Consider the following 57,671-nt stretch of genomic DNA (forward strand, 5'->3'; position numbering starts at 1 on the left):
CAGCTGGGGGTAGCGGTGCCATCGCTGAGGGCCCCCACGTCCCCCCGGCGCTGGAGGGCGTCATGCGCACCCGCACACTCCTCGCCTCGACCGGGCTGCTCGCGCTGGGCATCGTCGCCGGCGCGTCCGCCGCCATCGCGGGCGAGAACAACCCGAGGAACGACCCGCACATCGAGACCGAGAAGGTCATGATCTGCCACGCGACCGCGTCGGAGACGAACCCCTTCACGGTCAACGAGGTCTCATGGAACGCCGTCGACAACGGCTACAACATCGACTTCAACGGCCACGGCGACCACGAGGGCGACATCATCCCGCCGTTCGCCGACTTCCCGGGCCTCAACTGGACCGAGCTCGGCCAGGCGATCTGGAACAACGGCTGCGAGGTGCCCACCGCGGAGCCCGAGCCCCAGGAGACCACCGTCCCCGAGGAGACCGAGACCCCGGAACCCGAGGAGACCACCACCCCGGAGGAGACCCCGGAGCCGGAGGAGACCACCGAGACCGAGGTCGAAGTGGAGTCTGCGAGCACCGGGACCGACGACACCGAGGAGGCCGCTCCGGCCGCCGAGTCCGCGACGGCGGTGCTGTCCGACGCCGGCTACACCGGCTGACGACCGCCCGAGGGGGGCAGGGCCGGGTGGCGACGATGCCCACCCGGCCCTCGCATCGTCCCTGGACTATGCCGGGATGACGGACGGGCCGGGCTCGAGCCCGATGCTCTCCATCAGGGCGCGGACGCGCCCGTCGATCTCGTCGCGCTGCGCCTCGGACGGGCCGGGCTCGATGGCCCAGTCCTCATAGCGCTTGCCGGGGATGTACGGGCACGCGTCGCCGCAGCCCATGGTGACGATGACGTCGGCCTCCTGGAGCTGCGAGTCGGTCCAGCGCTTGGGGTGCTCGTGCGTGATGTCGATGCCCACCTCGGCCATCGCGGCGACGGCGCCCGCGCTGAGCGCCTCGCCGGGCTGCGAGCCGCCGGACCACGAGGTCGCGCGGTCGCCGGCGTAGTGGGCGAACAGGCCGAGGGCCATCTGGGACTTGCCCCCGTTCTTCACGCAGAGGAACAGGACGGCGGGCTTGTCGGACATTTCTCTCCTTCTATCGGGACGATGCGGTGGTCGTGGTGCGGAGCGTCGCCGCGAGGCGGCGGACGCGGGGCTCGAGGGCGTCGAAGGCCGCGGCGAAGGCGCGCGTGGTGCCCTCGGCTGCCGGGTCGGGGACGGACCAGTGGAGGTCGCCGCCGCAGTCCTCGTACGCGAGGTCGCAGACGGCGACGACGAGGTCGCCCGCATCGCGGACCTCGTCGAGGGCCGCCGGGGCGAGGGCGACCGGTGCGAGGCCGCGGCGGTCGAGCTCGTCGAGCGCGAGCGGGTGGATCCGCGGCGCGGGCTCCGTGCCGGCGGACGCCACCGGGACGATGCGCGCCGCCGCCAGCATCGCGGCGGCCATCTGCGAGCGGGCGGAGTTCGCGGTGCACGTGAAGACCACGCGGGCGGGGGGCTCGACCGGTGCCGCCGCCGGGCGCGCCAGCGCGGCCTCCACCAGGGGCGACCAGAGGAGGGCGAGGTAGGAGCGGCGGCCGTCGGCGTCCGAACGGCGGCGCTCGACCACCCCCGCCTCGTCGAGGACGCGCAGGTGGTGCGCGAGGAGGCTCGACGTCATGCCGGTGCGTGCGCCGAGCTCGCCGGGGGCCAGGTCGCCGTCCGCAAGCGCGTCGACGAGCGCGAGACGATGCGCGTCGGCGAGGGCCGCGAGGACGGCGAGTCGGTCGGTCACGCGGTCAGGGTATCTCAATCTCCATTGAGATATTTGCGCGAGGCCGCTTCGCACCGCCCACCGCCGCATCGTCCCTGCTTCCGGGGCTGGAACAGGCGCGCCGGGCGGCGCGTCGATCCGGGCCCTTCGTCACGCGCAGGGCCACACTTGAGCCGATAACGCACTCCCTTTTGTCACATCCTTCACGCGCGTATATCTGCGACACATGCGTCTATGTGGAGTTCGCCACACCTTTGACGCTCCCCTGCACGGGCCAGACGATGGGGCCAGCCGGGAGGACGGGGCGCTGCTGAGGGCGCCGGATCACCCCTCCTGGAGCGGAGGGAACTGAATATGAGACTGAGGGAACTGGCTGTCGCCGCTGCGGTGACGGCCCTGGCGATCATCGGCGTCGTGCCTGCCGCGCAGGCCGACCCGGTCAACGGAGCATCCGAGCTCTGCCCCAACGGTGTCGACGGCTGGGAGTCGAAGGTCGACTTCACCGGCGACGGACCGGACACCTACCTGTACACGGCCCCCGAGGGCTACGTCGTGGTCGACACCTGCGTCAAGGCGGGCACCACGACGTACTACGAGAGCTTCGACCCGGGCGTCGCCCAGGTCACGCTCGACCACCCGGACAAGGACTCGATCAGCCACTACGCGGTGCGCCTCGAGGAGGTCGTCCCGGCGCCCGAGCCCGAGGTCGTGACGCCGGATTCGCCCACCTGGGCCGACCCGTGCGGCGTCGACAACGCCTCCTGGACCCTGCCGAACGACACCGCGGCGTACACGTACGCGAAGTCGACCGACGGCGACTGGCTGATCGTGACCGCCACCGCGGCGGACGGCTACACCTTCGCCGGCGGCAAGACCACGATGACCTGGAAGGACAAGGACTCCGGCGAGCTGTGCGAGGAGCCCCCGGTCGACGTGTGCCTCAACCTGGACGGCGTCCAGACCGAGGTGCCGGACGGCTACAAGTCCGACGGCGAGGGCAGCTGCTGCGAGTGCACTCCCCCGCCCGTGGTCGACAAGTGCCTCAACATCGACGGCGAGCAGACGACCGTCCCCGAGGGCATGACGCGTGACGAGAACGGCGACTGCTGGACGCCCAAGCCGGAGACCAAGGTCGAGTACACGGAGTGGTCGGTGTCCGACTACCAGTGCACGAGCGAGAAGGTCACCGAGACGCGCACCAAGTCGACGACCACGTACACGTGGGACACCGCGACCGGCACCTGGGTCGGTGCGACCTCCGAGACCGTCGAGACGCAGAAGCGCGCGATGACCGAGGACGAGGCCGCGGAGCTGTGCCCGCCGGAGCCGCACAAGGTGTTCGTCTGCAAGTACGTGCAGACCCCCGACGGCTACGAGATCGCGCAGACCGGCCAGAACCCGATCTCCGTGGACACCCACGCGATCCCGGGCTGGGACGACTCGCTGCCCCTCGAGGACAACCCCAAGTGGTTCGCCGACGCGCAGGGCCCGTCGATGGTGATCGCGTGGGACGAGGAGCAGGGTGACGGGCAGAACAACGAGCCCACTATCGACGACTGCCTCATGCCCCCGACCGTCGAGGTCTCCGACTGGAGCGGCACGCCCCAGTGCGGCATGGACTCCTACACCGAGTGGGCGACCGAGACCACGACCGGCTACCTGCTGGTGAGCGATGGCGAGGGCGGCTACAGCTGGGAGCCCTACGTCACCTACAAGACGCTCTACCGGGCGGTCGACGTCGAGGAGGTCGTCCCCTGTGAGGACGCCGCCGCGGCGATCACCGTGACCCCCGCATCGTGCGACGCTCCGGGGGCGGTCGACGAGGTGACCACCACGTACGCGACGCTCGACGGCGTGCTCGACGAGACCGTGGGCGACCACCTCGCGTCGTTCACCGCAGACGAGGGACACGCCTTCACCGGCGGCGACGCGTCGCTGGTGGTGTCGTACTCGATCGAGGCGCAGCTCACCGAGGGCTGCGACACCGACAACCCGACCCCGCCGTCCATCGACGGGACCATCGTGGGCGAGATCTGCACGGCTGACGCCCCGTACCTCGGGTACGACATCAAGCTGACCGACCCGGACGGCGTCTCCACGGACGACGGCACGGCGACGATCACCTTCGTCCACCCGCGCAACGCGGCCAAGAACTGGTCGACCACGGTGCCGATCGGCACGGGCAAGATCCTGTGGCCCGGCGCCAGCGTCGACGAGGACGGCGTCGCGAACAACTGGCCCGGCTACAAGTTCTCGACGGCGAAGGACGAGTGGGTGTCCGTCGGCGCGAAGAACTACGGCTGGACCCGTGCCGACAACACCGAGGTGATCATCTCGGTCAACCCGAGCAAGACCTTCGAGGTCTCCTACCCGCCGGCCACCCCGGTCTGCAACTCGGAGCCTCCGGTCGAGATCGTGAGCGTCCTCGACGCTCCGGCCGCCACCCCGGTCACGGGTGTGGCGACGTACACCGGCTGATCCCCGGTGTACGGCCCGGCGGGGCGCGGTCTTCCTCAGCGGACCGCGACCCGCCGGGCCACTCCCCCAGGGGAGCCACGTTGAGGGCATAGCTGAGGGAGCGCTGAGGGGGCGCTCAGGCGAGGCCTGCTTGAGGGGCCGGACCTCGCGACGTCGATCCCGGCGTCCCGCGTGAGGCGGGGCGTCGGGATCGATGCCTTTCCCCAGGGTGGAGTGGGCTGGCGCCGGGCTGTCCGCCGGTTTCCCGCACCCGTGAGGCTGAGTGTCGGTCTCGGCCGGCTCGGCCCGTCAATCGTGGGGAATCGTGTCGGTCGGCCCATGCGACCGCGGCGGGGGCCGGCCTTGGCGCTGCCCTGGGGGCTGACGGTGCTACTCCGGTGCTGCCCACACGGCGCCGACACTATTCGTCACCGTTGACCGCTCGGAGCCCCGCAAAGCGTCACGATTGCTCACGGCTGTGGGAGTGGCGCGGGGGGCGGGAGGCGCTGCGGGAGCGGGGGTGGACCGGAAGCCGTCTACGCCTCGTCGATGTACACCGGCGTCCCCAGCGGGATGCCGATCGCCTCCACCATCTCCGTGATGACGTCGTTGGGCACGCGGATGCAGCCGTGGGACACGGACCGCCCGAACGAGTCAGGGTCGTTGGTGCCGTGCAGCCCGATGACCGCGTCGCCGCCCGCGAACTCGTCGAGCACCGGCGAGTAGCCCGACAGCCCGTAGGCGTACGGTCCGTAGAGCCCGTCCGGGTCCGGCGGCTGCAGCAGCTCGCGCACGTAGTAGACGCCGCCCGGGGTGGGCAGCTCGTCGGTGCCGAGCCCGATCTCCGTGGTGAGCACCGCCTCCTCGCCGTCCCACACGGTGAGCTCGTACGCCTCCATGTCGATCTCGACGCTCATGTGCGTCGCGGCGAGCGAGACGTCGTCGGCGGACACCCAGCCGGTCGAGCCGTTGGGCCGGATCGGCAGGTACACCTCGAGCCACGAGCCCTGGATCTCCTTCACCAGGAACGTCAGCGGGGTCTGGTCGGGGACGGTGAGCACGTCGGCGGCCTCGATCACGGTCTTGGTCGCGCCGTCAGGCTTCTTCAGCACGGTCACCTTGGTGCCGCGCGCGGTCGCGATGTAGGACAGCGTCGCGTCGACGGACTCGGACGGCGACGGCTCGGCCTCCGCGGTGGCCGTCTCGCTCGGCGCGACCGCGACCGCGGTGGACGATGCGCTGGGCGGCGCGGCCGGCTCGGCCGCCGGCGTGCATGCAGACAGTGCGAGCGCGCCCACCATGGTGAGCAGCGCGACGATGCGGCGCATCAGACCTCCCTCAGACCCCTCAGCGCCCCCACACTACGACGCAGCCGCCCGGCCTGGGTAGGTTCCCAGGCCGGGCGGCCGGTGCATCGTCCCTCCGGAAGAGGAGGTCAGGCGCTGACGAGCTCGCGCGCCACGGGCTCGCCCGGGTCCTCGGCGATGGCGTCGTCGCGCTCCTTGTCGGAGCGCATGAGGAAGCTGGCGATGACGGTGACCGCGATGATGACGACGGACATCACGAGGTACGCGTCGGAGAAGCCGATGGTCTCGTAGGCCTGGCCGAACGGCAGCGAGAACGCCGCGACGCCTAGAGACTTCGCGACTCCGAAGCCGAGCATGTACGCGGTCGCGGAGATCCGTACGTCGAACATCCGGGTGATGTACTTCATCACCGAGACCAGCATCAGCGGCATCTCGATCGCCGCGAGCAGGCGCCACGCGATGAGCGCCTCGGTGGTGGTGACCAGCGCCGAGCCGAGCACGCGCACCACGAGGATCGCGGCGAAGAGCTGGAGGCCGCGCTTCGCGCCGATCTTGTTGACGAACCAGGGCGCGACCAGCATGACCGCGGCCTCGGCGAAGATCTGGATGGTGACCACCTGCGAGAACAGGGCCACCGGGTCGCCGTGGTTGACGTGCTGCGCGAAGTAGATGGAGAACTGCTGGTCGAAGACGTCGTAGAGCGCGGCGGTGCCGAACATCAGCACCACGAAGCCGATGAAGCTGCGATCCGTGAAGAGGCGCTTGACGGTGTCCTTGCTCACCTTGGTCGCGGAGGTCTCGCCGGCGGCGGCGCTCTCCTTGGCCTGGTCCGGGACCTTCGCGACGAAGAGCAGCGCGCCGAGGACGATCGCGCAGAACGATGCGGCCCACCAGATGCTGTCGGGGTTGACGTGGGACCACATCCAGCCGGCGACCAGGGTGATGGTGCCGCCCGCGATCGAGCCGAAGAGGCGCGCGTGGCCGTACTCGAAGCCGTTGGCGCGCGAGGCGCGCTCGTTGAACGCCTCGACGACGGACACGCCCGCGAGCAGCACGAGCGCCATGAACATGCCGCCGACCACCGCGGCGCCCACCATGCTCCAGGCCATCAGCGGCGGGAACACGAAGGCGAAGAACGGCCCGACCATCGCGCCGCACAGCACCACGAACGCGAACAGGTGCTTCTTGAGGCCGAGGCGGTCCTGGAGGTAGCCGTACAGCGGCTGGAGGCACAGCGCGGTGATCGCCATCACCGTGTTGATGAGGCCGATGTTGCCCTCGCCCATGCCCTTCTCGGACAGCCAGAGGCCGTGGAAGGAGAAGAAGATCTGCCACACGGCGAAGTAGAAGAAGTACAGGCCGCCGTAGTTCCAGAACACGCCGCGCTTGAGGGACGTCAGGATGGACCCGCCGCCGGTGGCGGGCGTCGTTGCAGTAGGTGCGCTCATGGCACATCCCTTCCGGGGATTCATGGTTCTGGCCGCCGTGGCCATGCGGTGGAGGGGCGCGCGGGCGAGGATCCGCGGGCGCTGGCTCGCTGCCACCGATCACCGGTGACGACTCGATGTCACCCGGTGTTGAAAACACTGTAATTGGTGGAGGCCGGCAACAATGGGACGTTTCGCCTATGCATGCGTTTACATTCGCGGAGCCCGTTTACCCCTCCACGCGGCAGCGCCTGCGAGAGCGCTCTCCGGCCCATCCGAGGCCGGATTCGGGCCTCTCAGGTGGAGGAGTGACTCAGCTGCGTGGATAGGCAAACGGCGGGGGTCGACGGCAGGGGTCACCGGGCGGGCGCGGGCTCCTCGTCGACCCCGTCCGCGAGCTCGCCGCTGGGCGCCTCGCGGCCCTTGTCGTTGCCCATGAGCAGGCTCGCGAGCACCGTCACGATCCCGATCACGACCGCCATGATGAGGTACGACTGCTCGAAGCCGACGTTGTCGTACGACCGCCCGAAGGCCGCCGAGAACAGCGCCACCCCGAGCGACTTCGCGACGCCGAAGCCGAGCATGTAGGCGGTCGCGGAGATCTTCACGTCGAACATGCGGGTGATGTACTTCATCACCGAGACGAGCATGAAGGGCATCTCGATCGCGGCGAGCAGGCGCCACGCGATGAGCGCCTCGGTGGTGGTGACCAGCGCGGACCCGAGCACGCGCACCACGAGGATCGCGGCGAAGATCTGCAGGCCGCGCTTCGCGCCGATGCGGTTGACGATCGCCGGCGTGAAGATCATCACCACGGCCTCGAGCAGGATCTGGATCGACACGACCGTGCCGAACAGCCCCTCGGGGTCGCCGTGCTGGACGTGGTCGGTGAAGTAGATGGAGAACTGCTGGTCGAAGACGTCGTAGAGCGCGGCCGTGCCCATCATGAGCACCACGAAGCCCAGGAAGTTGCGGTCCATGATCAGCCCGACGATCGCGTCCTTGCTGATCTTGTGCGCGTGCTCCTCCCCCGGCGCGTGATGGTCGGCGGGCGCCTGCTTCGGCACCCGCGCGACGAGCAGCAGGACGCCCAGCAGGATGGCGGCGAAGGTGCCCGCCCACCAGATGTTGTCGGGGTTCGCGGACCAGATGACGCCGCCGATCGCGGACGCGAAGGACCCGCCCAGCGAGCCGAACAGCCGTGCGTGCCCGTACTCGAAGCCGTTCGCCCGCGAGGCGCGCTCGTTGAAGGCCTCGACCACCGACACGCCCGCGTACGTCACCAGGCTGAGGAACACGCCGCCGACCACCGCCGCGAGGTGCTGGTTGACCTCGATGAGCGGCTTGAAGACGAACTGGAAGAACGGCCCCACCATCGCGGCGCACACCACCACGAAGGAGAACAGCGGCTTGCGGTAGCCCAGCCGGTCCTGGAGCAGCCCGTACAGCGGCTGCAGGCACAGCGCCACGAGCGCCATCACGGTCGAGACCAGGCCGATGCTGCCGCCGCTCATCCCCGCGTCGTCGAGCCACAGGCCCATGTACGTGAAGATGAACTGCCAGACGACGAAGTAGAAGAAGTAGATCCCGCCGTAGTTCCACAGCACGACGCGCTTCACGGAGTCGAGGATCGTCGGTCCCCCGCCGCCGGGCGCAGAGGAGGCCTCGCCGCCCGAGGAGCTCACCGCATCGTCCCGTCAGGAGGCAGGACCTCCACGCCGGACGGGGCCGGCCGGGTGAGCGGGAGCGGCGTGCCCCAGACCGGGTTGCCGTCCTCGTCGAAGGGCAGCACCTGCGCGCAGGCCTGGCGGTTGGGCTCCCACAGCGGGTTGCCGACCAGCTCCGTGTACGTGCGCGCGTGGTAGACGAGCACCGTCTCGCCGGACGGGGACTCCGTGAAGCTGTTGTGGCCGGGGCCGTAGATGCCGTTCTCGGGCGCCGAGGTGAAGACGGGCTCGGGGCTCTTGGTCCAGCTCGCGGGGTCCAGCAGGTCCGCGGAGGCGGAGGCGGTGAGGACACCCATCGCGTACTCGATGCCCGTCGCCGACGCGGAGTAGGTGAGGTACAGACACCCGTCCTTCTGGAGCACGGACGGGCCCTCGGCGACCCAGAACCCCACGATCTCCCAGTCGAACTCCGGCTTGCACAGCATCACGGCCGGCGTCGCGAGCGTCCACGGGTTCTCCATGCGCGCGATGTAGAGGTTCGAGTGCCCCTTGACCGCGAAGTCCTGCTGCGCCCAGACGAGGTACTGCGTCCCGTCGAGCACGAAGGAGGTGGCGTCGAGCGCGAAGGACTCCCAGCCCGTGTCGACCTGACCCTTCTCGGTCCAGGTGCCGGTGAGCGGGTCGTCGTCGAGGCACTCGAGGCAGAAGACGCGGTGGTTGAAGGTGTCGTCGGCGTCGGGGACGTCGAAGGTGACATCCGGGTTGGGCGCGGCCGCGTAGTAGACGTACCAGGCGCCGTTCACGCGGTGGATCTCGGGAGCCCAGATGAGGTGGCTCTGGGGGCCCTCGGAGTGCTTGGTCCAGATGGTGACCTCGGGGGCGGCCTGGAGGTCCTCGAGACGCTCGGCCCGGCGGAGGACGATGCGGTCGTACAGCGGGTACGAGCCGGTGAAGTAGTACTGGCCGTCGCGGCGCAGGACGCACGGGTCGGCGCGCTGGAGGACGATCGGGTTGGGGATGGTCTCGGGCACGGCCGCTCCTCGTATTCGCGCGATCAGACGCCTCCTCGCACCCTATTCGCGCGGGGTGTCGGCCGCGAGCGGAGCGGGCGGGTCGGAGCGGGACGCCGCGGCGGGCTCAGTAGGAGGCGGTCGGACCGTCCTCCGCGGCCGGCACCCAGCGCGCCGCGAGCGCCTCGGAGCCGCGTGCGAGCAGTCCGACGTCCGCGCCGTGCAGCACGAAGGTCGCGCCCGCCTCGATGTACTCCTGCGCGGCCGCGGGATCGAAGGCGTTGACGCCCACCGGCTTGCCCGCCTCGCGCACCGCGTCGAAGGCGCGCAGCACGGCGGCGACCACGTCGGGGTGCGTCTGCTGCCCCAGCAGCCCCATCGAGGCGGCCAGGTCCGAGGGCCCCACGAAGACGCCGTCGATGCCGTCGACCGCGGCGATCTCGGCCGCCGCGTCGACCGCCTCGGCCGTCTCGACCTGGACGAACAGCGAGACGTAAGCGTCGGCATCGGTCAGGTAGCCGTCGACACGGTTCCAGCGCGCCGAGCGCGCGAGCGCCGACCCCACCCCGCGGCGGCCGTGCGGCGGGTAGCGCACCGCCTCGACCGCGGCGCGCGCCTCGTCGGCCGAGTTCACCATGGGGACCAGGACGTTCTGCGCGCCGAGGTCGAGCACCTGCTTCAGCGCGACGGGGTCGTTCTTGGCGACCCGGACCACCGGCGCGACCGGGTACGCCGCGACGGCCTGCAGCTGCGCGAGGACGGACTCCAGGCCGGACGGCCCGTGCTCCATGTCGATGAGCAGCCAGTCGAGCCCGCCTCCGGCGCAGATCTCCGCGACCAGCGGCGAGCCGGTGCACACCCACATGCCGGCGAGCGGCCGCCCGGCCTCCTCCAGCCGGTCGCGCAGCGTCGGGTCTAGACGAAGCGGCATTCCACGACCCCCAGGTCTCCGTAGTCGGCCACCACATCATCCCCCGGATGCACCCACATGGGCCGGGTGAACGAGCCGGCGAGGATGATCTCCCCCGCCGCGAGCGAGTCGCCGTGCTGCGCGAGCTTGTCGGCAAGCCACGCCACCCCGATCGCGGGATGCCCGAGCACGCCCGCCGCGACGCCGGTCTCCTCGATCTCGCCGTTGCGCGACAGCAGCGCCGCGACCCAGCGGAGGTCCACGTCGCCGGGCGTGACGCGGGTGTCGCCCAGCACCATCGCGCCGTACGCGGCGTTGTCGGAGATGGTGTCGACGATGGTCCGGCCCTCGAGCTCGATGTGGCTGTTGAGCACCTCGAGCGCGGGCACCACGTACTCGGTCGCCGCCATGACGTCCTCGAGCGTGCAGCCGGGCCCCTCCAGCGGGCGCGCCAGCACGAAGGCGAGCTCGACCTCGATGCGCACGTTCGAATAGTCCGCGTGCCGCAGTTCCGACCCCGACGCGAACACGGTGTCCTCGAACATCACGCCGTAGTCGGGCTCGGTGATGCCGGTCGCGGCCTGCATCGCCTTCGACGTGAGCCCGATCTTGCGGCCCGCGATGCGGCGCCCGTCCGCGAGCGCCTGGTCGCGCCACACGCCCTGGATCGCGTACGAGTCCTCGACGGTGGCGTCGGGGTAGCGGGCGGTGATCCGCGGGATGACGGAGTGGTCGCGCTCGGCCTGGGCGAGCTCGTCGGCGATCGCGGTGAGGGTCTCGGGGGCTAGCACGGCTGCTCCTGTCGGGGTCGGGGACGATGCGCGGGCGGGGCGGGCGCGGGCGTCACCCGTCGAGCCCCGCCTCGTAGCGCTCGCGCCACGCGCTGTTCATGGGGAAGAGCCCGTCGAGCTTCGCGCCCTCGGCGACCCGCTCGGCGATCCAGGCGTCCTCGTCCTCCTGCGCGAGGGTCGCGTCGACGACCTCCTCGACGAGGTCCGGCGGGATGACGATGACGCCGTCGGAGTCGCCCACGATGATGTCGCCGGGCAGCACCGACGCGCCGCCGCACGCGATCGCGGAGCCGTGCTCCCACGGGACGTGGAGCCGGCCGAGGACCGCGGGGTGCGCCCCGGCCGAGAAGACCGGCAGGCCGATGCGCGCCACCGCATCGTGATCCCGCACGCCGCCGTCGGTGACCACGCCCGCCGCGCCGCGCGCGAAGGCGCGCAGCGCGAGGATGTCGCCGAGCGTGCCCGAGCCGTCGAGGCCGCGCGCCTCGATCACCACAACCTCGCCGGGCTCGACCGCGTCGAAGAGCTGCTTCTGGGCGTTCTGGCCGCCGCCGTGGCTCGCGAAGAGGTCCCTGCGGAACGGGATGTAGCGGAGCGTGCGGGCGGGACCCACGAGCTTGGGAGCGCCGGGCAGCGGGCGGACGCCGTCGATGGTGACGGTGTCGTAGCCGCGCTTGCGCATCTGCGCGGACAGGCCCGCGACGGGGGCGCGCTCGAGCCGCTCGCGAAGGTCCGGGGAGAGAGTCGTCATCGACGCCGCCGATCAGTGAATGGCCAGGTAGTCCTCGAGAGTATCCGGTGTGGCCGTCAGCATCGGCTCCTGCACCACCTCTCCCGGGAACTCGCTCGCCTCGAAGAACCAGCGGCGCGAGGCGGGCATGCCCCACTGCTGCGCGCGGCGCGGGTCGGACACGTCCCAGCGGATGGGCTCGTCCTCGAGGTCGATGAACTGGTAGTGCGTGGTGAACAACTCGATGCGGTGCTGGTCGGGGTCGCGCAGGTAGAGGAACAGCGCGTTGGAGATGCCGTGGCGGCCGGGGCCGCGGTCGATCTCCTGGCCGAAGCCGCGCGCGCCCGCGACGTCCGCCGCGTGGATGAGGCTGGTGGCGTCCGGCACGGTGAAGGCGAAGTGGTGCAGGCGCGGGCCGCGGCCGTTGGTGAAGACCAGGTCGTGGGTGTTGCCCTTGACCTCCATCCACGAGCCCCACAGCTCGTCGGTGCCGTCCTTGGCGGTGTACTCGGACATCCGCATGCCCAGGCCGGTCCAGAAGTCGGTGGCCTCCTGCACGTCGTAGGTCACCACCTGGTAGTGGTCGAGGCGCTGGGGGGCGCCGGCGACGAACTCGTCGAAGGCCATCATTTTGCGCTCGACCAGGCTCATCTCCGAGGTGATCTCCATGAGCGTGCCCACGGGGTCGCGGAAGCGCAGCGTCGGGCCCTGGTGGGGCACCTCGACGCGCTCGTGCTCGATACCGACCGCCTTGAAGTACTTCTCGGCGTTGAGGACGTCCTGCTCGCGGCGCACGCGCAGGCCCACGCGGTGCGCCTTCGCCTCGGGGCTCCACTCGAGCACCATCGAGTGGTGCGCGGCCTCCTCGAGGCCGCGCATGTAGATCGCGTCGTCGGTCTCCTCGGTGACGACCAGGCCGACCGTGTCGCGGTAGAAGTCGCGGCTCTTCTCGAGGTCGGTGCAGCCGAGGCGCACGTGGCTGGCGCGCGTGATCTCGAACGGGGCGTCGAAGTTGGTGGTGGGGAGCGTCATGGCCGCCTCCGGGTCGGGTGTCGTCGTTGACCTGTCGCGTTCAGGATGCCGAGGCAAGCGGGCCTTGGGAACTATCGATTCGCTCTCCCCGGTATAGGTCTGGTGTATGGCTAGCGGGGCGCGATAGCCTCGACCGCATGGAGCTGAGGCATCTGCGCTACTTCGCCGCGGTGGTCGAGGCGGGCTCGCTCACCGCCGCCGCGCAGGCGCTGCACATGTCCCAGCCGCCGCTCAGCGTCGCGATCGCGAAGCTCGAGGCCGAGGTGGGCGTGCCGCTGCTCGTGCGCACCCCGCGCGGCGTCGAGCCGACGAGCGCGGGCCGCTACCTGCTCGACCAGTCCTCGCGCGTGCTGGGAGACGTCGACGACATGGTGGCCGCGCTCGGACGCTTCGGGGCCGGCACCGCGGGGCAGCTCACCATGGCCGCGGTGCCCGCGCTGCTGTGGCACCGCATCCCCCGCCTGCTGCGCGCCCACGCCGAGGTCGCGCCCGAGGTCGAGATCCGCCTCGTCGACCCGCCGCCGTGGACCGCGATCGACATGCTCCAGCAGCGCAAGGCCGACCTCGCCGCCATCATGGTCGCCGACCCCGACCGCTTCGCGCGCCGCCACCGCGGCGTCCTCGACGTCGTCGACTGGGGCGACGTGCCGCTCGTCGCCGCCCTCCCCCCGGGACAGGACGATGCGCCGGACCCCCTGCCGCTCGCATCGTTCGACGGCGCGACGGTGGTGATGCCGCGGGGCACCGCGGCGGTGCCGAGCCTGCCCGAGGCGGTCACCGCGGCGTTCCGCCGGCACGGCGTGGCGCCGGCGCGCGTGCGCACCGTCGAGACGATCCAGACCTCGGTGCCGCTGGTGGAGGCGGGGATCGCGCGGGCGATCCTGCCCGACCCGGACCACGCGTCGCTGGCGCGCTTCGGAATGACGCTCCGCCGCATCGTCCCCGAGCCGCGGCCGCTGCGGGCGCTCGTGCTGACCCGGGCGGGGGCGGGCAAGGATCCCGCGCTCGGGCGGCTGCTGCGGCAGGTCGCGGAGGACGCTCCGAGGGATCCCATGTGATGTGCGATACGATCAGGCATCGGGCGCTGCGCAGGGGGAGAGCGGTGCGGACCAGCCCGTTCTCGCTTCAACGTCGCAGCGACATAGGGAGGTCGGGAGTTGGCCGCGAGCAAGGCTGATCAGGCGTACGAGATCCTCAAGGAGAGGATCATGGAGGGCGTGTACGGGCCAGGGCACCGGCTCGTCATCGACCAGCTGGCGCGCGAGCACGGCATCTCCTCGGTCCCGTGGCGCGAGTCGCTGCGGCGGCTCGAGGCCGAGGGCTGGGTGGACATCGTGCCCAACGTCGGCGCGCTCGTGAAGACCTTCGACACCGACGCGTTCGAGCGCTCGCTGCGCCTGCTCGCGCGGCTCGAGGGGCTCGCGACGGCGCTGTCCGCGCCCAACCTCGGCGCCGACGACATCTCCGAGGCGCGCCGGCTCAACAAGGCCGCCGGGGACGCGCTCGCGAACTTCGACACGCAGCGCTTCGGGCGCCTCAACCGCGAGCTGCACGAGCTGCTGTGCTCGCGCTGCGACGACGACCGGCTGGTCGGCCTGGTCCACCACGAGTGGACGCGCATGGACGTCATCCGCCGCTCGGCCTTCTTCTATGCGCCGGGCCGCGCGCTCGCATCGCTGTCCGAGCACGACGCGATCATCGACCTCATCGAGGGCGGCGCGGACCAGGAGATGATCGAGACGGCCGCCCGCCGCCACGAGGTCAACAACCTCGTCGCGATCAAGGAGTACGACAAGGACCGTACCGAGGCGCGCTGACCTCCGCGGTTACCCCTCCACGCCACTGAGGCACTCCCCCACCAGAACGCGCGTTCCGAGGCCCGATTCGGCTCGGATCCGGCCGGATCGCGGGGTCCTGCGTGGAGGAGTGCACACCCGAGCGGGGCGGGGTCGCACGGCCACACCCTCGCGAGTTTCAGATATCTGAAGAAAACCCTTCTCAGGGTTTCAGACAACTGATAACGTGACGGCGTTCCGCAACGGTGCGGACCCGACGAGAGGAAGACCATGGCAAGCCTCGACGACGAGATCCGCGCAGCCGGCGGCCCGATGGGCCTGCTGCGCAGCGGACGCTCCGGCGCCTATCAGTTCCCCATCAAGCCCGAGTTCACCAACTGGCGCGACGAGATGGAGTCGTGGCGCAAGACCGCGGCCCTCATGGACCTGTCGCACCACATGAACGACCTCACCATCACGGGCCCGGACACGTACCGCCTGCTCGCCGACCTCGGTGCGAACAGCTTCAAGGGCTTCGGCCCCATGAAGGCGAAGCAGTTCATCGCGGTGGGCCACGACGGCAACATGGTCGGCGACGCGATCCTCTTCTGCCTCGCCGACCTCCACGTGCGCGTCGTCGGCCGCCCGCCGGCCCTCAACTGGATCGAGTTCAACGCGGGCGTCGGCGGCTACGACGTCGAGGTCACCCGCGACCTGCGCACGCTCGCCAACCCCAAGGGACGCGAGCTCTACCGCCTCCAGCTCCAGGGCCCGCACGCCACCGAGATCTTCGAGAAGGTCAACGGCGGCCCCCTGCCGGAGATCAAGTTCTTCCACATGGGCCAGTTCAAGATCGGCCAGTACACGACGACCGCGCTCAACCACCGCATGTCCGGCTTCCCCGGCCTCGAGTTCTTCGGCCCCTACGCCGAGCTCGAGGGCGTGCGCGACACGCTGCTCGCCGCGGGCGCCGAGTACGGCATCACCCAGGTGGGCGGCCGCGCCTACGCGGCGGTCGCGACCGAGTCCGGCTGGATCGCCAACACCCTGCCCGCGATCTACTCGACCCCCGAGATGCAGGCCTTCCGCGAGTGGGTGCCGGCGAAGTCCTTCGAGGCCCACCTCGCCCTCGGCGGCAGCTTCGTCTCCGACCGCATCGAGGACTACTACGTCACCCCGTGGGACCTCGGCTACACGCACATCGCGAAGTTCGACCACGACTTCATCGGCCGCGACGCCCTCGAGGCCCGCAAGGACGAGCCGCACCGCAAGAAGTCGTGGCTCGTGTGGGACCGCGAGTCCGTCGCCGCGATCTTCTCGAGCATGTACGAGGAGGGCATGGGCCGCTACAAGGGCCTCGAGATGCCCGCGTCGTTCTACACCGCGTCGCAGTTCGACCGCATCGAGCGCGACGGCGAGCTCGTGGGCCTGGGCAACCTCACCAGCTACTCGGCCAACGCGCGCCGCTGGCTGACGCTCGGCAGCATCGACGAGTCCGCCACCGAGGACGGCACCCGCGTCGAGCTCGTCTGGGGCGAGCCCGACGGCGGCTCCGACAACCCCTTCGTCGAGCGCCACACCCAGGTCCGCGTGGGCGCGACCGTGGTGCCGCGCCCGTTCGCGGAGGTCACGCAGGGCTCGGGCAACCGCGTCCTGGCGAACGCCTGACAGCAGGCACGATGCGGGGAGGTCGGGCGCGGGAGGGCGCCCGGCCTCCCCGCGCCGTGGGGCGGGCACGAGGTCCCGCGACCGCGAGGCGCACCTTGGTACCGTGGGCTCGCGCCGAGAAGAAGGAGGCGACGTGACCGCGACCGAGGACGGCCCCGCCGAGCGCTGGGGCGAGGGCATCGCGTTCGCGCTGTGGCGCGCGCAGCAGGTGGTCCACGGACTGTCCGCCGACGCGCTGTCGGACCTGGGCGTCACCCCCACGCAGATGGGCCTCGCGGTCCACCTCGACGAGCTCGGGCCGCTGTCCGGCTCCGACCTCTCGCGCCGCTACTCGATCACGCCGCAGAGCGTGTCGACGGCGCTGGGCAACCTCGAGCGGCTCGGCTGGGTCTCGCGCCGGCCGCATCCCGTGCACGGACGCGTCATCCTCTACGAGCTCACCGAGCCCGGCCTCGCCGCCGTCGCGAAGGGCCGCGCGCGCATGAAGGACCTCAACGACCGGCTGGCCGATGCGCTGGCGGACGCGCCGTCGTTCGTCGAGGAGCTGGAGCGGCTGTCGCACGAGTTCGGCGGCGCGCGGGTGAGCCCCGCACGCTCGCAGGGCTGAGCGGCCCGGACGCCGGGCGCCGATCCGCCGCCGGCGCGGCGCCCCACCCAGGGACGATGCGCCACCCGGCCCGCGCATCGTCCCGCACCCATTGATACCGCCGGAGTTTTCAGGTAGATGTAAGGTGCCTTAAATTCCGATCACTCAATGGCGAGGGAGCGAAGCGATGTACGGACAGAGCCTGCAAGAGGCCATCGACCAGGCCGGGTCCCCGGTCCGACTGCTGTGGAAGGCGGGCGCGGAGGCATGGGTGCCGCCCGTCGTCGAGCCCGAGTACGCCGGCTGGGCCGCCGAGCAGCGCGCGTGGCGCGACGGCGTCTCGATCGCCGACCTCTCGTTCCACATGTACAACACGGCCCTCAAGGGCCCCGACGCGATGCGGCTGCTCAGCGACGTCAGCGCGAACAACTACGAGCGCTTCGCGATCGGCCAGGCGAAGCAGTTCGTCCCGGTCGCGGCGGACGGCAACATCATCTCCGACGGCATCCTGCTGCGCGAGGGCGAGGAGTCGTTCATCCTCTCCGGCGTGCCGTGCGCGCAGAACTGGGTGGCCTATCACGCGAAGAACGGCGGCTACGACGTCGAGCTGTCGACGGACCCGGACCGCAGCTTCGTCAAGGAGGACCCCGAGCGCTTCCGCCTCCAGGTCCAGGGCCCGCACGCGCTCGAGCTGGTCCACCGCGCCTTCGGCGGCCCGCTGCCGGAGGTGAAGTTCTTCCACTCGACCGTCGTCGAGCTCGACGGCATGCCCATCCGCGCGCTGCGCCACGGCATGGCGGGCCAGCCCGGCTACGAGTTCATCGGCGACTACCGCGACCACGACCGCTTCCTCGCGGCGCTCATGAAGGCGGGCGAGGTGCTCGACGTGGTGCGCATCGGCGCGAAGTCGTACTCGACCAACGGCGTCGAGAGCGGCTGGATCGCGGCCCCGACCGCGGCGATCTACCTCGACCCGTCGCTCGCGGAGTACCGCCAGCAGCTGTCGGTCTTCTCGTACGAGGGCATGAACCCGCTCCACGGCAGCCTCTACTCCGAGGACATCACCGACTACTACACGTCGCCGTGGGAGCTGGGCTACGGGCGTTCGATCCACCTGGGCCACGACTTCATCGGCCGCGACGCGCTCATCGCCGCGAAGGAGGGCCCGCTGCGCCGCAAGGTGACGCTCGAGTGCGACCCGGCCGAGGTGCGCGCGGCGTTCGGCGACGAGGGCGAGTACCTCATGAGCCACGCCCGGCACCGCATCGAGACGCCCGCGGGCGACCTCGTGGGCTCGACCTTCTACTCGGCGCTCATCGAGCCGGTGGGCACGCTGCTCGCGCTGTCCCTCGTCGACGAGTCCGTCGCCGCGCCCGGCAGCACGGTCGACCTGGTCTGGGGCGAGCACCCGGGCGCGGACGCCGCCCCCGGCGCCACGGACGGCTTCGTGCGCCTGCGCGCCACGGTGCGTCCCGCGCCGTACGACGAGTTCGCGCGCACGGAGTACCGCCGCAACCTGGTCTGAACGCGGAAGGCGGGCCGCGCATCGTCCCTGTGGGAACGATGCGCGGCCCGCGCCAACCGGCGTATGAGCGCGCGCCCCGGTTGCGCGATCAGGCACGATGCGCGCGAGCCCCGGCCCATACGCCGGTTGCGGTGGGGTGGGCGCCGGTCGGGGCGCGTCCGTGCGGCGCTACAGCGCCTCGGAGACCTCGCGGTGCAGCGCGAACAGGCCCGCGACGGTGTCCGCCGGGGCACGGCCGATGCCGCACTCCGTCGCGATGCCGAAGTCCTGCACCGCGGCGTGCGCGGCGGCGATGCGACGCTCGGCGCCCTCGACACCGTCCTGGCGGTGGACGAGGCCGAGGAACAGCGCGGTCTCCTCCGGGAGGTCGAGCGAGGCGAGCGGCGCGAAGTAGGCCTCGTCGTCGCGCTCGATCGGCACGGGCAGGTGGATCCAGTCGATGCGGCGGTCCACGTCCTTCACGAGGTTCTGCGCGAAGCGCGCGAGGAAGCCCGCGTCCTTGGGCTCGACGTAGTGCTTCTCGCCGATGTCGCCGTAGCAGAGGTGGTAGCCGAGGGCGACGTCGTCGGGCACCTGCGCGGCCTGACGGGCGGACCGCTCCGCGAGCGCGCCGAGCACGTCCTCGCCGAACCAGCCGCGGTCGGTGGAGCCGCGGTAGCCGGCGCCCTCGAGGTAGCCGAACTCGAGCGCGTTGTCCCACTGGATCGCGAGCTTGTCGTGCGGGATCGCGGCGAGGATCTGCGCGAGCTCCTTGAACAGCGCGCGCTCGTACACGGGCTCGAAGCGGGCGCGGTCGGAAGCGCGCACCATCGAGCCGACGACGCCGACGGGCGTGGGCAGCGACACCTGGAAGCGCGTGGTCGCGGGGATCACGCCCTCGGCCTGGAGGCGCGAGAAGACCTCCCACGAGGACAGCGCGGCCTCGGCGTAGCCCAGCGGCGCGAGCTCGAGGGCGTCCAGGTCCATGTCGTCGGGCACGGTGACCTTCCGGATGTCCAGGGTGCCGACCATGATCGGGTGGTCGCCCTCGCGGCCGAGGCCGGGCGTCTGCGCGATGCGGTCGGGCTGGAAGGCGACCCAGTGGAAGCGCTCGCCGACCTCGCCGTCGGGGATGCGGGCCAGGCGGTCGCCCAGCTCCGCGGCCGCCGTGCGCATCACGGTCTCGGCGTCGGGAAGGTTGATGCTGCCCACCAGGTGGGCGCCGTGCGGGCGGGTCGTCGCGGTCATGTGGCGATGCCTCTCTCGGGGACCGGGACGATGCGCGACGTCGCGCAGGGCGCCCCAGCGGACGGTTTCAGTCGACTGCGATGCTACAGGGACAGGTCGCCCTCGTCGCGCGGGCCGCCTAGCTTGCGGTCGACGATCACGAGCCTCGCGACCAGCTCCTTGCGCAGGTCCTCGCCGATCGCCTCGTCGAGGCGCTGGTTGACGCCGTCCAGCCGGTGGATCGCGTCCTCGGCGGCCTCGACGCCCGCAGGGCTCGGCTCGTGCAGCACCACGCGCCCGTGGGTGGGGTGCGGGCGCGACGTGGTCCACCCGCGCTGCTCGAGCGTGCGCAGCGCGAGCGCCGCGCTCTGCGGCGTGATGCGGAAGCGGCGCCCGAGGTCGGAGGCGGACCGCGGACCCTCGAGGTGCAGGTGCACGAGGATGCCGAGCTGGTTGATGGTCGCCCCGGAGGACTCGAGCTCGGCGGTCACCGAGCGCTGCACCACCTGGTGGGCGCGCCACAGCGCATACGGGAGGCTGTCGTCCCATTCCGGAGTCCCCACGGCACCCGTCCTCTCGCCGGCCTCATCCGATTGTGCCGCAGAGCGCGCGACATGCCTGGCAGGACACCCTCCGAAGAATTCACAGTTGACATCAACTATGACAGGCAACTGTAATGATTGAACGCAACTCCTTCTGCACCCCGGACCAAAGGAGGCCCGACGATGCATGGCACCGCCACGCTTCTCGACGATTTCTCGCTCGAGATGACCGCGAGGGATCTGCCCCAGCTCCTCGAGACTGCGGCGACCCTTCCCACCGATACCCGCGTGAACGTCACCTATCTCGGCACCGAGGACGCTGCCGACCGGCTCGCGGCGGCCAAGGCCGTCGCGGACGGAGGACTCACGCCCGTCCCCCACATCTCCGCCCGCCGCGTCACGAGCCCCGAGGTCCTCGCGGACTTCCTCGGCGCCCACCAGGCGCAGGGCACCCAGGAGAAGGTCTTCGTCATCGGCGGCGACCCCCGCGAACCCCAGGGCCCGTACTCCGACGCCCTGTCGATCATCGGCTCGGGCATCCTGCCCGAGTTCGGCGTCCGCGAGGTCGGCATCGGCGGCTACCCCGAGGGCCACCCCGACATCTCCGACGCCGCCCTGTGGGCCGCGCTGGCCGACAAGTCGGCGAGCATCGTCGACCAGGGCCTCGACGGCACGATCATCACGCAGTTCTCGTTCGACACCGACGCCGTGCTGGCGTGGGCCGAGCGCGTGCGCGGCCTCGGGATCGAGCTCCCGATCCGCGTCGGCGTGCCCGGCCCGGCCGGCATCAAGCGCCTGCTCGGCTTCGCGCGGCGCTGCGGCGTCGGCTCGAGCACCACGCTGGCCCGCAAGTACGGGTTCTCCGTGACCAACCTCGTCGGCACCGCCGGTCCCGACCGCTTCGTCGAGGACCTCGCGTCCAGCATCGACCCCGGTCGTCACGGCGACATCCGCGTCCACTTCTTCACCTTCGGCGGCCTCGACGCGACCGCCGGCTGGGTGCAGAACCACCTGGCGACGGTATGACCGCCCGCGTCCTGGACGGCAAGGCGACCGCGTCGGCCATCAAGGCGGAGCTGCGCGAGCGCGTGGCGAGCCTGGCCGCACGCGGCGTCACGCCGGGCCTGGGCACGGTCCTCGTGGGGGACGATGCGGGATCGGCCTGGTACGTCGCGGGCAAGCACCGCGACTGCGCGGAGGTGGGCATCCGCTCGATCCGCCACGACCTGCCCGCGGAGACCACCCAGGAGGAGCTCGAGGCGGTCATCGACGAGCTCAACGCGGACCCGGCCTGCACGGGCTACATCGTGCAGCTGCCGCTGCCGCGCCACCTCGACACCGACCGGATCCTCGAGCGCATCGACCCCGCGAAGGACGCGGACGGCCTCCACCCGGTCAACCTGGGGCGCCTCACGCTCAACGTGAACGCGCCGATCGACACGCCCGTGCCGTGCACGCCGCGCGCCGTCGTCGCGCTCATGGAGCGCCACGGCCTCGACCTCGACGGCAAGCGCGTCGTCGTGGTGGGCCGCGGCGTCACGGTGGGCCGCCCCATCGCCCCGCTGCTCACGCGGCGCGCGCACAACGCCACGGTCACGCTCACCCACACGGGGACGCGGGACCTGCCGGCGGCCCTGCGCGACGCCGACGTGATCGTCGCCGCCGCCGGCGTGGCCGGCATCGTCCGTCCCGAGGACGTCCGCGAAGGCGCGGTCGTGCTCGACGTCGGGGTCTCGCGCGTGACCGACCCCGCCACCGGCGCGTCCCGCATCGCGGGCGACGTCGATCCCAAGGTCGGCGACGTCGCCGCCTGGATGTCCCCCAACCCCGGCGGCGTCGGACCCATGACCCGCGCGCTGCTGCTCACCAACATCGTCGAGATGGCGGAGAGATCCGCCGCTTGACGGCCTGAACGTGCGGCCGTCGACCCTGGCGGCCGCCTGCACCACCCCTTTCTCAACGACGAGGAGTCCCCACCATGTCCGCACCCTCCCTTCAGGACGCCATCGACCAGGCCGGCAACGCGGTCGACCTGATCTGGAAGCCCAGCAAGGTCACCTGGAAGGTCCCCGTGGTCCAGCCCGAGCACGTGGGCTGGGCCGAGGAGCAGGAGGCGTGGCGCTCCGGCGTGGCGCTGTCCGACCTGTCCTTCCACATGTCCGACACGACGATCGTCGGCCCCGACGCCAAGCGCCTCCTGTCCGACGTCAGCGCGAACAACATCGAGCGCTTCGAGATCGGCCAGGCCAAGCAGTTCATCCCGGTCGCCGAGGACGGCAACATCATCACGGACGGCATCCTGCTCAAGGAGTCCGAGGAGCGCTTCGTGCTCTCCGGCGTGCCGGCCTCGCAGAGCTGGGTGACGTATCACGCGCAGAAGGGCGGCTACGACGTCGAGATGGCGACGAACGCCGACTCGGCCGTGCGCCAGGGCGGCGACCCGTGGTACTTCCGCTTCCAGATCCAGGGCCGCTACGCGCTCGACCTCGTGGAGAAGGCCTTCGGCGGCCCGCTGCCGGAGACCAAGTTCTTCCACTCGCAGCTCGTCGAGCTCGACGGCCGCCCCGTGCGCGCGCTGCGCCACGGCATGGCCGGCCAGGCGGGCTACGAGTTCATCGGCTCGTACGCGGACTACGACGCGGTCAAGGACGCCCTCATGGGCGCCGGCGAGGCGTTCGGCATCACCCACGTGGGCGGCATGGCGTACTTCACCAACGGCGTCGAGAGCGGCTGGATCCCCACCCCGACCCCGGCGGTCTACACCGCGCCCGAGCTCGAGGACTACCGCCGGTGGCAGAGCGCCTTCAGCTACGAGGGCAAGAAGCCGATGCACGGCTCCTTCTACTCCCCCGACATCGAGGACTACTACACCTCGCCGTGGGAGCTCGGCTACGGCCGCTCGATCTCGTTCAACCACGACTTCATCGGCCGCGACGCGCTGCTCGCCGCGAAGGACGCCCCCAAGCGCACCCGCGTCACGCTCGAGTGGAACGAGGAGGACGTGGCCCGCGTGTTCGGCGGCGACCCGGGCTACTTCCTCAGCTACGGCCGCTACCGCATCGAGAACGCGCACGGCCTCGCCGGCGTGACCTTCTACTCCGCGAACATCGCGCCGGTGGGCAAGATCCTGTCGCTGTCGCTCGTGGACGAGTTCCAGGCCGAGCCGGGCTCCGAGGTCGAGATCGTCCTCGGCGAGCACCCCGGCCGCTACGCGGAGCCGGACGCGGACCTCGGCTTCGACCGGATCCGCGCCACCGTCCAGCCGTCGCCGTACGACGAGTACGCGCGGACCAAGTACCGGGTGAACGCATGAGCCCCGCGGCGGTCGCGACTCGCCCGGCACGGGCGCGCGCGGCGGCGGTCACCGAGGACCAGGCCGTCCTGCTGGTCGACGGCCCCGACCGTCCGGGCCTGGTGTCCGCGATCTCGAGCGTGCTCTCCGGGCTCGGCGCGAACATCGTGACGCTCGACCAGTACTCCGACGACCCGGACGGCGGCCGCTTCTACCAGCGCACCGTGTTCCACCTCGACGGCCTGGCCGGCGCGTGGGACTCGGTCAACGAGCGCCTCGAGGCCGAGATCGGGGGCCGCCTGGGCCTGGGCTGGCGGCTCACCAACCGCTCGGCGCTCAAGCGCGTCGCGATCCTCACCTCGACCTCCGACCATTGCGTCCTCGACCTCCTGTGGCGCCAGCGCCGCGGCGAGATCCCGATGACGGTGCCCATGGTGATCGGCAACCACGCGACGGTGGCGGACGACGTGCGCGGCTTCGGCGTGCCGTTCGTCCACGTGCCGTCGCAGGGCCCGGACAAGTCCGCGGCCGAGGCGGAGATCCTCAAGCTCCTCCAGGGCAACGTGGACCTCGTAGTGCTCGCGCGCTACATGCAGATCCTTTCCGAGGACTTCCTCGAGAAGGTCGGCGTGCCGGTCATCAACATCCACCACTCGTTCCTGCCGGCGTTCATCGGCGCAGGGCCGTACAAGAAGGCCAAGGAGCGGGGCGTCAAGCTCATCGGCGCGACGGCGCACTACGTCACGCCGGACCTCGACGAGGGGCCGATCATCGAGCAGGACGTGGTCCGCGTGACCCACGCGGAGACGGCGGAGGACCTCCAGAGCCGCGGCGCGGACGTCGAGCGCGCGGTGCTCTCGCGCGCAGTGCGCTGGCACTGCGAGGACCGCATCGTCCGCTCCGACCGGGAGACCATCGTCTTCTAGGCACGGCCAGGGGGACGATGCGCGGGTTCCGGCCCGCGCATCGTCCCCCTTCTGCGTGCCGGGCGCGGCGGGCCACGGGGGCGTGTGCGCGCTCGCGCGTGTCGGCGCGCGAACTCACACATCGCTTCCGCGTATTTCAGCTCAGGCTTGAACAGCCCCGCGCAACGGCTCGCGGAACCGGTTGCCCGCGGGGCTGTTCAAGCGACTCCTGAAATTCGCGAGCACGACATGCACTCGAGCGCGCCCGACGGACGCGCGGCGAGAGGGCGGTGGTAGGCGCGGACGCCTGGTGGGCGGGAGGGGTCAGGCGGCGCCGGTATCGCGACGAGCACGCAGCGCGCCGCGCGAGCCGCCCGCGTAGATGGCCTCGACGATGTCGTCGGGCGTGACCTGGCCCGAGAGCTCGCGCGCGATCCGCCCCTCCTCGAACACGAGCACGCGATCGCACAGCAGCGCGAGCTCGTTCTCGTCCGAGCCGGCGACCAGCACGAACATCCCCGAGGCTGCCATCTCGTGGATCGCCTCGACGATGGTGTGGCGCGCGCCGACGTCGACGGCCTGGGTGGGCTCGTGAAGCAGCAGGAGGTCCGGGTCGGTGGCGAGCCACTTCGCGACGAACACCTTCTGCTGGTTGCCGCCCGAGTAGGTATTGACCGGCGCCTGGGGCAGGTTGGGCACCACCCCGAGCCTGTCGATCCACTCCCCCACCAGCGCGAGCTCGTTGCGGCGCGGCATGGGTGCGAGCGGGCGGCGCGCGCGCGACGTCTGCGCGAAGGCGATGTTCTCGGCGACGGACTCGGTCATCGCGAGGCCCGCGTGCTCGCGACCCTCGGGCACCAGCGCCATGCCGGCGGCGATCGCATCGGCGGGGCGCAGGCCCGCGAGCGCGAGGTCGCGGCCCGGGAGCGAGACGGTGCCCGCGCGCGCGGGGCTCACGCCGGCGAGGAGGTACGGCACGTCGTCGTAGCCCGAGCCGCCGACGCCCGTGAGGCCCACGATCTCCCCCTGGCGGACCTCGAAGGACGCCTCGGCGACCCCGAGGCCGGCGACGCCGACGACCGTGACACGCGGCGCATCGTCCGCCGGCACGAGCCGCTCGCGCGAGTCGAGGTCGCCGAGGTTGCGGCCGAGGATGAGGGAGGTCAGCTCGGCCTCCGTCATGCCACGCACCTCGTGGCCGGAGACGACCGAGCGGCCGTCGCGGAGGATGGTGACGCGGTCGGCCGCGGCGACCACCTCCTCGAGGCGGTGCGTGATCATCAGCACCGCGGTGCCGGTCGCGACGATCTCGTCGAGGATGCCGAAGAAGTGCTCGAGGGCCCGCCGGCTGAGCGCGCGGGTCGACTCGTCGAAGACGATGAGGCCGGCGCCCGCCTGCGCGTCCTGGAGGGCACGGGCGATCGCGACGGTGGCACGGTCCTCCTCGAGCAGCGTGCCGACGGGGACGTCGAGGGGCACCTGACGGCCGACGCGCGCGAACACCGCCGCCGCGGCCTCGCGCTCGCGCGCCCAGTCGATGCGGCGCGTGAGGCGGGAGCCGGTGAGGCGCCCCACGCGGAGGTTCTCGAGGACGGTGAACTCGTCGACGAGCCCGAGGCTCTGGTGCACCACCGCCATGCCGCGCTCGCGCGACTCCTGCGGGGTCACAGGCAGCTGCAGCGGGACGCCGTCGATCGCGACCTGCGCGCCGGGGTCCGGCGTGTAGAGGCCCGTGAGGATCTTCGCGACGGTCGACTTGCCCGAGCCGTTCTGGCCCACGAGCGCATGGATCTCCCCCGGCGCGACGTCGAAGGTGACGTCGGTGAGCACGCGGTTGGACCCGAAGGTCTTGTCGAGCGCGCTCACCGACAGGCGCGGGGCCGGGGGTGCGGGCGTCGCCGCCCGCACCCCCTCGTGACGCGTCACGGTCACTGCGCTCCCCACAGCGCCTTGAAGTCGTCCTTGAAGGTGGTCGGGCCGTACCACTCGCCGCTGGCCTGGGCCTCCTCGGTGACCTGCACATCGTCCATCGTGTCGGCGGTGAAGATGCGGTACGGGATCGTGTACTCGGGCAGCTCCATGCCGAGCGCCATGCGCATCGCCGCGTCGCTGTAGACCCACGCCTGGTAGAACGAGGCGACGCCCTGGACGGCGCGGAGCTGGCCGCCGGTCTCGAGCTCCTGCAGCGCGCCGATCTGGGCCGAGCCCGTCATGAGCGTGACGTCGTCACGACCGGCGGACTGCACACCGCCCGCCGTGACCTGCAGGAACTGCTCGAACTGCGGGAACACGTAGTCGATCGACGGGTCCTTGAGCAGCGCGGCCGAGGTCGACGAGGCCACCAGGTCGAAGCTCGCGGTGGTGACGCCGTTGATGGTGACGACGCACGCGGGGCAGCTCTCGGCGAGCGCCTCGGTGGCCGTGTCGACGTACGCCTTGGGCGTGGTGCCGTCGGTGCTCATGTTGATGAGGATGTGCGCCTCACCGCCCGAGTCCTCGGCCGCCCACGTGAGCATGTCGGCCGTCATGCCCGAGGACGGGCCCTCGATCCAGCCGAGCGTGTCGTCCAGCGTGATCGACGGGTCCGCGACCTGGTTGCCGATGATGACCGGCACGCCGGCCGAGCGTGCCTCCTCCACGGAGTTCATCGCGAAGCCGTAGGCGATCGCGTCCGCGAGGATCGCGTCCGCGTCGGCGTTGACCGCCTGGGTGAAGCACTTGGCGATCGCGGACGGGTTGCCCTGGCCGTCGCAGACCTGGACGTCGATGCCGACGGTGCCGAGCGCGGCGGTGACCTCGACGCCCATGGCGGCGAACTGCGGCGCCTGGGCGGTGACGGGGATGTAGTAGACGGTGGTGCCCGCGAGCGAGCTCGCGTCGATCGGCTCGGACGGGATCTCGTACGCGTCCTGTGCCTTCATCACGTCGGCGAGCGAGGACTCGGCCGATGCGGTCGACTCGGCGCTCGTGGTGGCCTCGGCGGTCTCGGACGGGGCCTCGGCACCGGCGTCGGTGTCGCTCGCGCACGCCGCGAGGGTGAGGGACGCGAGCGCGAACACGCTCGCGATCCCGGCGCGGCGCAGGCCGCGTGTGGTGGTGACCGGGGACTTCATGGGTGGGACTCCTTCTTGGCTTCGTTGACAATCAGGACTGCGCTCGTGGGTGGATGGTGGACTGGTGCGCGCGGGGCGCACGGCTCAGCGGGACCTCCGGTGGAGGACCGTCGAGATGGTGACGGCGATCACGAGCACGCCTCCGTAGAAGACGGAGGACACCCAGGTGGTGCCGCCGAGCAGCTGGAGGCCCAGCACGCCCGTCGCCAGGAAGTACACGGCGATCCACGTGCCGAGCGGGTTGAAGCGCCCGGGCTGGAGGATCGCGGTACCGAGGAAGGTCGCCGCGAACATCGGCAGCAGGTAGCTGTGGGACACGGCCGGGTCGTAGCCCCCGGAGGCCGCCGCGGTCAGCACGCCGCCCACACCCGCGATCGCGCCGCCGGACACGAAGGCGAGGAAGCGGATGCGGGTCACGGGCACCCCCGCGAGGCGGCTGACCTCGCGGTTCGCGCCGACGAAGCGCATGTTCCGGCCCAGCGGCGTGAACTCCAGGATGTAGAAGAACCCGAGCATCAGCAGCAGGCCCAGGTAGAAGCTGAGCGGCAGGCCGAAGACCTTGAACAGCGCGATCTTGGAGAACGCGATCGGGAGGCCCGCGACCGTGGTGAGGTTCGCCGCCCACAGCGCGATGCCGGTGAGGAACGTTCCCATGCCCAGCGTCACCACGATGGTGTTGACCCCCACCTTGACGACGAGCCAGCCGTTGACCACCCCGACGAAGGTCGAGGCCGCGATCGCGATGAGCGCCGCCACCCACACGTTCCACCCGTGGGTGACGGTGAGCACCGCGACCAGCGTCGCGGAGAGCCCGAAGTTCGAGGCGAGCGACATGTCGACGAATTCGCCGACGATGATGGTGCACAGCAGGCCGGCCGCCAGGAAGACGAGCGCCTGCTGGCTGCCGAAGATCGTGGCGAAGGTGCCCGCGTTGGCGAACGTCTCGGGCAGCAGCGCGGCGTAGAGGAGGGTCATCGCCGCCCAGACGGCGATCACCGCGTAGCGGGCCGGCCCGCGGCCGCCCACGAGCCACGACGGCAGGCGTCGCCGCGTGGCGTTCGATTCGTGCTCGGCCGCCGTGTCGGCGACCTCGGCGCCCCGCGGCGCCTCGGTGGTGGACGTGTCCGTCATGCTGCAGCTGCTCCGTTCGTCGCGCCTTTGCGATCCCCGCACCTCGATGTGCGGCCGGTGTGTCGAGCCCTGGAGCCGGGCGCCGACCTCATTGCCGTGCGCAACTCCGTGTACGTCATCGTATGTGAACAGGCAACTGAAAACTAGAGGGTCGTCGAGAGACTTTGGTCCCAGTTCGGCAACATCCCCCCAGTCAGGGCCCGCACACGGGCGCGACGGCGCGCCCGAGGATGGCTGCACAGGCTGCGAGAGCCCCTGAGATCGCGCGCGATCCCTCCCGCGGAGGCGCACAGGCGTGCTACCGCACGCGATGCGGTGAGGCTTCTGCCGCGTCGCACCCGGCGCCCCTCGGCTTCCGCTTCCGCTCCCTGAGAGGTGCTCAGTGCCCGGGATCGGCCGGAACGGGCACTGAGCACCTCAGGGCGCGCGGCGTGCGGGAAGTTGCTTCTTTGAGGGCCCCGGGCGCGTGGGGGGATGCGGGGAGCTGCGGCTCCGAAGCCCCCGGCGCGTGGGCGCGTCGGAGCTCGGGCGTGGCGGCGCGCGAACTCACACATCGCTTCCGCGTATTTCAGCTCAGGCTTGAACAGCCCCCTGAATCGGCTCGCGGAACCGGTTGCCCGCAGGGCTGTTCAAGCGATTCCTGAAATTTGCGAACACGACATACACCTGAGCGCGCCCGACGGGGACGCGGCGAGGAGCCCGCGCGCGCCCAGCGGGGACGCGGCGAGGAGCCCGCGCGCGCCCCACGCGGACGCCGCGAGACCCCCGAGCCCGCCCCACGCGGACGCCGCGAGACCCCCGAGCCCGCCCCACGCGGACGCCGCAAGGCACCCGAGGTGCTGGGAACGCGCGAGCGAGCGGGCCTCAACGAGCGGTGCGGGCCTGGCGGATGTACGCCTTGCCGTAGTCGTTGCCGTTGGGCAGGCGCAGCGTGGTGTGCACGTGGAAGCGCTGCGGCACCCGGTTCGACAGCCACACGCCCGCGTGGTGGTCGAGCTCGCCCAGGAACGACGGCCCGTGGATGCGCAGGTAGAACGGCTGCGATCCGTCGGTAGCGCCGTACCAGGCCAGGTGGGTCTCCGCGAGGTGCGCCTCGACGTCCGCGAGCGCGAGGGCCCGCTGGTCGTCGGGCAGGAGCAGCAGGAAGTCCTCGACGATCCCCCGCAGCAGCGCGCGCTGCGCGGTCGACAGCCGGTCCGCGCGGATCCCCTCGTAGGGGACGATGCGGTTGTCGCGGAAGGCGCCGGCGACGTGCCTCTCGTCGGCGGGGTGCAGGCGGTCCTCGGGCATGGCCGGGTCGAGCACCGTCGCGTACACGACGGCCTCCTCGCGCTGCACCTCCGACAGCGAGGACGCGAGCTCGACCGCGAGCGCCTCGCGGGCCTCGAACAGCGGCGGCCGCTCGCCGTCGGACAGCGCGGGCTCCGCGCCGATGAAGACGGGCGCGATCACCTCGCGGCCGCCCACGAACGCGACGTTGAGCGCGAGGTGGTGGCCGAAGAGCTGCCAGCCCCACGGCTCGGCGACCGAGGGCCGGCCGTACACGGAGATCCAGTACGAGCGGTCGTTCATGAGCGCCGGCAGGCCGGTGAGCTCGCCGAGGTAGCCGTTGAGGCCCATCGCCTCCCGGGCCCGCGCGTAGCCCTGCGGGCTGAGCGAGGCCTCCATGAGCGCGAACGCCGCCTGCACCGACTCCTCGGACAGCTCCTCGAGCCGGACGCCCACCTGATGGATGACGAACTCGGGGTTGGACCACGCGCGCCACTCGGGCGCGTCGAGCGGGTACGCGATCGCGGCCTGGTCGTTCTCGCTCAGCGTGGAGAGCAGACGGCGGGCGGCCCGCACGGGCTCGTCGGCGTTCGGGCGCACCTCGCCGAGCGGCCAGACGCCCTCGCGCACGTGGCCGCCGGCGGTGATGCCGACGAACGGCTCGTCGTAGAGGTCCCTCCACGAGCCGAGCAGGTCCTGGACGAAGTCGGGCTCGCGCTTGCGGCGCGAGAACTCCGCGTAGCCCAGCCCGCGCCAGGGCGCGAGCTTGTCGTCGTCGAGGTCGTAGAGGAAGTCGCGGTACGTGCCCTGGGTGAGGGTGACGGCATCCTCGCGCGTGGTGACGCGCGCGGACGAGAACGAGCCGTCGAGATCGCGATCCTGCTCCATCGTCATGCCTGCTCCTTGTCTCAGGCGCGGCCCTCCGGCCGCGCGACCATGGGCCGCGTGGGCCCCGCCTGGCGCATGTCCGCGGTCGCGGGACGCGCGGGGGACGATGCGGCGGCCGCCGGCGCCGTCGGGCTCGCCGAGGCGGCGGTGCCGCCCGCGCCCTCCGAGGCCTGCGCCGCGCCACGGCGCCGCGCGAGGCGGTCCGCGCGGCGCTGCTCGCGTCCCTCAGGATGCGAGGACGGGCTCGCCGCGAGCAGCGACCGCGTGTACTCGTGCTGCGGGTCGGCGAACACGGCGGACGTGTCGCCCTGCTCGATGAGCTCGCCCTTGCGCAGCACGCCGAGCCGGTGCGCCATGTGACGCACCACGCCCAGGTCGTGCGTGATGAAGAGGTAGCTCACGCCGGAGGCCTGCTGGAGGTCCATGAGCAGGTTGATGATCTGGCTCTGCGTCGACAGGTCGAGCGCGCTCACCGCCTCGTCGCAGATGACGAGCCGCGGCTCGAGCACCAGGGCGCGCGCGATCGCGACGCGCTGGAGCTGACCGCCGGACATCTCGCTCGGGAAGCGCGACAGGTGCGCGTCCGTCAGGCCCACCTGCGCGAAGGCCTCCCGCGCGCGGTCCTGCCGCTCGGCACGGTCGCCCGTCCCGTGGCGCTTGAGCGCATCCGTGACGGCGCGGCCCACGTGGTGGCGCGGGTTGAGCGAGCCGGCGGGGTCCTGGTAGACCGCCTGCACGTCCCGCCGGTAGCTCAGCGGCGTGCGCTCGCCGAGCGTCGCGAGGTCCGTGCCATCGAACTCGATGGTGCCGCCGGCGACCTCGGCGAGGCGCAGGATCGCGCGCCCCGTGGTGGACTTGCCCGACCCGGACTCGCCCACGAGCCCGTAGGTCTCCCCCGCGTCGATGTGGAAGCTCACGCCCTTGACCACCGTGGTGGTGGTGCGGCGCCACGACGAGCCGCTCACCTCGTACGCGACGTCGAGGTCGCGCACGTCGAGCAGGGGGCGGGAGTCCGTCCGGTCGGGGCTCATGCCGGGGTTCACCTCACGATCCATTCGCCGTCCGCGGTCACAAAGTCCGCGAGCGTGGGCAGGCGGTCGACCTCGCGGTCGGCCGTCGGGTGGGCCGCGAGCAGCGCGGCCGTGTACGGGTGGTGGGGGTTCTCGAACAGCGAGAACACGTCGTTCACCTCGAGCAGCTCGCCGTGATAGAGGATCGCGACCCGGTCGCAGGACTCCGCCGCGACGCCGAGGTCGTGCGTGATGTTGACCACCGCCATGCCGAGCGACTCGCGCAGGTCGAGCACCAGGTCGAGCACCTGGCTCTGCGTGGTGACGTCGAGCGCGGAGGTCGCCTCGTCGAGGATGAGGACGTCGGGCTCGCCGGCCAGCGCGATCGCGATCGCGACGCGCTGGGCCATGCCGCCGGAGAACTGGTACGGGTACTGGCTGAGCCGGCCGGCCGCGTCCTTCACGCCCACCATGTCGAGCAGCTCGGCCGCGCGGTCGCGGGCGGCCGCCTTGGACATCCCGTGGTGGACGCGCAGCGGGTCGACGAGCTGGTGGCCCACCGTGTGCACGGGCGACAGGTTCGCCTGCGGGTTCTGGAACACGACGCCGAGCTTCTTGCCGCGGATGGCCCGCATGCCGCGCTCGTCGCGGCCCACGAGCTCGTCGCCGGCGAGCGTCACGGAGCCGCTGTCGACGCGCACGCCCGGGGGCAGCAGCCCCAGGATCGACTTCGCGAGCATCGACTTGCCGGACCCGGACTCGCCCAGCAGGCCCAGCACCTCGCCGCGGCCCACGGTGAGCGAGACGTCGCTCACGAGCGGCACCACCTCCCCGTCGGGCCGGTCGGCGACGATCGACACGCCCCGGACGGACAGCACCGGCTCGGGGTGGGCGGCGGTGGTCACCAACGCCTCGCGGGTGGCGACGGACGATGCGACGGGGACCGGCGCATCGTCCCGCGTGGACGGCACCTGCTCGCGGGCCTCGGCGTCGAGCCGCGCCTGCTCGACCTCGGCGAGCGTGGAGGCGGCGAGGCGGGCGGCCTTGCGGGAGGCCTTGCGCGCCTTGCGGGTCGAGCGCGCGCCCGAGAGCGCATCGTTGATGCCGTCGCCGAGGAGGTTGAAGGCGAGCACCGTCACGACGATCGCGATGCCGGGCGGCAGCGCCATCAGCGGGTGGTCGACCTGGTGCTCGGCGGCCGTGCGGAGCATGCCGCCCCACGAGGGCTGGTCGTCGGGCAGGCCGAGCGCGAGGAACGACAGCGCCGCCTCGACCTTGATCGCGTTGCCGAGGAACACCGCCGCCTGCACGGCCAGCGGGCCGGCGAGGTTGGGCAGCACCTGGCCGAAGATGATCTGCCGGTTCCTGAGCCCGCTGACATGCGCGGACTCGACGTAGAGCTTCTTGCGTTCGGCGAGCGTGATCGCGCGGACCATGCGCCCGAAGTTCATCGAGAAGATGAGGCCGATCGCGAAGATAAGGATCCATACGCCGCGGCCCAGGATCGCGATGACGACGAAGCCGATCATGATGCCGGGGAACGCGTCCGCGAGGTCCATGACGCGCGAGCCGAGGCGGTCGTACCAGCCGCCCTTGTAGCCGAGGATGAGCCCGAACGGCACGCCGATGAGCATCGCGACGAGGACCGAGCCGCCGGCGACCAGCAGCGCGGTGCGCGCCGCGAAGATGAGCTGGCTGAGGACGTCGTGACCGAGGTCGTCGGTGCCGAGCGGATGCGCAGCGGTGGGCCCGGAGAGGACGTTCGAGAAGTCGGTGTCGTCGGGCGCGTACGGCGCGAGCACCGGCGCGAAGACCGCGATGACGACGATGAGCGCGACCGTGAGGATCGCGGCGAGGGTGAGCGGCTGGTGGCGGAGGCGCCTCCAGGCCTGCCGGGGTCCGGCGGCCTGCTTGGCCGCCGGGGTGGTCGCGGCGGCGGGGCCGACTGTCGAGACGGTCATGCGGGCCTCGCCTGGGGGTTGATGAGGCCGTAGCCGATGTCGATGAGCAGGTTGACCGCGATCACCAGGGTCGCGGTGAGCAGGACCACGCCCTGCACCAGCGGGAAGTCCTGGCCGATGACGCTGGTGAGCATGAGGCTCCCGAGTCCGGGGAAGGAGAACACCTTCTCGATGACGAAGCTGACGCCGATCATGATCGCGAACGTGACGCCGGTCGCCGCCAGCACCGGCACCATCGCGTTCTTGACGCCGTAGCGGTAGAGGATCTTCCAGCGCGGCACGCCGGCGGCGGCGAGGGTGTCCGTGTAGGGCGACGCGAGGGACTTCACCATCGCGGCGCGCGTCTGGCGGGCGATGATCGCGCCGCCCGTGAGGCCGAGCGTGAGCGACGGGAGGATGAGGCCGCGCGCCCACAGCAGGGGGTTCTCGCTGAACGGCACCCAGCCGACGATCGGCAGCCATCCCAGCCACGCGGCGAACACCGTGGTGAGGATCATGCCGAGCCAGAACTCCGGGATCGCGATCCCGAAGACGGTGCCGCCGGTGAGCACCCGGTCCGTGGTGGTGCCGGGGCGGGTGCCGGTGATGACACCGACACCCACCCCGACCACGATCGCGACGAGCAGCCCGCCGAAGATCATCGAGAGGGTCGCGGGGAGGCGCTGCGCGAGCATGTCCGTCACCGGCAGCCCGGAGCGGTACGCCGTCCCCAGGTCGCCGTGGAGCAGCCCGCCGAACCATTCGACGAACCTCTCCGGTGCCGGCCTGTCGAGCCCCAGCTGTGCCTCGACCTGGGCGATCGACTCCGGCGTGGCCGAGATCCCGAGGATCGCGGCGGCCGGGCTGCCGGGCACCAGGTAGGTCAGCGAGAACACGATGACCGACACGACGAGCAGCTGCGGCAACGCGAACCCCAGCCGGTAGAGGACGAGCTTCCCCATCGAAACGACTCTCCTAGATGATCTTCAGATGGCGGGCGTCAGGAGCCCGCGGGCCGCAGGTCGCGGTAGTTGATGAGCACCGTCTCGTACGGCTGGCTGGGCACGTCCGCACCCGAGACCGTGTCCGCGTTGATCGCGATCTGCTCCTGCGAGACGATGTGCGCGCACGTGAGCGCCTCCTCGGAGATGATCTTGGTGACCTCGGCCCACAGGGCGTCCGCCTCGTCGCCGGTGCCCGCCGCGATCGCCGCATCGGCCGCCGCCTTCAGCGCATCGGACTCCACGCCGGACGGGTTGCCGGGGGCGTCCGCCGCGAACCAGGACGAGTACCAGTCGTACGGCGTGAGCTCGTCCTGCGAGCCGAGGCCGATCGGGTACGCGCCCGCGTTCCACTCGGTGAAGTACTGCGGCGGCGGGGCCTCCTGGACCGTGAGGTTGAAGCCGAGCTCGCCCATCTGGTCCGCGTAGACCTGGATCTGACGCGTGTTGAACACGGTCGACAGCCAGTCGCCCTCGACCGCGGGGCTGCCGGCGGACGAGTAGAGCTCCTCCGCCATCGCGAGGTCGTGCGAGTAGCCCTCGATGTCGGGGTTGTAGCCCTGCTCCCCCTCGGCGAAGAACTGCGTGCGCGACTCGACATCGCCCTCGAGGTCGACGACCACCTGGGTGTCGAGCGCGTAGCAGGCCGCCTGGCGCACCTCGATGTCCTCGAACATGCCGCCGGGGCCGCGGTCGAAGAACAGCGGGTTGTTGCGGATGGCCGGGTACTGGACGATCTCGAAGTTGCCCGACGACTCGAACGTGGAGAGCTGGTCGAGCTCGGTGTCCGTGACGTCGATCTCGCCGTTGACCATCGCGGTCGTGGCGGCGTTGTCCTCGGTGATCGCGAACAGCTGCACCGTCTCGAAGCCGGGCGCCTCGCCCCAGTAGTCGGCGAACGCCGCGAACGTCATGCGCGTGCCGGCCACCGAGGCCGCCTCGTCGTAGGCCCACGGGCCGGTGCCCACCGGCGCCTGCCCGATGGTGCCGGCCTCGATCGCGGCCGGGCTCACCATCGGCGCGTTTCGCGTCGACAGCGTGGTCAGCATGGACGGCGTGGGCTGGGACAGGTTCAACGTGACCGTGAGGTCGTCGACCACGTCGATCGAGTCGATCACCTGGAACGGGCCGGCGTACGGCCCGGGCGTGTTCTTGACGGCCTCGAGGTTGACCTTGACCGCCTCCGCGTCGAACGGCGTGCCATCGTGGAACGTCACGCCCTCCTGCAGGGTCAGGGTGAGCGCCTCGTCGGTCTGCTCCCACGACGCCGCCAGCATGGGCTGGACCTCGTTGTCGACCAGTTGCGTGAGGTTCTCGTAGGGCACCCGCATGTAGCCGGGCTCGATCTCGGCGCCGGGCGCCCAGCTCTCGGGGAAGCCTCCCCAGTTGACCCGGAGGACCGAGCCGGCGACCTGGCCGCTGGCGTCGGAGGTCTCGGTGGCGGTGGTCGGCTCGGCCGACTCCGCGGCCTCCTCGTCGCCGCCGCTGCACGCGGCGAGCGTCAGGGCGAGGATCGCCGCAGGCACGGCGGCCCTCGCAAAGCGAGTGGTCTGATAGGTCTTCACTGCTGCTCCCGTCTTCGCTCCGTTGCGAATCCGATGCGCCGGGGTGCGCATCTCCCCCGCGACCGTCCCCGTCATCGCGGTCCCACCGATCAACGACTGCGATGTCGGTCGGTGGTCGAAGTCCGGGAACGGCCTCGTGTGCGAAATCGTATGCGGAATCCGATGCATATGGCTAGCGATTCGGCCACGGACTTTGGTCCCGATTCGGTAAAGGTGCCCATTCGTGCGGGAAATCGCCTCGGATCCGGGATACCCCCGGGGAGACCGGCCTGGAATCGTATACGAAATCGCGGTTCCGCTCCCCCGACAGCCCGCGCGGTTTCCGGAGCGACACGCCGGTCGGAACCGGCGCATCGTCCCGTCCTCGCGGCGTGTCGCCGCGAGATCCGTGCGGGCCGTCGGGGAGGGCGGGGCATCAGACCGGGAGGTTGAACATCTTCTTGGCGTTGCCGAAGAGCACCGCCTCGCGGTCCTCGGCGGAGATGTCGAGCTCGTTCTTCACGAAGTCGACGCCCTGGCTCATCCACGAGTAGAAGACGGGGAACGAGGAGCCGAACATGTAGTGGTCCGCGCCGTTGATGCGCAGCGCGGCCTCGACCTGCTCCTTGCCCCACGAGTGCGGGTGGGTCATGTCGAAGAAGATGTTGTTCTCGAGGTACTGCTTGATCGCGTCGCCGCCCGTGGGGTCGAGGCGCTGCATGGCCTCCTTCTTCACCGTCTTGTGCGGCGTGAGCAGCGCCGAGTTGGCGAACCAGTTGCCGCCGAACATCGTGTGCGTGAACTTGAGGTTGGGGAACTTGCCGAACATGCCGGAGAACAGCTCGCGGCCCACGGCGGTCGCCTGGTCCTGGATGCGGCCGAACTCGCGGCGGAAGTTCGTGTAGTCGATAATCGAGCGCCACTCCACCGGCAGCGGCGTGTGGTGGACGATCACGGGCACGTTCAGCTCGTTGATGACGGACAGGTACGGCTCGAAGGCCTCGTCGTCGAGGTAGAGCTGCCCGTAGTGGCACGCGAGCTGGACCGCGACGGCGCCGTTGTCGAGGCAGCGCTTGAGCTCGTCGACGTTGTCCTGGCCGCCCCACGGCGGCACGCACGCGGTCGAGAACAGCCGGCCGCCCGACTTCTTCACGATCTCCTGCGCGTTGTCGTTGACGGCCTTGCAGGTGTCGAGGCGCAGCCACTCCTGCCACACCGGCACGCGCATGATGCCGTAGTCGACGCCCGCGTCGTCCATGGCGCGGAGCTTGGCGTCGACGGAGTAGTCCCCCTCGACGTAGTTGAGGTTCTGGTAGCCCTTGGGCTTCTCGAGGATGAGCTGCTTGCGCCCGTCCTTCATCTCCTTGACGGTCGCGATCTCCCCGAAGCCGCGCGGCGCGGTCGAGAGGAAGCCGTCGAGGATCGTCGGGTTGGAGAAGAGGTCCTCGGGAAGGTGGTGGATGTTGATGTCGATGACTGGCATGGGTGTTCCGTTCGTGCGATCTGATGGCTGATGTCGAGGTGGCGCATCAGCGCACGGGCGGGGCGAGGCTCCGGCCGGGATGGACGCCGCGGGCGAACGGGCCCTGCGGCGGGACGATGCGGCGGTCGCGGCGCGCACGGAGGCCCGGGTGCATCGCGGTGCAGCCGTCTCCGGTCATCGGTCCCTCGCATCGTCGCGTCGGGCGCAGCCGGCGAACCGGCGCGCGATCGTGTGCGAAACACTATGCCATGACGGCGCACGAGGCCAAGGAAACCTCCAGCATGGCACCCGGATCGCTCGCCCGACCGGGACCTTCGACCCCATCGCACTTGAAATCGTGTGCGATGTCTCCTAGGCTCGCCTCACGCTTCACAGTCGAGCGTGGCCGCTGGTCCTCCCGGCGGGGCAGGGACGCCCCTTCGGATCACCCCCGGTACCGCCTCGGCTTCCGGTCCCCGACGGAAGGAACGCGGCGCATGGCCCCGCTTGTCACCCGCGACATCGACTACACCCACGACGGCACCCTCATGAGGGGCCTGCTGGTGGCGCCCGAGGGGGCGGTCGCACGTCCCGGGATCGTGCTCTTCCACGATGCGTTCGGCCTGTCCGAGGACACCATCGCGATCGCCGAGCGGCTCGCGGGCCTGGGCCTGTCGGTCTTCGCCGCGGACGTGTGGGGCGACCGCCTCACCCCCACCGAGGAGAGCGAGATCGGCCCGCTCATCGGCGGCATGGCGGGAGACCGGACGCGGTGGCTGGGACGCGTGGCCGCCGCGCACGAGACGGCCGCGGCGCAGCCCGAGATCGACCGCTCGACGCTCATCTCGATGGGCCACTGCTTCGGCGCCTCGTCCGCGCTCGAGCACCTGCGCACCGGCGGCGACGTCCGCGCGGTCGTCGCCATCCACGCCGGGCTCGACCTGCTCGCGCCGGGCTGGGAGGCCGCCCACTTCGGCTCCCGCGTGCTCGTGTGCACGGGTTCCGAGGACCCGATGGCCACCGCGGAGATGCGCGCGGCCCTCCAGGACGGCCTCGACAGCGCCGGCATCGACTGGGAGCTCGACCTCTACAGCGGCACCCGGCACGCCTTCACCAACCCCAAGTCCGCCCACTCCCCCATGCCCGACGTGGTCGCCTACCACCCGCGCAGCGCCGCGCGGGCGTGGATCGCGACCGAGCGCTTCCTGGGCGAGCTCATCGCCGATCTCGCCCCCGCACCCGCCTGACACCGATCCTCTCGCGCGCCACCCGGGGCGCGGGATACCGACAGAAGAGGACACCATGCTGGATATCGCCATCATCGGAGCTGGCCCCGCAGGTCTCGCCATGGCCCTGCGCCTTCACCAGCAGGGCTTCCGCCCGACCATCTACGAGACCGTGCAGGAGCTCAAGCCGCTCGGCGTGGGCATCGACGTCAAGGTCTACGGCACCAAGGAGCTCATCGAGCTCGGCGTGTACGACCGCTTCAAGGAGATGTCCGTCGACGCCGTCGACTCGATCTTCTTCAACAACCACGGCCAGGAGATCTACGCCGAGAAGTGCGGCGTCCACATGGGCTACGTCAACGAGCAGCGCTTCGTGCACCGCGGCTACCTGCAGATGATGCTCTACGACGTCGTGGTCGAGCGCATGGGCGCCGACACCGTGGTCAAGGGCGCGCGCCTGCTCGAGTACCGCAACGTCGAGGGCGGCGTCGACTTCGACCTCGAGCACCGCGACGGCCGCCGCGAGACCAAGCACGCGGACCTCCTCATCGCGGCGGACGGCATCAAGTCCGTCGCCCGCAAGCAGATGTTCCCCGACATGGCCGAGCCGCACTACTCCGGCATCACCATGTACCGCGGCACCACCCTGATGGAGCCGTTCCGCGACGGCCACACGATCCTCCACATCGGCGCCCCGCAGATCGCGTCGATGATCGTGTACCCCATCGCCGAGAACTTCGAGGGCACCGGCAAGGTGCTGGTCAACTGGGTGGTCGAGCGCGAGCGCGACGAGACGGTCGAGGACTGGAACCAGGTGGGCTCGGTCGACGAGATCCTGCCGTACTTCGACACCGTGAAGATCCCGTTCCTCGACGTCCAGCAGATGCTGCGCGACGCCCGCGAGGTCTACCTCTTCCCCCTCATCCGCCACGACCCGCTCGACAGCTGGCACGACGGCCGGGTGGTCCTCGTGGGCGACGCCGCGCACGCGATGTACCCGCGCGGCGGCAACGGCGCATGCCAGGCCATCGTCGACGGCGGCGCGCTCGCGTCGCGCCTCGCGACCATGCCGGTCGAGCAGGCGATCGAGGAGTTCGAGGCCGCCCGCCTGCCCCAGGTCAACGGCATGGTGATGGCCCACCGCGGCGAGGGCTACGAGGTCATCCGCCGCATGGTCGCGGAGCGCACCGACTGCCAGCCGTTCGAGGACATCGAGGAGGTGCTGCCGATGACGGAGGCGGACGCGATCTTCTCGAAGTACCACGCGATGGTCGGCCAGCCGCGCCCCGGCTTCGAGGCGGGCGAGACCACCGGCTTCCGCACGTGGCAGGTCGAGGAGGCCACCGCCTGATGGACCTCGGGATCGCCGGCCGCGCCGCGCTGGTCGCCGCCTCCTCGCAGGGGCTGGGGCTGGCGTGCGCGACCTCGCTCGCCCGCGAGGGCGTCCGGGTGACCCTCAACGGACGGGACGATGCGCGGCTCGCCGCCGCCGCATCGTCCCTCCGTGAGGCGGTGCCGGGCGCCGACGTGGGCTGGGTGGCCGCCGATCTCACCACGGCGGAGGGCATCGCGGCCATCGTGGCCGCAGTGCCCGAGGCCGACATCCTCGTGACGAACAACGCGGGCCCGCGCCCGGGCGGCTACGAGGGCTGGGACGCCGACGCGCTGCACGGCGCGCTCGCGCAGAACGCGATCCCCGCCGTCGAGCTCATGCGCGCCTACCTGCCGGGCATGCGCGCGCGCCGCTTCGGGCGCATCGTCCACATCACGTCGGCGATGGTGAAGAGCCCCGCCGCGGACATGGGCCTGTCCGCCTCCGCGCGCGCGGCCCTCACCGCGGTGGCGAAGTCGATCTCCAAGGAGGTCGCGCCCGACAACGTCACCGTGAACCAGCTGCTGCCCGAGCGCATCGACACCCCGCGCCAGGAGTTCATGGCGCGGCGCAGGATGGAGCGCGACGGCATCACCCGCGACGAGGCGTACGCGGCGATCGCGTCGACCGTCACCGCGCGGCGGCTCGGCCGGCCCGAGGAGCTGGGCGACGCGTGCGCGTTCCTGTGCTCGGCGCAGGCCGGCTACATCACCGGCCAGAACCTCCAGCTCGACGGCGGCACCTACGAAGGACTGATATGACGGACGTGACCCTGGCGGACCCCGCCACCCGCGAGGCGCTGCTCGCGCTCGAGGAGCGGCGTCGGCGCGCGCTCATCGACGTGGACCTCGACGCGCTCGACGACCTCTACGACGACGCGCTCGTGCACATCCACGCGCCCGGGCTGGTGCACACCAAGGAGATGCTCGTCGAGCACACCCGCACCCGCCGGCCCTACCTCGACATGAGCCGCGGCGACCTCGAGATCCGCGTGCTCGGCGACGTCGCGATCATGACAGGCCTGCTCACCAACCACCTGCGCAACCCCGACGGGACGTCGCGGACGATGTCCGGCCAGGTCACCCAGGTGGTGCGCCGCTGCCCCGACGGCGCGTGGCGCTACCTCAGCTTCCAGATGACCCCCCTCACCGAGCAGGTGTGGGGCGCCCTCCCCTCCGAGAAGAAGGACTGACAGCATGAAGCTCGCCCGCTACCGCATCGGCACCGGGGAGATCCGCCTGGGCCGCGTGGACGATGCGACGGTCACCGAGATCTCCGGCGTCGCCGGCATCGGCTCCTCGCTCCGCGAGATCCTCCCGCACCTGCCCGAGCTCACGGACGCCATCGCGGCGGCCGCGGGCGACACCCACGCGCTGTCCGAGGTGACGCTGCTCGCGCCGGTCGACGACCCGCAGAAGTACCTCGGCATCGGCATGAACTACAAGGAGCACGCCGAGGAGGCGCGCCAGGCCGGGATCCCCATCCCCACGAGCCAGCTGTGGTTCAACAAGCAGACCTCGTGCATCGTGGGCCCGTACGCGGACATCGAGAAGCCGATCGTGTCCGACGCGCTCGACTACGAGATCGAGCTCGCCGTGGTGATCGGCAAGCGCTGCCGCCACGTGGGCGCCGCGGACGCGCGCTCCGTGATCGCGGGCTACATGGTCGCCAACGACGTGTCCGTGCGCGACTGGCTGCAGAAGCGCTCCCCCACGTTCACGCTCGGCAAGTCCTTCGACACGCACGGCCCGCTGGGCCCGTGGCTCACCACCGACGACGAGATCGACAACCCGCTCGACCTGCACATGCAGCTCACGGTCAACGGCGAGGTGCGTCAGGACTTCCGCACCAACGACATGATCTACGACATCTACGAGCAGATCGCCTACCTGTCGACCGTGATGACGCTCATGCCCGGCGACATCCTCGCGACGGGCACGCCCGCGGGCATCGGCGCGCCGACCGGCAACTTCCTGCGCGTGGGCGACGTGGTGCGCGGCGAGATCGAGGGCCTCGGCGCGATCGAGAACACCGTGGTCGCCGAGCCGGCGCTGGGCGGCTGAGCGATGGGCCGGCGACAGAGCATCCAGCTGCCGGGGTTCAGCCACGCGAACCCCATCCCGGCCGCCGCGCGCATCGGGCCCTTCCTGTTCTCGGGCGTGCTCACCGGGCGCGACCCCGTCACGCTCGAGATGCCGTCGTCGCTCGACGCGCAGTGCGTCAACGTCTTCATGCACGTGCGGTCGCTGCTCGCGGCCGCGGGCGGCACCACCGACGACATCGTGAAGATGACGTTCTGGCTCGCCGACTACCGCAACCGCGAGACGCTCAACCGCGAGTGGACCACGCTGTTCCCCGACCCCGAGGACCGGCCCGCGCGCCAGGCCATGGCCGCCACGCTCGACGGCGGCTGCCTCATCCAGTGCGACCTGGTCGCCGTGCTGGAGCACTGAGGCGCGTGTCCGGGACGGCGTCCGGTTCCGGCGCCGCGCCGCCCATGGCGCGGGTGCTGCCGGTGCTCGCGGCGCTCACCGCGCTCGCCCCGCTGTCCGTCGACATCTACACGCCGTCGCTGCCGGCGGTCCAGGAGGAGCTCGGCGGCTCGGACGCGCTCACCCAGGGCGGCGTCACGCTGTTCCTGCTCGGGATCGGGCTTGGCCAGCTCGTCTGGGGGCCGCTGAGCGACCGCTTCGGGCGCCGGCCGGTGATCCTGCTCGGCGTCGCCGGGTGGACGCTGGCCTCGGGCCTCGACGCGCTCGCGACCGGGCCCGAGATGCTCGTCGCGGTGCGGGCCCTCGCGGGGCTGTGCGGCGCGGCCGGGATCGTGGTCGCGCGGTCCGTGGTGCGCGACCTGTCCACCGACACCCACGCGATGGCCTCGCGCATCGGCGTGCTCGCGATGGTGACGTCGATCGCGCCCGTGGTCGCGCCGATCCTGGGCGCCGCGATCGCCGGCGCGTGGGGCTGGCGCGCGGACTTCGTGGTGCTCGCGGCGCTCGGCGGGGTGATGCTGCTGGTCTTCGCGCTGGCCGTGCCCGAGACGCTGCCGCCCTCGCGACGCTCGCAGGGCGGCCTCGGCGCGATCACCGGCGGCCTGGCGCGCGCCGGTGCGAACCGCGAGGTCGCGGGGGCCGCGCTCGCGCTCGGTGCGCACGCCTTCGGCTTCTACGCCTACATCGCCACCGCCTCCTTCGTCGTGGAGCGCGAGCTGGGTCGCTCGCCCGCGGCCTTCGCGCTGGTCTTCGGCACCAACGCGGTCGCGGTGCTCGCGGCCAACATGGTCTTCCGCCGCCTCGTGCGGCGCCGCCATCCCGCCGGGCCGCTCGGGCTCGGCCTCGCGATCTCCGCGGTGAGCGGCGCGGCCCTGTGGGTCGCCGCCTCGCTCGGGGCCCCGGAGCTGCTGTGGTGGCTCGCGTCGATGGGCTTCGCCGCGGGCACCGGGCTCGTGCTGCCCGGCGCGCACTCGTGGGCGCAGGCGACGCCGGTGGCCTCGGGCGCGGCCTCGGCGCTCACCGGGTCCGCACAGTTCCTCGGCGGCGTGCTCGGCTCGCCCGTCACCGGCCTCATGGGCCCCACCGCGGCGCACCTCGGGATCGTCATCGCCCTGGCGTCCACCGCCGCCGTCGCGATCTGGGCCGCCGCCCGCCCGCGCATCGTCCCCACGCCATCCCCGGCCTCCCCGGCCTCCCACCGTCCGGCCGATCCCGGCCCCACGCCCTCCGCTCCCCCACGAAAGGTGGACAGCCATGACCATGACCGTTGAGCACACCCTGCTCACCCGCGTGCCCGACGCCCTCCTCATCGGGGGCCGCTGGCGCCCGGCCTCCGACGGCGCGACGCTGGCGGTGCGCGACCCCGCGACCGGCGCCGTCATCAAGGAGATCGCGTCCGCATCGGTGGAGGACGGCGGCGCCGCGCTCGACGCCGCATGCGAGGCGTTCCCCTCCTGGTCGGAGACCCCCGCGCGCGTGCGCGCCGAGATCCTGCGCAAGGCCTTCGACCTGCTCATGGAGCGCAAGGAGGACTTCGCGCTGCTCATGAGCCTCGAGATGGGCAAGACGCTCGCCGAGGCCCGCGGCGAGGTCGCGTACGGCGGCGAGTTCCTGCGGTGGTTCTCCGAGGAGGCGGTGCGGGCCGTGGGCCGGTACGCGCCGAGCCCCGAGGGGCACGGGCGGATGATCGTGACGCAGCACCCCGTGGGGCCCTGCTACCTCATCACGCCGTGGAACTTCCCGCTCGCGATGGCGACGCGCAAGATCGCGCCCGCGCTGGCCGCGGGCTGCACGGTGGTGATCAAGCCCGCCGAACTCACGCCGCTCACCACGCTGCTGTTCGCGCGGCTGCTCGAGGACGCGGGGCTGCCGCCGGGCGTGGTCAACGTCATCACGACGTCGCACTCCGGGGCGGTGTCGGAGCCCATCATCCGGGACCCGCGCCTGCGGAAGCTGTCCTTCACCGGCTCCACGCCGGTGGGGGTGAGGCTGCTCGAGCAGGCGGCCGGGGGCGTGCTGCGCACATCGATGGAGCTGGGCGGCAACGCGCCGTTCGTGGTGTTCGAGGACGCGGACCTGGACAAGGCGGTCGAGGGCGCGATGGCGGCGAAGTTCCGCAACATCGGGCAGGCGTGCACGGCGGCCAACCGGTTCATCGTGCACGAGTCCGTCGCGGAGGAGTTCGCGCGGCGCGTCACGCACCGGGTCGCGGAGCTGCGGGTGGGGCGCGGCACGGACGAGGGCGTGGAGATCGGGCCGCTCATCGACGACCGGGCCGTCTCCAAGGCGGAGTCGCTGGTGGCGGACGCGGTCGAGCGCGGCGCGCGGCTGCGCACCGGCGGCCACGGCATCGACGGGCCCGGGACCTTCTTCGAGCCGACCGTGGTGACGGACGTGGCGGCCGGTTCGGACATCCTGCGGGAGGAGATCTTCGGGCCTGTGCTCGCGATCGTGCCGTTCTCCACCGAGGACGAGGCCGTGGCGATCGCCAACGACACCGAGTACGGGCTGGTGTCGTACGTCTACACCGAGTCGCTGTCGCGCGGGCAGCGCATGATCGAGCGCCTCGCGACCGGGATGATGGGCCTCAACATGGGCGTGGTGTCGAACGCGGCGGCGCCGTTCGGCGGCTGGAAGATGTCCGGGCTGGGCCGCGAGGGCGGCGCCGAGGGCATCCACGAGTACCTGCAGACCAAGTACACGCTCACCCCGAGCCCGTTCGCCTGACCCGCTGGGCGGGCGCCGGCGCCCGCCCGGCTCCCGTCGCCCGCCCGACCCTTGACGCCGCCCATTCATGTATGTCTAGATATATATTGCTAGATATACACGTGGCGGCACGATGAGGTGCCGCCCCTCGACAACGGAGTCGGATGATGAACAGCAACGCACGCACGGTGCTCGTGGTCGGCGGCGGGATCGGCGGGCTGTCCGCCGCGATCGCTCTGGCACAACGAGGCAACCGGGTCACGGTGGTCGAGCGGCAGGCCGACCTCCACTCCTCCGTCTACGGCGTCGGCATCATCCAGCCCGCGAACGCGCTGCGCGCGCTCGCCGCGATCGGCTGCGCCCAGGCCTGCCTCGACGTCGGCTACCCGGCACGCGGCTGGGGCCGCATGCTCGACGTCGACGGCGCCTTCGTGCGCGACATGCCCGGCACCGCGCTGTCCGACGCGGCCTTCCCGCCGATGAACGGCGTCACCCGCCCGCAGCTGCACGCGATCCTCACCGCCCGCGCCCTCGAGGTCGGCGTCGAGGTCCGCTACTCCACCTCCTTCGCCTCGCTCGCGCCGGACGAGGCGGGCGTCGAGGTCGCGCTCACCGACGGCACCACCGCGCGGTGGGACGTGGTCGTCGGCGCCGACGGCGTGCGTTCCAAGGTGCGCGCGCACGTCCTCGGCACGGAGCTCGAGCCGCGCTACATCGGGCAGTCGGCCTACCGCGTCAACGTGCCGCGCGAGCCGGAGATCGATCGCATCGTCCTGCAGGAGGGACCCGAGGGCATGGCAGGTCTCGTGCCCATCGGACCCGAGCTCGCGTACCTGTTCTACAACGCCCGCATGGAGCGGCCGCCACGCGACGACGGCGCAGCCCTGCTCGCGGACCTGCGGGCGCACCTCGCACCGTTCGGCGGGCTGGTCGGCCGCATCAGGGACCGCCACCTCGACGAGGCGTCGGACATCGTGCTGCGACCCGAGGAGTCGCTCATCGCCGACGCGCCGTGGCACCGGGGACGGGTCGTGCTCCTCGGCGACGCGGTGCATGCGATCACCCCGCACCTGGGCCAGGGCGCCGCGCAGGCCATCGAGGACGGAGTGGTGCTCGCCGACGCCCTCGCCCACCACGGCGACGTCGAGGGCGCCTTCGCGGAATACACCGCCCGGCGCTACGAGCGCTGCCGGCTCATCGTCGAGACCTCGCTCAGCATCGGCGAATGGGAGATGGGGCGCCTGCCCGGCTTCGACAACGTGGGTGCGACAAACCACGTCCTGGAGGTGATGGCGCAGCCCCTCTGACCCGCCGGGCGCGTTGGTAGCATGACCGCGCCGGTGGACGGAGGGACGACGATGGCGCAGGCCGACGACGCGAGACTCGCCGCCGTCCTGCGCGACCTGTCCTGGACGGTACACAAGCGCACCCCCGCGCGCGCCGGCGTGGGCCCGCTGCCCACGACCGAGATCGCGCTGCTCAAGCAGGTGGTCGAGCAGCCGGGATCGACGGTGGGCGAGCTGTCCGCGGCCCTGGGGCTGCGGCAGCCCAACGCGAGCGCGGCGCTGCGCGTGCTCACCCAGCGCGGCCTCGTCGCACGCGAGGTTGGCGCCCCCGACCGGCGCATCGTCCGCATCCAGCCCACCCCCGCCGGGGTCGAGGAGCACCACGAGATCTCCCGCGCCTGGGTGCGCTCGGTCGAGGACGCGATCGCGCAGCTCGATCCCGCCGACCGCGCAACCCTCGAGGGCGCGACCGATGCGATGCTCGCCCTCACCCGCCTGGTGCGCACCGCGGAGTAGCCGCCCGGGCCGCATCGTCCCTCCACGGCTTCCCGGGGCCGGCGCGACACCCGTGAGGCTGAGTGTCGGTTCCGACGTCTCCGGAGCCTCGATCGTGAGGAATCGTGTCGCCCGCGCCGCCGACCCCCGACATGACGCCGCCCGGGCCGCATCGTCCCTTGCGGAACCATGCGGCCCGGGCGGGCACGTCTCGAGGAGGGAGACTCAGGCCGGCGTCACCTGCGGCATGCCCTCGGGGGGCAGCACGTCGAGCGCCGTGGGCACGGGGCGGGTCATCGGCTGCGGGGTGCCCCACACCGGGTTGCCCTCGGCGTCGAACGGGAGCACCTGCGCGCAGGCCTGACGGTTGGGCTCGTACAGCGGGTCGCCCTCGATCTTCGTGTAGGTGCGGGCGTGGAACACCAGGACGGTCTCACCCTCGGGCGACTCGGTGAACGAGTTGTGGCCCGGGCCGTAGATGCCGTTCTCGGGCGCCGACGTGAAGACGGGCTCGGGGCTCTTGACCCACGACGCGGGGTCGAGCAGGTCGGCGTCGGCGTCCGCGATCAGCACGCCCATCGCGTACTCGGGGCCGGTGCCGGACGCCGAGTAGGACAGGTAGAGCCTGCCGTTCTTCTGCAGCACGGAGGGGCCCTCGTTGACCCAGAACCGCTCGATCTCCCAGTCCAGCTCGGGCTTGGTGAGCATCACCGCGGGCGTCGCGAGGGTCCAGGGGTTCTCCATGCGCGCGATGTAGAGGTTCGAGTTGCCGCGGATCTCGTAGTCCTGCTGCGCCCACACGAGGTACTGCACGCCGTCCTTGACGAAGGACGTCGCGTCGAGGGCGAAGGACTCCCAGCCGGTGTCGACCTGGCCGCGCTCGACCCACTCGCCCGTCATCGGGTCCTCGTCGGTGCACTCGAGCACGAAGACGCGGTGGCAGAAGGTCTCGGCGGTGCCCGGCACGTCCGCGTGCGGGTGGCCGATCCCGGCGGCGGCGTAGTAGAGGTACCAGGCGCCGTTCACGCGGTGGATCTCCGGGGCCCAGATGAGGTTGGACTGCGGGCCCTCGTGGTGCTTGGTCCAGATGGTGACCTCGGGGGCGGCCTGCAGGTCCTCGAGGCGCTCGGCGCGACGCAGGACGATGCGGTCGTACAGCGGGTACGAGCCGGTGAAGTAGTACTGGCCGTCGTGGCGCAGGACGCACGGGTCCGCGCGCTGGAGCACGATGGGGTTCGGGATGATGTCCGTGGGCACGGCGTGACCTCCTCGTCGTTGAGTCATGGACTTCATGAACTGCTTTGCAACGTTGTAAAGAAGTGTACGGCACGCTGCGTCGGTTCCGACAACGGAACTATCGGATCACCGCCCAATCCGGTGCGGAGGGGGCCATCGCCCCTACCATGAGGCCGAAAGGGGGTGCCCATGGAAGGCGCGTCTCACGAGGCGATCCCGACGGTCCGCGAGCAGCTGACGGATATGGCACGGGCCATGGCCAACGGCGCCTCGCTCCGTGGCCTCGCGCTGGTCGTCGCCGGCGCCGTGGTCCTCGCGCTCCCGGCCGCGACCACGTGGATCGCACAGGTCCTGGCGATCGGCGCGCTCGGCGTGACGGGCCTCATGGACGTCTTCTACTCGGTCACCGGGCGCCGGTGGCTGGGCCGCCGGATCAACAGGATCGTCGCCGCGCTCCGCGGTCTCATGACCACCGCCATCGCGGCGCTCCTCGCCTGGATCGCGTTCCTGGACCCGACGGGCGGGGCGCTCAGCCTCGCCGGGGTGGTCGCCGCGGTGGGCGTGTACGTGGCGTTCCGCGGCCTCATCGGCGTGATCGACGTGCTCGTGAGGCGGAACCGCCGCGAGCGGCTCGTCAAGCTGGCGGTCTCCGGCCTCGCACTCGCGGGCGGCGTCCTCGCGGCCCAGGTCCCCGAGTCGATCGCCCGCACGGCGCTCGTGTCCTCCGCGACGACCTCGATCATCGTGGGCTTCATCCTCATCGCGTGGGGCATCCGCCGCGCGGAGAGCGGGGTGGGCCTCGACCCGTCGCGCGCCTCGATCGCCCAGGTGCTGTGGGACTGGATCCGCGGCTCCGACATCGGCGACGAGGCGCGGTCCGAGCACGTGGACTCCCTCTTCTTCGAGAACCCCGGTCGCCTCAACAAGCTGGGCACGTGGTGGGTCATGCTCGCGCTGTCCGTCGCCATCGCCACCTTCGCGGTGCTCGCGGACTCGACCGCGGTGGTCATCGGCGCGATGCTCGTGGCGCCGCTCATGACGCCGATCGTCGGCCTCGCGGGCGCGCTCGTCAACGGCTGGGCGCGGCGCGCGTTCCACTCCGCGGGGCTCGTGGCCGGCGGCGTCGCGGCGGCGATCGCCATCTCGTACGGCCTCGCGGCCTGGTCGCCCGTCGCGATCGCCTTCAGCACCAACTCGCAGATCGTCTCGCGCGTCACCCCGAGCACGATCGACATGCTCATCGCCCTCGCCGCCGGCGCCGCGGGCGCGTACGCCACCGTGAACAAGCGCGTGGCGTCGGGCATCGCGGGCGTCGCGATCGCGGTGGCGCTCGTGCCGCCGCTCGCCGTCGTCGGCGTGAGCCTGAGCGGCGAGCGCTGGGCCGATGCGGGCGGCGCCTTCCTGCTCTTCCTCACCAACTTCGTCGCGATCGTCCTCGCGGCCTGCGTCGTCTTCGTCGCGACGGGCTTCGCCCAGCCACGGGTGCTGCGCCGCAACCCGCGCCGGATGCTGCTCACCCTGTCGCCGTTCGTCATCCTCGCCGCGATCGTGCTGCTTCCGCTCATGCTGACCGCGGAGGGCCAGCTCAACACCTCGTCGCGCGACCGCGCGGCCGAGAAGGCGGTCGAGGACTGGCTGGGCGAGGACACCGAGTTCGCCATCCGCGACGTGCACGTGACCGGACAGGTGGTCGACGTCACCGTCGAGGGCCCGGGCGAGACACCCTCCGTCGACGCGCTCCAGCGGGAGCTGCTCGACACGCTCGACCAGGCGATCGCGGTCAGGATCACGGTGGTCCCGGTGACCGTGACCGAGCTGCCGGTCGCGAGCCCGTCGCCGTCGTTCGGGTAGGCGGCGCCGGCCCGGCGTAGCGTGGCCGGATGGGGACGATGCGACGGTCGGCCGGCGCCGCGATAGCGGCCGTCGCGACCCTGATCGCGGCGGTTGTCGCGGGGTGCACCGCGACGCCCGGGCCGGTGGAGTCGCCGAGCGCCACGGCCTCCGCCACCGCCTCGGCGAGCACCTCCCCCGCCCCCGCAGCGTCGGCCACGTCGTCCGCCTCGCCGTCCACCACACCGACCACCGCCGACGGCTGCCCAGCCTTCGACGCCACGGCCGCGAGCGCATCGTCCGACGACTGGGCGGGCGACCTCAGCGACGGCCTGTGGGGCGTGACGATGCGCGTGGGCACCCACGAGTGCTACGACCGCTGGGTCTTCGAGCTCACGGGCGACGGCGGGATGCCGGGCTGGTCCGTGACGCCGCACGCAGCGAGCGTGTTCGCGGTCGACGGGTCGGGCGAGGACCTGTCCCCCGCGCTCGCCGGCGACGCGTCGCTGGAGGTGGGCTTCGGCGCCTGGTACGACGGCACTCCGCTCGACCGCGCGCCGTACGGCGGGCCGATGCGCGTGCTCACCGGCGGCTTCGTCGCGATCCAGGAGGCGAGGATCGTGGGGGCGTTCGAGGGCATCACCCAGGTAGGGATCGGGCTCGACGAGCTGCGTCCCTACCGGGTGATGTGGCTCGAGGGTCCGCCGCGGCTGGTGGTGGATGTGGCGAAGTAGCGGCCCCGACCGGTGATCTCTCCACGCACCCCGTGATCTCGACCCCGTTCCGCGGCTCTCCGGACGCGACACGCCGCCGACACGCCCGATCCCAGGTGGGAGAGTGCCTCGACGGCGTGGAGAGGCACTCGGGGTTCAGATGATGGTGACGTCTCCGGCCTCGACCGTCGCCGATCCGCCGTCCCACTCGACCTCGGCCGCCGTGGCGCCGTGGTTGATGAGGAACAGTCGGTCGCCGCGGCGCACCGTCTCGACGTCGGCCGATGCGGACCGCGCGACCGGCGCCACGCCCGAGTCCGCCAGCAGCCGCGCCACCACCGCATCCGCGAGCGCCTCCGACGGCTGGGTCGCGACGTACCAGGCGGCACCCGCGCCCTCGGAGCCCGCGCGGCGGGTGATGGCGGGACCGTCTGCGGCGAGACCCTCCGTGAAGGTCGCGAGCACCTCGGCGGCGTCGGCGTGGACCACCTCGGACCAGCCCTCGATCTCGCCCGCGAGCTCGCCCGCCAGGGTCGACGACGGGGCGCCGGCGGGGGCGTCGAAGAACTGGTCGGGCTGCGCGTACGGCGCGAACTCCTCGACGCGCACTCCCAGCAGCTCCTGCCAGGACCCCAGGTAGCCGCCGGGCAGCACGCCCAGGCCCTCGTCGAGGATCGCGGACTGGTAGGTCACCAGCACGGTCGCCCCGCGCTCGCGCGCCGCCGCGACCCGCTGCTGCACCTCGGGGGTCACCACCTGCATCGTCGGGACGATGACGAGGTCGTAGCCGTCGAGCGACGAGTCCTTGGACGCGAAGTCGACCGTGACGCCCGCGCGGTACAGCGCGCCGTGCCACGCGAGCACGCTCTGGAGGTAGGACACCCGGGCGGGGGTGTCGGTCTGCTCGACGGCCCACCACGAGTCCCAGTCGAACAGGATCGCGGTGCTCGCGGGCACCCGCGAGCCGATGACCGAGGTCAGCCCCGCGAGCTCCTCGCCCAGCGCGCACACCTCGCGATAGATCCGGGTGTCCTCGCCGGCGTGGGGCACCATCGCCGAGTGGAACTTCTCGGAGCCGCGCACCGACTGGCGCCACTGGAACTGCATGATGCCGTCCGCGCCGCGCGCGATGGACTGCAGCGACAGCCGGCGGAACATGCCCGCGGGCTTGGGGGCGTTGCGCGGCCGCCAGTTCACCGCCGACGTCGCCTGCTCCATGAGCAGCCACGGCTTGTCGCCCGCGAGCGAGCGCATGAGGTCGCGCACCGCGGCGGCGAACGGGATCGCGCGCGGGTCCGCGGGGTCGGGGTAGGCGTCGTCGGTGACGAAGTCGACGTGCTGGGCCCAGCGCCAGTAGTCGACGGGCTTGAAGAAGCCCATGAAGTTGGTGGTGATGGGCTTGTCCGAGCGCGCCCGGATGATGTCGCACTCCATGCGGTGGAGCGCGAGCAGCGCGTCGGAGCTGAAGCGATCGAAGTCGAGCTGCTCGGTGGGGTTGATGCTCGCGGGCGCGGCGCGCGGCGGCATGACCTCGTCGAACGACGCGTAGTGCTGCGACCAGAAGGCGGTGCCCCACGCATCGTTCAACGTCTCGATGTCGCCGTAGCGCTCGGCGAGCCACACGCGGAAGGCGCCCGCGGACTCGTCGGACCAGCAGCGCGGGACGTGGCAGCCGTACTCGTTGTTGACGTGCCAGGCGATGACGGCGGGGTGGTCGGCGTAGCGGTCGACGATGCGCGTCGCGAGGCGGGCGGCGTAGGTCCGGTAGGTCGCGGAGCTGGGGCTGTAGTGCTGGCGCGAGCCCACGCCGAGGACGGTGCCGTCCGCCATCACGGGCAGCACATCGGGGTGCTCGCGGACCAGCCACGGCGGCGGCGCTGCGGTCGCGGTCGCGAGGTCCACGCCGATGCCGCCCGCGTGGAGGCGGTCGAGCACGTCGTCGAGCCACGCGAAGTCGAACTCGCCGTCCGCGGGCTCGAGCCTGGCCCACGAGAACACGGCGACCGTCGCGACGGTGACGCCGGCGCGCTGCATGAGCCGCACGTCCTCGTCCCACACGTCGGGGGTCCACTGCTCGGGGTTGTAGTCGCCGCCGTACCAGAGGCTGTCGAACATCGGTGGTGCTCCTTGAAGAGGCGGCGCGCGGGCGCGCCGAGGGGGTGATGCGGGCCGACGACCCGGTCGCCGGGGCGGGAGGCGTGCCCCGGCGACCGGTGTCCCTCAGCCCTTGACGCTTCCTGCCGAGAGCCCACTCTGCCAGTACCGCTGGAGGAACAGGAACGCGACGATCAGCGGGACGATGCTGATGAACGAGCCCGTGATGACGGTCGAGAACAGCACCTCGCCGCCGCCGCCCGACGTGCCCGCGGACTGCATCTGCGCGAGGCCCACGGTGAGCGGGTAGAGGTCCGAGCTGTTGAGCATGATGAGCGGCAGGAAGTAGTTGTTCCACGTCGCGACCAGGGCGAACAGCAGCACGGTGATGAAGCCGGGCACCATGAGGCGGAACGACACCTGGAAGAAGGTCCGGAACTCCCCCGCGCCGTCGACGCGGGCCGCCTCGATGAGCGAGTCGGGCACGGAGTCCGCCGCGTAGACCCGCATGAGGAACACGCCGAACGGGCTCACGAGCGACGGGACGATGATCGCCCACACCGTGTTGGTGAGGCCGGCGGAGCTGAACAGCAGGTACGTCGGCAGCGCGAGCGCGGTAAGCGGGATCATGATCGCGCCGAGCACAATCGAGAACATCGCGGTCGAGCCGGGGAAGCGGTACTTCGCGAAGCCGTAGCCGGCCATCGTGGCGAGGAACGATGCGCCCACGGCGCTGACGCCGGCGTACAGGAGCGTGTTGAGCGCCCAGCGGCCGAAGATGCCGCCCTTGTACGCGAAGACGGACTGGATGTTGTCCCACAGCGCGAAGCTGTCGCCGAACCAGTACCCGAACGTGGAGAACAGGTCGCCGGTGTTCTTGGTGCTGGCGATCGCGAGCCACACGAGCGGCAGCAGGAAGTACAGCGCGAGGGCCCACACCACGATCGACAGCGCGGTGCTGCGGTCGCGGCCGCGCCGGTGGCGCGTGGGTCGGGGCCGGTGGAGGCCGGCGGCGGAGGCCTGGCCGCCGGCTGACATCGTGGCGGTCATCGCCGCACCTTCCTCTCGGCGCGCTGAGAGCTCAGCTGCACCACGTACGACAGCACCGCGATGACGAGGCCCAGCAGGAACGCGATGGCCGCGGCGTAGTTGACGTCCTGGTTCACGAACGCGACGTTGTAGGCGTAGAAGTTCGGCGTGAAGCCGTTGGTGATGACCACCGGCGCGATCGCGTCGAGCAGAGCCGGCTCGTTGAAGAGCTGGAACGTGCCGATCACCGAGAAGATGACGGTGAGCATGATCGCGGGCTTGATCGCGGGGATCTTGATGCTCAGCGCGATGCGGATGCGGCTCGCGCCGTCGATCGCGGCGGCCTCGTACAGCTCGGTCGGGATCGCGCGGAGCGCGGCGTACATGATGATCATGTTGTAGCCGACGTACTCCCACGTGACGATGTTCATCATCGAACCGAGGATCGAGGACGTCCCGAGCAGGTCGGGCGGCTGCAGGCCGAGCGCCTCGAAGGCCTGGGTGATGGGCCCGAAGTCGGGGCCGTAAAGGTAGCCCCACATGAGCGTCGCGACCACGCCGGGCACCGCGTACGGCATGAAGGCGAGCAGGCGGGCGCTGCGCGCGGCCCGGGTGCGGCCGCTGTCGATCGCGAGCGCGAGGAACAGCGCCAGGAACAGCATGATCGGCACCTGGATCACCAGGAAGAGCCCCATGCGGCCGACGCCGCCGAGGAACGCCTCGTCGGTGAGCGCCTCCGCGAAGTTCTTGAGCCCGACGAACGAGGTGCCGCCGATGAGCTTGTTCTCGAAGAGGCTGAGGTAGGCCGCGTAGCCGAGCGGCACGATGATCATCGCGATGAACAGCACCATGAACGGCACGACGAACAGGAACCCGGCGAACGGGTGGCCCCGATGCCCGCGGCGCGGCGCGCGCCGGGACGAGGGGGGCGCCGCCGGGGACTCGGCGGAGCTGACGGTGGTGACGGCCACGGGGGGCCTCCTTCACTGCGGTGTGAGGGGTGGTGGCGGGGGCGCCGCGCATCGGCGCCCCCGCCCTTGCTGCTACTCGACCGTGAAGCCCTGCTCGGTCGCGTAGTCGACGAGCTCCTGCTGCCAGACGTCGAGCGCGCCCACGGCGTCGCCCTTCTTCTCCCAGGCGGCGCCCACGGTCTCGTTGTAGGACGAGAGCACGTACTCCATGAACGGGAGCCACTCGAAGGTCGGGTCGACGGTCGCGGAGATCTCGGCGAACTCCGCGTTGACCTCCTGGCCGCCGAAGAACTCGACCGGCTGGTCCGCGTACTCCGGGTCCTCCAGCAGCGAGGTGAGCGCCGGGTACAGGAACTGCTCGGTCGCGAACATCGTGGTCGGCTCGGGCTCGTAGTTGATCCACCGCGCGAGCTCGTAGGCCGCGATCGGGTTCTCCGAGGTGGCGAGGACGGCGTTGGAGGAGCCGCCCCAGTTGCCCGACACCGGGTTCGCGGCGTCCCACTGCGGCAGCGGCGCCGCGCGCCACTTGCCGGCGGTGCCCTCCGCGGTGCCCTGGAGGAAGATCGGGCCCCAGGCCGGGACGAGCCATCCGGCGTAGTTGCCGTTGGCGATGTTCTGGAACCAGTTGTCGGTCCAGCCGGCGTCGGTCGACACCAGGTCGGCCTGGACGAGGTCCTGCCAGTACTGGACGATCTCCTTGACCTCGGCCGAGCTCACGTCGATCGACACGGTCTCCGCGCCGTCGTAGCCGAACGGGTCGATGCCCGCCTGCCACAGCAGCGCGATGAGCTGGACGGGCTCGTTCGCGGCGAGGTTCGAGATGTACGAGCCGGTCTCGTCCTTCACCAGCTGAGCGGCCTCGGCGTACTCGTCGTAGGTCTCGGGCGCGGCGTCGAGGCCTGCCTCGGCGAGGATGTCCTCGCGGTAGAGGTTGCCCATGGGGCCGGTGTCCTGCGGGATCGCCCACACGCCCGCATCGTTCGCCACCTGGTTCCACACCCACTCGACGTAGTCGCCGCCCAGGTCGCGGGCGCCGAACTGGGAGAGGTCGAGCAGCGAGTTCGTGAGGTTGAAGGTGGGGATGTACATGTACTCGATCTGGGCGACGTCGGGGGCACCCTCGCCGGACTCCAGCGCGGAGCGCAGCTTCTGGTAGTGCTCGAGGCCCTGGCCGACGTTCTCGACCGTGACGTCCATCGCGGGGTACGCCTCCTCGAAGAGGGCGATCTCGTTCTCGATGTCGGGGACCCACGTCCAGAACGTGAGCTCGGTCGGGGTGCTCATCGCCTCGTCGAAGGCGTCCGAGGCGATGGGCTCGGCGCTCTCGGCGCCACCGCCGTCGCCGTCGCCCGAGCTGCAGCCGGTGGCGATCAGGGAGAAGGCGGCGGCAGTTCCTGCCAGCGCCATTGCTGTCCTACGTGCCTTGTTCATTCCTGTTCCTTCTCTCTACTTCCCCAGGTTCGGGGACTCGGGGTGAATCTGCTCGCCGACGAGGACCGCGGTGGCCCAGGCGGACAGCTCCAGGTGATCGCCGGCGGCGTGCGCCGCATCGCCGATCGGGTCCGTGACCGGTCGCGCCAGCGCGACCGTCGCGGGGGTCCAGCCCCAGTTGAAGACGAACCACACCCGGCGGCCGTCGGGAAGGGTGCCGGACGATGCGGTGACGGCCGCCGGCGGATCCGCCAGCAGGCCGTCGGGCGAGGTGCCGCCGACCGCGTGGGACACGACCGCGGCGGCGAGCTCGCGCGTGGGGACGCAGCCGACGGTGGTGACGCGGCCCGCTCCCGAGGGGGCGCTCGTGACGGCCGCGAAGTCGCGGAAGCGCGGGTGGTCGTAGCCGGCCAGCACCTCGGCCGCCTCGGGGATGAGGCCGTCGATCCACAGCTCCGCGGCGGCGCCGTCGGGCAGCGCGAGGGCCGGCGTCCCCGTCGCGGGGACGGGGGCGTCGAGGTTGGAGAACTCCTCGTACCGCGCGGACGCGGCGTCGGCGAGCCCTGGCGGTGCGACCTGGTGGCGGGCGCGGGCCTCGGTGTCGGCGTAGGCGGTGCGCGGGCCGAGGACGAGGTGGCCGCCGGCCTTCGCGTAGTCGTCCAGGAGGGCGATGTCGTCGTCCGAGGCGATGTAGAGGCCCGCCGCGACGAGCACCGGGTAGCGCCGGACCAGCTCCTCCGCGCCGAGGGCGTGCGCCTGGCCGAGGTGGAGGATGCGGACCTGGGCGCGGGAGTCGAAGGCGCCGTCGTAGAAGGCGTCGACGATGCGCTCGTAGGGGTCGCCC

General features: G+C 71.4%; 49 protein-coding genes and 1 pseudogene (1 of these 50 running past the window's edge). 23 read left to right on the plus strand and 27 right to left on the minus strand.

Annotated elements, in window-relative coordinates; all coding sequences use genetic code 11:
* Window positions 1-62: 62 nt before the first annotated feature.
* On the plus strand, window positions 63-614 hold the full coding sequence (locus tag QQX09_RS10525; protein WP_301134392.1) for a hypothetical protein: 552 nt from the start codon (window positions 63-65) through the stop codon (window positions 612-614).
* Window positions 615-680: 66 nt separating this feature from the next.
* Here QQX09_RS10525 and QQX09_RS10530 read toward each other — a convergent pair whose 3' ends face one another.
* Both QQX09_RS10530 and QQX09_RS10535 read right to left on the minus strand, forming a co-directional pair.
* Complete coding sequence (locus QQX09_RS10530) at window positions 681-1,091, minus strand: arsenate reductase/protein-tyrosine-phosphatase family protein (protein WP_301134394.1); 411 nt, start codon at window positions 1,089-1,091, stop codon at window positions 681-683.
* 10 nt (window positions 1,092-1,101) lie between these two features.
* The gene (locus tag QQX09_RS10535) at window positions 1,102-1,779 is read right to left on the minus strand and encodes an arsenate reductase/protein-tyrosine-phosphatase family protein (RefSeq protein ID WP_301134397.1); all 678 of its coding nucleotides are present in this window, start codon (window positions 1,777-1,779) and stop codon (window positions 1,102-1,104) included.
* A gap of 333 nt (window positions 1,780-2,112) precedes the next feature.
* Between QQX09_RS10535 and QQX09_RS10540 the strand changes: the two genes are divergently transcribed.
* Complete coding sequence (locus tag QQX09_RS10540; protein WP_301134399.1) at window positions 2,113-4,236, plus strand: hypothetical protein; 2,124 nt, start codon at window positions 2,113-2,115, stop codon at window positions 4,234-4,236.
* A 515-nt stretch (window positions 4,237-4,751) separates the two neighbouring features.
* On the opposite strand, the gene QQX09_RS10545 is transcribed toward QQX09_RS10540, so the two are convergent.
* The 8 genes and pseudogenes from QQX09_RS10545 to hpaD all read right to left on the minus strand — a co-directional run bounded on the left by QQX09_RS10545 (window position 4,752) and on the right by hpaD (window position 13,089).
* The gene (locus QQX09_RS10545) at window positions 4,752-5,543 is read right to left on the minus strand and encodes a L,D-transpeptidase (protein ID WP_301134401.1); all 792 of its coding nucleotides are present in this window, start codon (window positions 5,541-5,543) and stop codon (window positions 4,752-4,754) included.
* 107 nt (window positions 5,544-5,650) lie between these two features.
* Window positions 5,651-6,970 (minus strand): oligosaccharide MFS transporter, encoded by a 1,320-nt coding sequence (locus tag QQX09_RS10550; RefSeq protein WP_301134403.1) that lies wholly within the window; start codon window positions 6,968-6,970, stop codon window positions 5,651-5,653.
* 335 nt (window positions 6,971-7,305) lie between these two features.
* Window positions 7,306-8,568 (minus strand): oligosaccharide MFS transporter, encoded by a 1,263-nt coding sequence (locus tag QQX09_RS10555; protein WP_301134405.1) that lies wholly within the window; start codon window positions 8,566-8,568, stop codon window positions 7,306-7,308.
* Between the two features lie 62 nt (window positions 8,569-8,630).
* Window positions 8,631-9,647 (minus strand): glycoside hydrolase family 43 protein, encoded by a 1,017-nt coding sequence (locus tag QQX09_RS10560; protein WP_301134407.1) that lies wholly within the window; start codon window positions 9,645-9,647, stop codon window positions 8,631-8,633.
* A gap of 106 nt (window positions 9,648-9,753) precedes the next feature.
* On the minus strand, window positions 9,754-10,557 hold the full coding sequence (locus QQX09_RS10565; RefSeq protein ID WP_301134408.1) for an HpcH/HpaI aldolase family protein: 804 nt from the start codon (window positions 10,555-10,557) through the stop codon (window positions 9,754-9,756).
* The gene (locus tag QQX09_RS10570) at window positions 10,542-11,327 is read right to left on the minus strand and encodes a 2-keto-4-pentenoate hydratase (RefSeq protein ID WP_301134410.1); all 786 of its coding nucleotides are present in this window, start codon (window positions 11,325-11,327) and stop codon (window positions 10,542-10,544) included. Before QQX09_RS10570 ends, QQX09_RS10565 begins: the two co-directional genes overlap by 16 nt.
* A 52-nt stretch (window positions 11,328-11,379) precedes the next feature.
* Window positions 11,380-12,069 (minus strand): annotated as a pseudogene (locus tag QQX09_RS10575) (RraA family protein); the annotation flags it as partial.
* A gap of 21 nt (window positions 12,070-12,090) precedes the next feature.
* Entirely contained in the window at window positions 12,091-13,089 is a 999-nt protein-coding gene (gene hpaD / locus QQX09_RS10580; protein WP_301134412.1) for a 3,4-dihydroxyphenylacetate 2,3-dioxygenase, read from the minus strand.
* A gap of 137 nt (window positions 13,090-13,226) precedes the next feature.
* Here hpaD and QQX09_RS10585 point away from each other — a divergent pair, with 137 nt between their 5' ends.
* From QQX09_RS10585 to QQX09_RS10605, 5 genes are all read left to right on the plus strand, one after another.
* Window positions 13,227-14,147 carry a LysR family transcriptional regulator gene (locus tag QQX09_RS10585; protein WP_301134415.1) on the plus strand — a complete coding sequence of 307 codons (921 nt, stop codon included), beginning with the start codon at window positions 13,227-13,229 and terminating at the stop codon, window positions 14,145-14,147.
* A 99-nt stretch (window positions 14,148-14,246) separates the two neighbouring features.
* Window positions 14,247-14,906, plus strand: a complete 660-nt coding sequence (locus tag QQX09_RS10590; protein WP_301134418.1) for a GntR family transcriptional regulator — start codon at window positions 14,247-14,249, stop codon at window positions 14,904-14,906.
* A 249-nt stretch (window positions 14,907-15,155) separates the two neighbouring features.
* Window positions 15,156-16,532, plus strand: a complete 1,377-nt coding sequence (locus tag QQX09_RS10595) for an aminomethyl transferase family protein (RefSeq protein ID WP_301134420.1) — start codon at window positions 15,156-15,158, stop codon at window positions 16,530-16,532.
* Between the two features lie 133 nt (window positions 16,533-16,665).
* Window positions 16,666-17,139 carry a MarR family winged helix-turn-helix transcriptional regulator gene (locus tag QQX09_RS10600; protein ID WP_301134424.1) on the plus strand — a complete coding sequence of 158 codons (474 nt, stop codon included), beginning with the start codon at window positions 16,666-16,668 and terminating at the stop codon, window positions 17,137-17,139.
* A 166-nt stretch (window positions 17,140-17,305) separates the two neighbouring features.
* Window positions 17,306-18,643, plus strand: a complete 1,338-nt coding sequence (locus tag QQX09_RS10605; protein WP_301134426.1) for an aminomethyl transferase family protein — start codon at window positions 17,306-17,308, stop codon at window positions 18,641-18,643.
* A 168-nt stretch (window positions 18,644-18,811) separates the two neighbouring features.
* Here QQX09_RS10605 and QQX09_RS10610 read toward each other — a convergent pair whose 3' ends face one another.
* Together QQX09_RS10610 and QQX09_RS10615 are read right to left on the minus strand one after the other, a co-directional pair.
* Complete coding sequence (locus QQX09_RS10610; RefSeq protein WP_301134429.1) at window positions 18,812-19,870, minus strand: hypothetical protein; 1,059 nt, start codon at window positions 19,868-19,870, stop codon at window positions 18,812-18,814.
* Window positions 19,871-19,953: 83 nt separating this feature from the next.
* Window positions 19,954-20,412 carry a MarR family winged helix-turn-helix transcriptional regulator gene (locus QQX09_RS10615; RefSeq protein WP_301134431.1) on the minus strand — a complete coding sequence of 153 codons (459 nt, stop codon included), beginning with the start codon at window positions 20,410-20,412 and terminating at the stop codon, window positions 19,954-19,956.
* A gap of 162 nt (window positions 20,413-20,574) precedes the next feature.
* Between QQX09_RS10615 and QQX09_RS10620 the strand changes: the two genes are divergently transcribed.
* From QQX09_RS10620 to purU, 4 genes are all read left to right on the plus strand, one after another.
* Complete coding sequence (locus QQX09_RS10620; RefSeq protein WP_301134434.1) at window positions 20,575-21,417, plus strand: methylenetetrahydrofolate reductase; 843 nt, start codon at window positions 20,575-20,577, stop codon at window positions 21,415-21,417.
* Window positions 21,414-22,295: a bifunctional methylenetetrahydrofolate dehydrogenase/methenyltetrahydrofolate cyclohydrolase gene (locus QQX09_RS10625; RefSeq protein ID WP_301134437.1), complete on the plus strand. Its 882-nt coding sequence runs from the start codon at window positions 21,414-21,416 to the stop codon at window positions 22,293-22,295. Before QQX09_RS10620 ends, QQX09_RS10625 begins: the two co-directional genes overlap by 4 nt.
* A gap of 74 nt (window positions 22,296-22,369) precedes the next feature.
* Entirely contained in the window at window positions 22,370-23,704 is a 1,335-nt protein-coding gene (locus QQX09_RS10630) for an aminomethyl transferase family protein (RefSeq protein ID WP_301134439.1), read from the plus strand.
* The gene (purU, locus tag QQX09_RS10635; protein ID WP_301134441.1) at window positions 23,701-24,609 is read left to right on the plus strand and encodes a formyltetrahydrofolate deformylase; all 909 of its coding nucleotides are present in this window, start codon (window positions 23,701-23,703) and stop codon (window positions 24,607-24,609) included. The genes QQX09_RS10630 and purU overlap by 4 nt, the downstream gene beginning before the upstream one ends.
* Before the next feature lie 303 nt (window positions 24,610-24,912).
* Here purU and QQX09_RS10640 read toward each other — a convergent pair whose 3' ends face one another.
* The 9 genes from QQX09_RS10640 to QQX09_RS10680 all read right to left on the minus strand — a co-directional run bounded on the left by QQX09_RS10640 (window position 24,913) and on the right by QQX09_RS10680 (window position 37,967).
* Window positions 24,913-26,520, minus strand: a complete 1,608-nt coding sequence (locus tag QQX09_RS10640; protein ID WP_301134443.1) for a sugar ABC transporter ATP-binding protein — start codon at window positions 26,518-26,520, stop codon at window positions 24,913-24,915.
* Window positions 26,517-27,701, minus strand: coding sequence for a sugar ABC transporter substrate-binding protein (locus QQX09_RS10645; protein WP_301134446.1), 1,185 nt, complete (start codon window positions 27,699-27,701; stop codon window positions 26,517-26,519). Before QQX09_RS10645 ends, QQX09_RS10640 begins: the two co-directional genes overlap by 4 nt.
* A gap of 84 nt (window positions 27,702-27,785) precedes the next feature.
* The gene (locus QQX09_RS10650) at window positions 27,786-28,832 is read right to left on the minus strand and encodes an ABC transporter permease (RefSeq protein WP_301134448.1); all 1,047 of its coding nucleotides are present in this window, start codon (window positions 28,830-28,832) and stop codon (window positions 27,786-27,788) included.
* An 864-nt stretch (window positions 28,833-29,696) separates the two neighbouring features.
* On the minus strand, window positions 29,697-30,995 hold the full coding sequence (locus QQX09_RS10655) for a DUF3500 domain-containing protein (protein WP_301134450.1): 1,299 nt from the start codon (window positions 30,993-30,995) through the stop codon (window positions 29,697-29,699).
* Window positions 30,996-31,009: 14 nt separating this feature from the next.
* The gene (locus QQX09_RS10660; protein WP_301134454.1) at window positions 31,010-32,020 is read right to left on the minus strand and encodes an ATP-binding cassette domain-containing protein; all 1,011 of its coding nucleotides are present in this window, start codon (window positions 32,018-32,020) and stop codon (window positions 31,010-31,012) included.
* Window positions 32,021-32,028: 8 nt separating this feature from the next.
* A complete protein-coding gene (locus QQX09_RS10665; RefSeq protein WP_301134458.1) occupies window positions 32,029-33,960 on the minus strand; it encodes a dipeptide/oligopeptide/nickel ABC transporter permease/ATP-binding protein in 1,932 nt (643 codons plus the stop codon).
* Window positions 33,957-34,901, minus strand: a complete 945-nt coding sequence (locus QQX09_RS10670; RefSeq protein WP_301134461.1) for an ABC transporter permease — start codon at window positions 34,899-34,901, stop codon at window positions 33,957-33,959. Before QQX09_RS10670 ends, QQX09_RS10665 begins: the two co-directional genes overlap by 4 nt.
* A 38-nt stretch (window positions 34,902-34,939) precedes the next feature.
* Window positions 34,940-36,466: an ABC transporter substrate-binding protein gene (locus QQX09_RS10675; RefSeq protein WP_301134464.1), complete on the minus strand. Its 1,527-nt coding sequence runs from the start codon at window positions 36,464-36,466 to the stop codon at window positions 34,940-34,942.
* Between the two features lie 454 nt (window positions 36,467-36,920).
* Window positions 36,921-37,967 (minus strand): amidohydrolase family protein, encoded by a 1,047-nt coding sequence (locus QQX09_RS10680; RefSeq protein ID WP_301134466.1) that lies wholly within the window; start codon window positions 37,965-37,967, stop codon window positions 36,921-36,923.
* A gap of 476 nt (window positions 37,968-38,443) precedes the next feature.
* Here QQX09_RS10680 and QQX09_RS10685 point away from each other — a divergent pair, with 476 nt between their 5' ends.
* The 10 genes from QQX09_RS10685 to QQX09_RS10730 all read left to right on the plus strand — a co-directional run bounded on the left by QQX09_RS10685 (window position 38,444) and on the right by QQX09_RS10730 (window position 47,544).
* Window positions 38,444-39,193, plus strand: a complete 750-nt coding sequence (locus QQX09_RS10685) for a dienelactone hydrolase family protein (RefSeq protein ID WP_301134469.1) — start codon at window positions 38,444-38,446, stop codon at window positions 39,191-39,193.
* Between the two features lie 55 nt (window positions 39,194-39,248).
* On the plus strand, window positions 39,249-40,523 hold the full coding sequence (locus QQX09_RS10690; protein WP_301134471.1) for an FAD-dependent monooxygenase: 1,275 nt from the start codon (window positions 39,249-39,251) through the stop codon (window positions 40,521-40,523).
* Complete coding sequence (locus QQX09_RS10695) at window positions 40,523-41,305, plus strand: SDR family oxidoreductase (protein ID WP_301134473.1); 783 nt, start codon at window positions 40,523-40,525, stop codon at window positions 41,303-41,305. The genes QQX09_RS10690 and QQX09_RS10695 overlap by 1 nt, the downstream gene beginning before the upstream one ends.
* Window positions 41,302-41,736: a YybH family protein gene (locus QQX09_RS10700; protein ID WP_301134476.1), complete on the plus strand. Its 435-nt coding sequence runs from the start codon at window positions 41,302-41,304 to the stop codon at window positions 41,734-41,736. Before QQX09_RS10695 ends, QQX09_RS10700 begins: the two co-directional genes overlap by 4 nt.
* Window positions 41,737-41,740: 4 nt before the next feature.
* On the plus strand, window positions 41,741-42,607 hold the full coding sequence (locus tag QQX09_RS10705) for a fumarylacetoacetate hydrolase family protein (protein WP_301134478.1): 867 nt from the start codon (window positions 41,741-41,743) through the stop codon (window positions 42,605-42,607).
* Between the two features lie 3 nt (window positions 42,608-42,610).
* Window positions 42,611-42,997 carry a RidA family protein gene (locus tag QQX09_RS10710; protein WP_301134480.1) on the plus strand — a complete coding sequence of 129 codons (387 nt, stop codon included), beginning with the start codon at window positions 42,611-42,613 and terminating at the stop codon, window positions 42,995-42,997.
* A 5-nt stretch (window positions 42,998-43,002) separates the two neighbouring features.
* Window positions 43,003-44,307, plus strand: coding sequence for a multidrug effflux MFS transporter (locus QQX09_RS10715; protein WP_301134483.1), 1,305 nt, complete (start codon window positions 43,003-43,005; stop codon window positions 44,305-44,307).
* Window positions 44,291-45,763, plus strand: coding sequence for an NAD-dependent succinate-semialdehyde dehydrogenase (locus tag QQX09_RS10720; RefSeq protein ID WP_301134487.1), 1,473 nt, complete (start codon window positions 44,291-44,293; stop codon window positions 45,761-45,763). The genes QQX09_RS10715 and QQX09_RS10720 overlap by 17 nt, the downstream gene beginning before the upstream one ends.
* Window positions 45,764-45,909: 146 nt before the next feature.
* Window positions 45,910-47,049, plus strand: a complete 1,140-nt coding sequence (locus QQX09_RS10725) for an FAD-dependent oxidoreductase (protein ID WP_301134489.1) — start codon at window positions 45,910-45,912, stop codon at window positions 47,047-47,049.
* A gap of 33 nt (window positions 47,050-47,082) precedes the next feature.
* The gene (locus tag QQX09_RS10730; RefSeq protein ID WP_301134490.1) at window positions 47,083-47,544 is read left to right on the plus strand and encodes a MarR family winged helix-turn-helix transcriptional regulator; all 462 of its coding nucleotides are present in this window, start codon (window positions 47,083-47,085) and stop codon (window positions 47,542-47,544) included.
* A gap of 204 nt (window positions 47,545-47,748) precedes the next feature.
* Here the strand turns inward: QQX09_RS10730 and QQX09_RS10735 are convergent, their stop codons facing one another.
* On the minus strand, window positions 47,749-48,780 hold the full coding sequence (locus QQX09_RS10735) for a glycoside hydrolase family 43 protein (RefSeq protein ID WP_301134492.1): 1,032 nt from the start codon (window positions 48,778-48,780) through the stop codon (window positions 47,749-47,751).
* Between the two features lie 168 nt (window positions 48,781-48,948).
* Between QQX09_RS10735 and QQX09_RS10740 the strand changes: the two genes are divergently transcribed.
* Both QQX09_RS10740 and QQX09_RS10745 read left to right on the plus strand, forming a co-directional pair.
* Window positions 48,949-50,610 carry a DUF389 domain-containing protein gene (locus QQX09_RS10740; protein WP_301134494.1) on the plus strand — a complete coding sequence of 554 codons (1,662 nt, stop codon included), beginning with the start codon at window positions 48,949-48,951 and terminating at the stop codon, window positions 50,608-50,610.
* A gap of 29 nt (window positions 50,611-50,639) precedes the next feature.
* The gene (locus tag QQX09_RS10745; RefSeq protein ID WP_301134496.1) at window positions 50,640-51,323 is read left to right on the plus strand and encodes an AMIN-like domain-containing (lipo)protein; all 684 of its coding nucleotides are present in this window, start codon (window positions 50,640-50,642) and stop codon (window positions 51,321-51,323) included.
* 135 nt (window positions 51,324-51,458) lie between these two features.
* Here QQX09_RS10745 and QQX09_RS10750 read toward each other — a convergent pair whose 3' ends face one another.
* From QQX09_RS10750 to QQX09_RS10770, 5 genes are all read right to left on the minus strand, one after another.
* Window positions 51,459-53,417, minus strand: coding sequence for a beta-galactosidase (locus QQX09_RS10750; protein ID WP_301134498.1), 1,959 nt, complete (start codon window positions 53,415-53,417; stop codon window positions 51,459-51,461).
* A 105-nt stretch (window positions 53,418-53,522) separates the two neighbouring features.
* Entirely contained in the window at window positions 53,523-54,446 is a 924-nt protein-coding gene (locus QQX09_RS10755; RefSeq protein ID WP_301134500.1) for a carbohydrate ABC transporter permease, read from the minus strand.
* Entirely contained in the window at window positions 54,443-55,396 is a 954-nt protein-coding gene (locus QQX09_RS10760) for a carbohydrate ABC transporter permease (RefSeq protein ID WP_301134502.1), read from the minus strand. The genes QQX09_RS10755 and QQX09_RS10760 overlap by 4 nt, the downstream gene beginning before the upstream one ends.
* Before the next feature lie 72 nt (window positions 55,397-55,468).
* Window positions 55,469-56,827, minus strand: a complete 1,359-nt coding sequence (locus QQX09_RS10765) for an ABC transporter substrate-binding protein (RefSeq protein WP_301134504.1) — start codon at window positions 56,825-56,827, stop codon at window positions 55,469-55,471.
* A gap of 15 nt (window positions 56,828-56,842) precedes the next feature.
* Window positions 56,843-57,671: the final stretch of a beta-galactosidase gene (locus QQX09_RS10770; RefSeq protein ID WP_301134506.1), read on the minus strand. The gene runs 1,307 nt beyond the window's last position; only the last 829 of its 2,136 coding nucleotides appear in the window; its start codon lies beyond the right edge, outside the window; the stop codon is at window positions 56,843-56,845.

Origin of the sequence: Demequina litoralis, from assembly GCF_030418455.1 — a bacterium.
GTDB classification, from domain to species: domain Bacteria; phylum Actinomycetota; class Actinomycetes; order Actinomycetales; family Demequinaceae; genus Demequina; species Demequina litoralis.

Bases quoted from the DNA above. Each gene is read 5' to 3' on its own strand.
- QQX09_RS10585 (WP_301134415.1), top strand. From the start codon at position 13,227: ATGGAGCTGAGGCATCTGCGCTACTTCGCCGCGGTGGTCGAGGCGGGC.
- QQX09_RS10710 (WP_301134480.1), top strand. From the start codon at position 42,611: ATGGGCCGGCGACAGAGCATCCAGCTGCCGGGGTTCAGCCACGCGAAC.
- QQX09_RS10665 (WP_301134458.1), bottom strand. From the start codon at position 33,960: ATGACCGTCTCGACAGTCGGCCCCGCCGCCGCGACCACCCCGGCGGCC.
- QQX09_RS10720 (WP_301134487.1), top strand. From the start codon at position 44,291: ATGACCATGACCGTTGAGCACACCCTGCTCACCCGCGTGCCCGACGCC.
- QQX09_RS10705 (WP_301134478.1), top strand. From the start codon at position 41,741: ATGAAGCTCGCCCGCTACCGCATCGGCACCGGGGAGATCCGCCTGGGC.
- QQX09_RS10525 (WP_301134392.1), top strand. From the start codon at position 63: ATGCGCACCCGCACACTCCTCGCCTCGACCGGGCTGCTCGCGCTGGGC.
- QQX09_RS10630 (WP_301134439.1), top strand. From the start codon at position 22,370: ATGTCCGCACCCTCCCTTCAGGACGCCATCGACCAGGCCGGCAACGCG.
- hpaD (WP_301134412.1), bottom strand. From the start codon at position 13,089: ATGACGCTCCCCACCACCAACTTCGACGCCCCGTTCGAGATCACGCGC.
- QQX09_RS10595 (WP_301134420.1), top strand. From the start codon at position 15,156: ATGGCAAGCCTCGACGACGAGATCCGCGCAGCCGGCGGCCCGATGGGC.
- QQX09_RS10620 (WP_301134434.1), top strand. From the start codon at position 20,575: ATGCATGGCACCGCCACGCTTCTCGACGATTTCTCGCTCGAGATGACC.
- QQX09_RS10755 (WP_301134500.1), bottom strand. From the start codon at position 54,446: ATGACCGCCACGATGTCAGCCGGCGGCCAGGCCTCCGCCGCCGGCCTC.
- QQX09_RS10765 (WP_301134504.1), bottom strand. From the start codon at position 56,827: ATGAACAAGGCACGTAGGACAGCAATGGCGCTGGCAGGAACTGCCGCC.
- QQX09_RS10745 (WP_301134496.1), top strand. From the start codon at position 50,640: ATGGGGACGATGCGACGGTCGGCCGGCGCCGCGATAGCGGCCGTCGCG.
- QQX09_RS10645 (WP_301134446.1), bottom strand. From the start codon at position 27,701: ATGAAGTCCCCGGTCACCACCACACGCGGCCTGCGCCGCGCCGGGATC.
- QQX09_RS10605 (WP_301134426.1), top strand. From the start codon at position 17,306: ATGTACGGACAGAGCCTGCAAGAGGCCATCGACCAGGCCGGGTCCCCG.
- QQX09_RS10540 (WP_301134399.1), top strand. From the start codon at position 2,113: ATGAGACTGAGGGAACTGGCTGTCGCCGCTGCGGTGACGGCCCTGGCG.
- QQX09_RS10565 (WP_301134408.1), bottom strand. From the start codon at position 10,557: ATGCCGCTTCGTCTAGACCCGACGCTGCGCGACCGGCTGGAGGAGGCC.
- QQX09_RS10550 (WP_301134403.1), bottom strand. From the start codon at position 6,970: ATGAGCGCACCTACTGCAACGACGCCCGCCACCGGCGGCGGGTCCATC.
- QQX09_RS10610 (WP_301134429.1), bottom strand. From the start codon at position 19,870: ATGACCGCGACGACCCGCCCGCACGGCGCCCACCTGGTGGGCAGCATC.
- QQX09_RS10655 (WP_301134450.1), bottom strand. From the start codon at position 30,995: ATGACGATGGAGCAGGATCGCGATCTCGACGGCTCGTTCTCGTCCGCG.
- QQX09_RS10545 (WP_301134401.1), bottom strand. From the start codon at position 5,543: ATGCGCCGCATCGTCGCGCTGCTCACCATGGTGGGCGCGCTCGCACTG.
- QQX09_RS10700 (WP_301134476.1), top strand. From the start codon at position 41,302: ATGACGGACGTGACCCTGGCGGACCCCGCCACCCGCGAGGCGCTGCTC.
- QQX09_RS10725 (WP_301134489.1), top strand. From the start codon at position 45,910: ATGAACAGCAACGCACGCACGGTGCTCGTGGTCGGCGGCGGGATCGGC.
- QQX09_RS10685 (WP_301134469.1), top strand. From the start codon at position 38,444: ATGGCCCCGCTTGTCACCCGCGACATCGACTACACCCACGACGGCACC.
- purU (WP_301134441.1), top strand. From the start codon at position 23,701: ATGAGCCCCGCGGCGGTCGCGACTCGCCCGGCACGGGCGCGCGCGGCG.
- QQX09_RS10530 (WP_301134394.1), bottom strand. From the start codon at position 1,091: ATGTCCGACAAGCCCGCCGTCCTGTTCCTCTGCGTGAAGAACGGGGGC.
- QQX09_RS10740 (WP_301134494.1), top strand. From the start codon at position 48,949: ATGGAAGGCGCGTCTCACGAGGCGATCCCGACGGTCCGCGAGCAGCTG.
- QQX09_RS10660 (WP_301134454.1), bottom strand. From the start codon at position 32,020: ATGAGCCCCGACCGGACGGACTCCCGCCCCCTGCTCGACGTGCGCGAC.
- QQX09_RS10690 (WP_301134471.1), top strand. From the start codon at position 39,249: ATGCTGGATATCGCCATCATCGGAGCTGGCCCCGCAGGTCTCGCCATG.
- QQX09_RS10650 (WP_301134448.1), bottom strand. From the start codon at position 28,832: ATGACGGACACGTCCACCACCGAGGCGCCGCGGGGCGCCGAGGTCGCC.
- QQX09_RS10750 (WP_301134498.1), bottom strand. From the start codon at position 53,417: ATGTTCGACAGCCTCTGGTACGGCGGCGACTACAACCCCGAGCAGTGG.
- QQX09_RS10625 (WP_301134437.1), top strand. From the start codon at position 21,414: ATGACCGCCCGCGTCCTGGACGGCAAGGCGACCGCGTCGGCCATCAAG.
- QQX09_RS10695 (WP_301134473.1), top strand. From the start codon at position 40,523: ATGGACCTCGGGATCGCCGGCCGCGCCGCGCTGGTCGCCGCCTCCTCG.
- QQX09_RS10670 (WP_301134461.1), bottom strand. From the start codon at position 34,901: ATGGGGAAGCTCGTCCTCTACCGGCTGGGGTTCGCGTTGCCGCAGCTG.
- QQX09_RS10680 (WP_301134466.1), bottom strand. From the start codon at position 37,967: ATGCCAGTCATCGACATCAACATCCACCACCTTCCCGAGGACCTCTTC.